The following is a 57,671-nucleotide window of genomic DNA, read 5'->3' on the forward strand; positions in this document are numbered from 1 at the left end:
TAATTCATTCTTTTATTTATACCATTTTGCACCGACCAATGGCTCTCTGTTTATAGTGATAAAAGAACTACTTCTTCCCTTCAAAGCAATAACGAATCAATATATAGTTAGTTTATTTTTATCACATAAAAGCTGTTAATGTCAAACAATTATTCGAAGAAACAGGAAAAATATCGAACTCTGTCTATATTCCCCTCTCCTTTATGCTATAATGTATGTGATTTTAGGGGGAATGATACCATGAACGAAAGGCCGAAGTGGAAAAATGCTTTAAACCATTTTAAAAACTTCTTCACCAATAAACGAACACTGAAAGGAGCCCGTTTAACCTATGAAGTAACATGGAATATAGCTTTGCTCTTTATCATCATTACTGTGGTAGGGGGTGCATTTGGGCTAGGAATTGGTGCAGGATACTTTGCATCACTTGTTAAGGATGAGCCAATCCGTCCTTACACAACAATGCAAAAAGATATTTATAATTACGAAGAAACTTCAGAGTTATTCTTTGCTAACAATGAGTATTTAGGAAAAGTGCCTACAGACCTTGAGAGGGAAGAAGTAAAAATTAAAGATGTTTCTCCCTATTTAAAAGATGCTGTTATCGCTACTGAAGATGAAAATTTCTACAATCATAACGGAGTAGTTCCAAAAGCAATCTTCCGTGCATTATTTCAAGAAGTAGCAAACTCTTCTACGCAATCTGGTGGAAGTACGTTAACTCAACAGTTAATAAAGAATCAAATTTTAACTAACGAAGTCTCTTTTGAACGAAAAGCAAAAGAAATTCTCCTAGCACTGAGGCTAGAGAAATTCTTTGAGAAGGATGAAATATTAGAAGCTTACTTAAATGTTTCAACCTTAGGAAGAAATTCATCTGGCAGAAACATTGCAGGTGTACAGGCTGCAGCAAATGGTATATTTGGTGTAGATGCAAAGGATTTAACTTTGCCTCAAGCTGCATTTATCGCAGGGCTTCCACAAAGTCCATTTGGCTACACTCCTTTTACACAAGAAGGAAAATTAAAAAAGAATTTAGAACCAGGTTTAAATCGATTGAAAACAGTTTTAAACCGAATGTATGACCAAAAGAAAATATCTAAACAAGAATATGATACTGCCATGAAATATGACATAACGAAGGATTTTATCGGTCCGCAAAAAAGTCCAATTGAAGATTATCCGGCTGTTACGATTGAAATCCAACAAAGAAGCATAGAAATTATTGCCGAATTGTTAGCAAAAGAAGATGGATATACAAAAGAAGACTTGCAAGAAGACGATGTATTAGCAGAACAATACACTACACTTGCTGATCGTCAGATCCATCAAAATGGATACAAAATTCATAGTACCATCAATAAAAAAATCTATGATATTCAACAAAAGGCAGTCAAAAATTTCTCTCTTTTTGGACCAGATAAGAAACAACAAGTGATTGATCCAGAAACAAAAGAAAAAGTGACTATTATGGAACCTGTTGAAACTGGAGCAATTTTGATAGAAAACAAAACTGGGGCTATTTTAAGTTTTGTTGGAGGGCGTGATTATAATCGAGAAGCAACAAATCATGCCACACGTAGTGTCAGATCAAATGGTTCAACCATGAAACCACTTTTAGTTTATGGTCCAGCAATTGAACTGGGAACATTATCGCCTGGAAGTGTTTTACCAGACGTTCCATTAAGATTAAATCCTAGTAAACCAGGGAGTATTTGGCCAAACAACTATGACTCGCGATTTCATGGTTTAGTAACAGCAAGATATGCACTACAGCAATCATACAATGTTCCAGCAGTAAAAGCATATATTGATATATTGCCACAGAAACCAATTAAATTCTTAGAAAAAATGGGCGTTTCGTCATTAACTCCTGCTGATGCTTCAAACAGGGCTACTGCTATCGGCGGACTGGAGGATGGTATAACTGTTGAAGAAAATACCAATGCCTTTTCTACCTTTGCTAATAGTGGGAAATTTATCGATTCTTATATGATTGACAAGATTGAAGATAAAGATGGCAATATTATTTATCAGCATGAAGTAAAACCTGTCGATGTATTTAGCCCACAAACCGCATACTTAACATTAGACATGATGAGAGATGTGATGAATCGCGGAACAGCCGCTGCCGTAAACAGCCGCCTAAAATTTAATTCTGACTGGGCAGGTAAGACCGGAACAGCCCAAGACTTTACAGATTCTTGGTTAGTTGCGACAAATCCAAATGTAACTTTTGGAGTTTGGACAGGTTATGATACACCAAAATCTTTACAAACTGGTTCGCTGCCTTCTTATAGTAACCGTACTAACTACTTATGGGCAGATTTACTGAATGCTGCATATGACGTTGCACCTGATCTTGTAGCTCCGTCCAAAAGCTTCAAGATGCCTGGTGGAATCGTAAGACAATCTGTATGTTCTATTTCTGGACTACTGCCTTCTGAGGGATGCTCAAAAGCCGGATTAGTGACAACTGATTTATTCAAGTCAGGAACGGTTCCATCTAAGAGGGACGACAGTTTAGTTGCAGGTAAATATGTAAAAATCGGTGATAAGAAATACATGGCTTTAGATTCTACTCCAAGTGAATTCGCTGAACCAGGATTAATGCTAAATCCAGACTATATCGAAAAGCTATTTGGTATTCGTATCAGCGATCCAAGTATTCTAAGCGAGAACAATCAAAAGCTCAAGAATCTTATCATTCCAAGCAATAAAATTGAAGACAATGGGAAGGCTCCTAGTGCACTAAAAGTCAATCTTAAAGGTGACACTATTAAATGGAGCAAGCATAGCGAAAAAGATGTAATTGGTTACCGGGTCTATAAAAATGGCAAAAAAGTAAAGAGTTTAAAAGCAGCAAATACCTTAAGTTTTAAAGGTGGTAATGGAAAATATATTGTTAAAGCAGTTGATATTGCTGGGAAAGAATCAAAGGCATCAAATGAAGTGGTAATTGGCAATTCACAAGAAAAGCAAGAGAGTCAAACTAAAAAGGAAAGTCAAGAAAAAAAGACCAGTACTAAAGAGCAAACAGCGAACAAGCCAAAAGACAACAAAGAAAAAAACAGCAAGCCAAATAATGACAAACCTAAAGACGACAAGCCACCAGAAAATAACCAGCAAAACAATAAAGAACAAACAGAAAAGCCTGATAAAAAGACAGAAAATAATTAACTCCAATAAGGTTGGAACATAAATATTTCAATAACCATAACCTCAAACTATTATTCGTACACACTAATAACTATTCGTATAATGGTTTGGGGTTTTTATTTATTTTACGAAAGAAGGTTTGTGATAATCACCCGCAAACTGAATATACTTCGCTTTCCATGAAGTGAGCGCCATGCTCCTCGCGTCTTTAGTTTCTGCAGGAAGCAGACAGTGCATCGTGTCTGTAGAGTAGTGAATTGGATTGGATTGGTGTTTCGCACTAAATTAGAGAGTATTCGTCATTATGCAATATATTTTGTCCGTCCTAGCAACTCTTTTCTCGTTTCCTTTTTTCTTAAACAAAAAAAGACCAAGGCTGGATGTTTAATCCGGTTTTGGTCTTTTCCGTATCTAAACTTATTTTGTAGATTTTCGAGATTCTATACGATGTGGAAGTGTAACAATATGATCTTCTACTGTTTCTTTATTCATATATTTAGTAAGCAATCTCATAGCCACGGCACCGATATCATACAATGGTTGTACAACAGTTGTCAGTTGCGGGCGAACCATTAGTGTTAATTTTGTATTATCAGAGGTAACAATTTCGAAATCCTCCGGAACTTTATATCCTTTGTCTTCTGCTCCATGAATGACACCTAGAGCCATTTCATCTGAACCAACAAAGATTGCCGTTGGTTTATTATCACCTTCAATTAATTTATCGAAAGCTTCCATACCAGATTCATAGCTATAATCTCCTTCAACAACTAAGGATTCATTAAATTCGATTCCAGCTGCTTCTAATGCCTTTTTATAACCGCCTAATTTCTCATTTTTGTTGATTGGTTCTTCTAAGGATCCAAGGACAATTCCAATAGATTTATGGCCCTTTTCAACAAAGCTAGTTACTACATCGTACGTAGCTTGCGCATAATCAATGTTAACAGAAGAAATCTTTTTGCTTTCTTCAATACTAGCCGCAAGCACAATTGGTACAGGAGACTTTTCAAATTCAGTAACATGTTCCTCTGTTATATTGCCACCCATAAATACAATACCATCCACTTGTTTGCCTAACATGGTATTTAATAAGTGCAACTCTTTATCTTTATTTTGATCAGAGTTACTTAGAATAATATTATATTTATACATTGTAGCAATATCCTCAATACCTCTTGCTAATTCCGCGTAGAATGTGCTTGAGATATCAGGGATAATTACTCCAACTGTAGTAGTTTTCTTACTTGCTAGCCCTCTTGCAACAGCATTTGGACGATATCCTAAGCGATCAATAACTTCTAATACCTTTTTTCTTGTTGTTGGCTTAACGTTTGGATTTCCATTAACAACACGGGAAACGGTTGCCATAGAAACACTAGCTTCTCTTGCGACATCATATATTGTGATATTCATTGTGATTTTTACACTCCTTTTAGTCGAACTATTTCTTTCTATTATTTTATGGCAAGAAGCTACTTTCTTAATCATAAAAGATTCCCAATTTAGCTAATCTTGTCTAAGTATGTACTAATGATACGATATAGCAGGAAAACCCGCAATGACAAGCTTTCATTTTTTTTCAAAAAAAACGACTTTTTTTCGCTTTTTTAGCAAAAAAATTTTTTTATTAAGCATTCTTCCATTCAGTTTACCATAAAATGAGGAAAAATATAAATGAATTTGTCATACTATCAAATTCATTATAAAAAAATAAAAAACCTCGTAATTATTTCTAAACAATTACGAGGTAATGATAATCATATTTTTATGCATTTACATATGGTGTAGCTTGTAACGCACGGTAAAATTCATCGAATTGGTCAATATCCATTTGCTGTGCTGAATCAGACAATGCGACAGCAGGATCTGGATGAACTTCTGCCATTACTCCATCTGCCCCAATAGCTAAAGCTGCTTTCGCACAAGGTAATAATAAATCCTTTCTGCCAGTTGAATGTGTTACATCAACAAAGACAGGAAGATGTGTTTCTTGTTTTAAAATTGGAACAGCAGAAATATCTAATGTATTTCTTGTTGCCCGTTCATACGTACGAATACCACGTTCACAGAGGATAATCTGATCATTTCCTTGTGACATTATATATTCTGCAGCATTGATGAACTCTTCAATCGTTGCTGCTAAACCACGTTTTAATAGAATTGGTTTTTTTACACTTCCAGCAGCTTTTAACAGCTCAAAGTTTTGCATATTACGAGCACCAATTTGAATAACATCAATATAATCTAACGCTGTTTCAATGTGTTCCGTACTAACAATTTCACTAATTACTGCTAAATCGTATTCATCTGCCACTCTTTTTAAGATTTTCAAACCTTCTACACCAAGTCCTTGGAAATCATATGGAGATGTTCTTGGCTTAAATGCGCCACCACGAAGAAGCTTTAATCCTTTAGCTTGTACGGACGCTGCCACTTGAGCAACTTGTTCATATGATTCTACTGAACATGGCCCAAACACAAATTTAGGTGTACCGTCACCAATTTTTGTTCCTTTTATATCAACAATAGTATCCTCTGCTTTTTTCTTACGAGATACTAATAACGCTTTACTGTCATCTTCTTGTTGTAATTGTAAGCCCATTTTGAAAATTTGCTTAAACAAATGAGAAATTGTCCCATTATCAAATGGCCCATCATTTTTATTTAAGATATGATCAAGCATTTTTCTTTCGCGAACAGGATCATATCGATGTGCACCGTGGGTAACTTTTGTTTGGGCAATTTTTTGCACAAGGCTTGCCCGCTCATTAATTTTTTCTAAAATTTCTAAATTTAATTCATCCACTCGATTACGTAATTCTTCTAATTCCTTATTACTCACAATCATCTCATCCCTTCATTAAAAGCACAAATCCATGTAATTTCCTTTACACTATTTGCTTAGATTCTTTATACAAATGCAAAAATATGTTACATTTCTCTTAATTGGGTTAATTATAAATCATATTTATCCCATTGTCACTAATTTTATTTAATGCTTAAACGCTTTTAAGTGCTAAAGTGTCAATTTTTTATAAAGAAGTTAGATAATTGGTTCACTATAATCTATTTTAATTTATATTTTATAAACAATCTTTAAATAAAAAGAAGGTGTTTTCTATGCAAAAACATGAAAAACTATTTGCATTAGATATTGGTACTCGATCAGTTGTCGGAATTATCTTAGAAAAAAAAGAGGATAATTATCATGTAGCTGATTTATTATCCATCGAACATACAGAAAGAGCAATGTTGGATGGTCAAATACATGATGTGTTAGCTGTTTCCAAAATTATTAAAGAAATAAAAGATCAGTTAGAAATCAAACATGGACCTTTAGAAAGAGTGAGTGTTGCAGCTGCTGGAAGAGCCTTAAAAACTGAACGGGCTGCTTATGAAATGAATATAGAAAGAAAGCCACTCATTACAAAAGAAGATATTTTACATATGGAGTTAACAGCTGTACAGCAGGCACAAAGCACTGTCGCAGAAAAAAATGAGCGAGATAAAAGTCAATTTTATTATTGTGTGGGCTATTCCGTCCTTCACTACTCTTTAGATGATCAAGCTATGGGTAGCTTAATTGATCAGCAAGGTTCAATAGCGAAGGTAGAAATTATCGCAACTTTCTTGCCTAAAGTAGTAGTTGAATCATTAATCGCTGCCTTGCATCGAGCAAATTTAGAAATGCAGGCATTGACGTTAGAGCCCATTGCTGCCATTAATGTCCTTATTCCTCCATCGATGAGAAGATTAAATGTAGCTTTAGTAGACATTGGAGCAGGAACATCAGATATAGCTATCACCGATATTGGAACCGTCATTGCCTATGGAATGGTACCTGTCGCTGGAGATGAAATAACAGAAGCAATCAGCGATGCGTATTTATTGGACTTTCCATTAGCCGAAAAGGCAAAAAGAGAATTATCTCAAAAAGATCAGATTTCTATTTCGGATATTCTTGGCTTTACAACGGAATTGCATAAGGAAGAAGTAATTAAGGAAATTGAACCAGCTTTAGATAAATTAGCAGATACGATTTGCCGGGAGATTCTTTCATTAAACAATCATAAATCCCCTAAAGCTGTAATGCTTGTTGGTGGTGGAAGCCAAACGCCAGCTTTACAACAAAAAATGGCGGAAATGCTTAATCTGCCTTCTAACCGGGTTGCCATTAGAGGCATTGATGCCATTACTCACCTTACATTTGAGGAAAATTTCCATTTAGGGCCCGAGCTTGTTACACCAGTCGGAATTGCTATCGCTGCTGAAAAATCGCCAGTCCAATACAAAACAGTTTATATAAATGAGCAGCCTGTAAGACTGTTTGAGGTAAATAAATTGACCGTTGGGGATTGTATTTTAGCCTCTGGCATTCGAATGAACCAATTATACGGAAAGCCAGGTAATGCAATGATTGTTACAATCAATAATCAAAAAATTACCATACCAGGAAGTCATGGTGAAGGACCCACTATTTTAAGAAAAGATGTCCCTTGCTCTTTAGAAGATACAGTAGAAGATGGCGAAACATTAACGGTTTATCGTGGCAGGGATGGAGAACAAGCCATCGTTCAAATAAAGGACTTACTAGATGCTGAATCTGACAAAGAAATAAAGATCAATAATAAAAGCTATACGCTTCATACCAAAATTCTTTGCAATGGCAACCCTGTTTCCCCTGAGCATCTGATTGCTGACAAAGATATCATTGAATATAAAGCAGACACTACTATTCAAGAAGCACTAGAAGGGCTCCATTTAACGAATTTAATAGAGGAGTTAAGACCTTTCCAACTGTTGATTAACGGCAAAGAGACTGTCCTTCCTGCTTTCTCTGGGAAGGTTGTTAAAAATGGTCTTCCTTGCCGATTAAACCAATTGCTTAGTCACAAGGATGAAGTTATCTTGGAAAAAAGAAAAACACCAACTGTTCAAGAATTAGCAGAAAGAAAACAAATTTTAATGTATCAAGTACTTCCAGTTTATTTTAATGACAAAAAGATTACACTTACAAAGCAGCTAGCACAAATACAAAGAAGAGGACAACTCCTCCAAATGGAAGATCTCTTATTCAGTGGGGATGATATTCGTATCGAGCAGAAACCATTTGAAGGCTTTTTATTTCAGGACTTATTTGCGTTTGTTGATATCAATATGCCACAAAGTGGCGGAGGATCTTTTCAGCTATTGCGTAACGGCGAACAAGCTACGTTTTTGACCCCTATAAAAAAAGGGGATAAATTATCGATTGTTTGGCCAGCTAAAACGAAAAGCCCTTCTATGAATAATTAATTGTTTACCCAAAAAGGAATTCAGAATGCACTCCTTCTGAATTCCTTTTTTATCGAATCTTTATAACTTATTTTCTTCGCTAGCTTTTTGTAAAGAAGCTGCAGTAATCTGTCCATGGGATGCATGCCAAACAATATTATTATGAACAAAAAGCAATGCTTGTGGTGATTCATGTCTTACTTCGTATTTTTCAGCAATATAATTAGAAACATCTCGTGCATCTTGCACAGTTAAATAATAAGTATCTACTGCATTATTTCCGCTTGCATATTGCTTATATTCATCGAAAGCTCTCGCACTAATTGGACATGTTACACTATGTTTAACTAACCAAAAAGCATCTTTGTTCTGAACTAACTCTTCGATCTTTTCGATAGTCTTTATTATTTCCATACCTAAAAATCACCCTTTATCTATTTGTTTATCCCATGACATATAAAAAAACAGTCTATATACCTTTTCTTTCTTGCATTGTTCTAAAAGATTTGGTTCTCATTGAATGCAGAAAGCAATGTGTATATAGACTGTATACTTTATCTCGCTTTTATACAAAAATAATGTTTAATGGTTATATTTACTTTCTGTTTCATCAAATGCACGTTTTGTTTCTTCTAACTTTTGCTGAATTTCATCAAACTCAGCATTTTTTAAGCTTGAGCTTAAATCAGATGCTTCTTCTTTTAGCTCATCAAAACGGGCTGACATATTTTCTTGCCCTTTTGTTTTTTTTACTTTATCCATAATTTCAGCAGATGTTTTGGTAACAGCATTACTAAGTTGATCTGTTTTATCTTTAGCAATAGAAATAAACTCTGAGCCTTTTTCTTTGACCGTATCAGTTAACTCAATCCCTTTTTCCTTGAGTATGCCAGCTTGTCCGTTTAAATCATGAAGCAGTTCTCTTCCAGGCTTTGGCGCAAGAAATAAAGCAGTTGCTGCTCCGACAACCCCACCTACTAGAGCACCTAATAGAAAATCCTTTGAACTTGAGCTTTCATTTGCATGAATTATTTCTTGTTCTCGCTTCATCTTAACATCCTCCTTTTAATTACTTCTTACTCGTGTTCGGTTTTGTTCAGCCTTCTTAGCTCTCCATTGATCTCTAATATTCATAAACACCTTGCTGTATTGAACAATTTGAGCTATTTTATCTTGATTTTTTACAAGGGTGTTTTCTACATTATTGGTAATCGTTTGTACCGATTGATTAAACCCTTGTACACTCGTACCAACATCTTTTACTGCGTCAACCACAGAATTTAAACTTTCAGATTTCTGTTGAATATCTGCAGCTAAATCATTCGTTTTTTGCAATAAAATAGTTGTTTCTCTTGTGACGCCATCCAGTTGCCTTTCTAACCCGACAAGTGTTTTAGAAACACTATCCAGTGTAGTATGTAAGGACTTCAATGTTCTCGCAACATAAATGACAAGAACCGTAAACGCAATAGCTATTAAAGCTACACTTAAGTATAAAAGATTTATCATATTTATCGCACCTCCACTTTATTGGTCTTTTCCCAGATTCGCGTTTGCTAAAACCTTAGTTTTATTATAATTGGAAAAACTTTCAGAAACAAATGATTCTTTAGCAAGAGTAACTATACAATCGAAGCAAATAATCTTTCTTCCTTATTTTTTCTATTTTGAGTTTTTTTATTTAAGGAAAAAATATTTTCGGGTACAATAAGATAGTTATCACATTTTTTTAATATTTTGGAGGTACATATGAAGGATCCACGAATTGATCAACTAGCAAAAAACTTAATTAATTATTCCATTCGCTTACAAAAAGGCGAAAAAGTTCTTATTGAAAACTTTGGACTTCAAAAGGAACTTGTAAAAGCGCTTGTGCGTGAAGCATATGCAGCTGGTGGTTATCCTTTTGTTTCACTGAAAGATAATGATATTAATCGCTCCTTGCTTTTAGGCGCTCAAACAGAACAATATGAAATGATGGCCCAATTCGAAGCAAATGTCATGAGTAATATGGATGCATACATCGGGCTTCGAGCTGGTGATAATATTAATGAGCTTGCAGACGTTCCTGCAGAACAAATGAAGATTGAAGGTGCAACCATTGGCAAAAAGGTACATAGAGAAATTCGTGTACCAAACACAAAATGGGTAGTTCTTCGTTATCCAAGCCCATCCATGGCACAGCTTGCGAGAATGAGCACCGATGCATTTGAAGATTTTTATTTCAACGTGTGCAACCTAGATTATGGAAAAATGGATAAAGCAATGGATAATCTTGTAGAATTAATGAATCGTACCGACAAAGTTCGCTTAACTGGTCCTGGCACTGACTTAACTTTCTCTATTAAAGATATTCCGTCCATCAAATGCTCTGGTCAAATGAATATTCCTGACGGCGAGGTTTATACGGCACCTGTACGTGATTCTATCAATGGTGTACTAACCTATAATACACCTTCCCCTTATCAAGGATTCACTTTTGAAAATGTCAGCCTGAAGTTTGAAAATGGAAAAATTATCGAAGCAACATCTAATGACTCCGAAAGATTAAATAAAATTTTGGATACAGATGAAGGCGCTCGTTATATTGGCGAATTCGCTATTGGAGTAAATCCATATATTCTTCATCCAATGCAAGATATCTTATTCGATGAAAAAATCGATGGAAGCTTCCACTTTACACCTGGCCAAGCCTATGATGATGCTTATAACGGCAATGATTCCAATATCCACTGGGATATGGTAAATATTCAACGTCCTGATTATGGTGGTGGGGAAATCTACTTTGATGATGTACTTATAAGAAAAGATGGTAAGTTTGTTATTCCAGAATTAGAAGTATTAAATCCAGAAAATTTAAAGTAACCTATGAAAAAGGGGATCAGAATTTTTAAATTCTGATCCCCTTTTATTATTAGCCTAATGTTTTTTCATAAGCACTTTGATATTTTTGAATATCTCCTGCGCCCATAAACAAGATTACACTATTATCATGTTCTTTCAGAGAAGAAACTGTCTCTTCTGAAATAATTTTGCTTCCAGGTACCTTATCAGCTAAATCTGTAATACTTAGCTTTCCATGATTCTCACGGGCGGAACCAAATATATCACATAGATAAGTAGAATCTGCTAAATTTAAACTATCAGCAAATTCTTGAAGAAATGCTTGAGTACGAGAGAATGTATGTGGCTGGAATACAGCAACAATTTCTCTATCTGGATACTTTTGGCGAGCGGCTTCCACCGTTGCTTTTATTTCCGTAGGATGGTGAGCATAATCATCGATAATAACCTGTGTACCAATTGTCTTTTCTGTAAATCTTCGTTTTACACCTTCAAATGTCATTAAGCGCTCTTTAACGATTTCCGCATCTAGTTCCTCATAATGACTAAGCGTAATAACAGCTAAAGCATTTAAGATATTATGGTCCCCAAATGTCGGAATGGAGAAGGTATTGTAATACGTATTACGTACATAAACTTCAAAAGTTGTACCTTCAGTTGTTTTCTCCACATTTCTCGCTTGGAAATCATTTTCATCTCCAAATCCATAAAATACAACTGGTACTTTTGCTTGAATTTTTTGTAAATGTTCGTCATCCCCACAAGCAAAAATTCCTTTTTTTACTTGCCATGCCATCTCTTGAAAGGCAGAAAAAACATCATCCACATTGGCAAAATAATCTGGATGATCAAAATCAATATTGGTCATCAATGCATAATCAGGGAAATAGGATAAGAAATGTCTTCGATATTCACATGCTTCAAAAGCAAAATATTCTGCTCCAGTTACCCCTTTCCCTGTACCATCACCAATTAAATACGCTGTCGGCTTTGCCCCCTTCATTACATGGGAAAGCAAACCAGTTGTTGATGTCTTTCCATGTGCTCCAGTTACAGCTATACTTGTAAATTGCTTCATAAAATCTCCTAGGAAACGATGGTATCGAATCACTGGAAGACCCAGTTTTACTGCTTCTTCAACTTCCTCATGTGTATCTGGAAATGCATTTCCTACAATAACATTCATTCCTGGTTGAATATTTTCACGTTGAAAAGGAAGAATTTTTATTCCAGCTTGTTCTAAAGCAATCTGAGTGAAAAATCTTTTATCCACATCAGAGCCTTGTACCTCAAAACCCATATCATGTAAAATTTGTGCTAATGCACTCATACCCGACCCTTTTATACCTACGAAGTGGTAAATAGTCATATAAAGAACCTCCAACTACGCATATCTTTTAACAGTATATGATATCCTCATTCAATTTGCTCATTGCATTTATGTATGCAACTTTGTTCACTTTATTTTTCTCATTCAACTAATTAATCATGTTTCGATAATATACTAACTTTTTTTTCCTTTTTTTATTTCACATTTATACATTATACCATCTTTCATGATGAAAAACTATGGAACAGTATAATTCCAATGTATGGCAGCAGTTTACGAAGTAATCCTTTTTCCTACTTATTCATTTTCCTGTAATAACAGCAATTCACTTTCTGTTATTAATACGTCTCTAGGCTTTGTGCCTCTCGCTTCTGATATAAACCCCTGCTTTTCCATCATATCAATTAATCTCGCTGCTCGGTTATATCCTATCTTGAAATTCCTTTGCAGACTAGATGTAGACGCTCCACCTTGTTCAATAATAAATTCACAAGCTTCATAAAATAACTCATCTTCTTCTTCAGACATTTGAACTTTTTTTAACAGCTCTTCTTGTTCAAATAAATATTCTGGTTTTCTTTCTTTCCTAACATGTGCCACTACCTGATCAATTTCTTCATCTGATACAAATGTACCTTGCAATCGAACGGGCTTTGATGTTCCATTTTCTAAAAATAGCATATCCCCTTTACCCAAAAGCTTCTCGGCACCACTAATATCAATGACGGTACGTGAATCAATTTGAGAGGAAACAGAAAACGCAATTCGTGTTGGAACATTTGCCTTAATCAATCCCGTAATAACATCAACTGATGGTCTTTGTGTAGCAATTAATAGGTGAATCCCACACGCTCTTGCTTTTTGAGCTATTCTACTAATCGCTTCTTCTACATCCGCAGGTGCCATCATCATTAAATCGGCTAACTCATCAATTACGATCACTAAATATGGTAATTTCTCACTATATCTTTTATGTTCTTCCGCTAATTGATTATATTTTGTAATATCTCTAACACCAGCATGTGCTAATAGCTCATACCTTCTTTCCATCTCTTCGACAGCCCATTTTAGTGCAGCAGTTGCCGTCTTTACATCTGTAATAACAGGACTTGCTAAATGGGGAACATAATTATATGGCGCTAATTCAACCATTTTAGGATCTACTAATAATAGCTTTAATTCCTCTGGCTTTGCTTTGTATAGTAAGCTCACAAGCATTGTATTAATACATACACTTTTTCCAGATCCGGTTGCTCCAGCTATTAATCCATGTGGCATTTTGCGTAAATCTGTAACGATTGGTTTTCCTGAAATATCCAAACCCATTGCTACCGTCAAAGGAGATGTTGAACTTTTAAATTCTTCACTCTCCAATATCTCTCTTATAAGTACAGGGCGACTTTTTTGGTTTGGAACTTCAATTCCTACTGTATGCTTTCCAGGAATCGGCGCCTCAATTCTGATATCCTTTGCAGCCAAACTTAATTTTAAGTCATCAGAAAGATTGGTAATTTTGCTAACCTTTACTCCTGGTTCTGGTTGTACCTCATAGCGTGTTACAGAAGGTCCTTGTGTAACATTTACCACCTTTGCATGAACATTAAAATTGGTAAATGTATCATTTAACAGCATAGTCTGCTCTTCAATCCATCCATCCTTTTCTATTTGCAAAATAGGTGGATTCAATAAATTTTCTTCGGGAAAAACGTAATAAGGTAAGTCATTTTGTTCCTCATCTTCTTTTTCTATCATAGACGGAACTACAACTTCTGCCTTCGACTGTGACTCTGGCTCCTCATATATTTTTTTCTCGACTTTTTGATTTGCCAATCGTTTTCTGTCTTTATTTAGCATCAACACATTAAATGGTAAAGGACCTTTACGGGAAGATGTCTTCTTCTCCTCTATTTTCCCCTGGGAAACTTCTTCCTTCTTTTCTTCTACTATTGCTTCATCATTTTCCTGATAAGCTTCTTCTACTACTTCCACTTCTTCAAACTTTAACAATAATTGATCATCATTAAGTTCTTGAACGTCTATTAAACTTTCTTCCTGCTCATTTACTTCCATTTCTGCTTCGCTGGCAAAAATGCTTAGAGAAGCAATATTCTCTACCTCTAGTGCACTATCAGCTTTAGAACTTATTTCTTCATGAAAATATTCCTCAGCTTTTATAGAAAGAGATGAATCTTGCTCCATTATACTGTCCACTGTTACCGTTTCTTGCGCAACAGCTGTCTCAGCCTTATGCAGTTCAACTGTCTCCTCATTAGCATGTTGTTGTCCAGATTCTTGCGGTTCTAGCGACTCTATGTTACTTTCCGCTTCTTGAAGTTCAGGTGACTCTACAACTCTTTCTGCTTCTTGCAGTTCTGCCGCCTCTAAATTCCTCTTCGCTTCTTGTGATTCAGCTAGCTCATCATTCATTCCAGCAAATGTTAGTAGTTCTTCATTTACTCTTATTTCCTTTTGTTCTTTCTGGTTACTGTTCGCTTCTTTCGAAATTCCAACTTTTTTTTCTATTATTGGTCGCGATTCCGTTGTCCTTGTCTCTTTCCTTTCTGGACGATTATATCCATATATCGGAGAAACAACTTCTGTAGCTTTGAAAGGACGATTAGTACTATATGTATTGGATACTTTGTCTTCCTTCTGGTCACTTTTCGTCTGTTCTACATATGGAGGTTTATATGGTTGATCGTTTTCACGCCTATTTTCATGGAAGGCTTGCCTAGGTTCTCTTCTCTTCCTTCTATCCGTCTCTTTCTTATCATCTTTCTCTTCATCTGGAATTAGCGGAAAGCGAAAGTTCCCTTTCGGATATTGATAAATAATCTTTGAATCTATTTCTTTCTTCCATGCCGTAGACTCCATTTTCGGTTGCTGTTCTACTTCAACCGATTCTTCAACTTGGTTCAGCTCCTCTTCTTCACTAGCAAACTGTTTAAATACTTTTTTGAACCAATTCACACGTAATCACTCTTTCTTTCCAATCTCATTACTATTTTAACAGTTATGTTCAGAATTGGGAGCACTATTTTTAACAACTCTCCCTTTCCCTCTTTAGCAGAAAGTTAAACAAAGATAAATTTTCCTCTTTGTTCTTTTTTATTGCCAACACTCCAACAACTCTGGTTCTATAACTAGACTAGATACATTTATCATAGCAATTAAAAAAGAGACACCTTTTGAAAGTTTGTATATCCTAATTGCCTCTTTCATTAAGTCTCTCTTTTTAATTAGGTTAAAACAGGGAACTTATAGAAACATTCTAGCTTTTCCATCCATATAATTGTTATTTTAGTATAAAAATATTTCAATTAGATGTCATTCAAAAGTAAATTATAAATCGATTTGATTACATTGTCCCTATTATCTTTCTCTTTTTTTATTTTTGCCTAAAATAAATATAGGTTCTAATTCGCCATCCTCATATAGGAAAGATAGTGCTGTAATGGGAACTCTTCCGCTTGCAAAGAAACTCATCGTCATTTGAGCTAAGATATCGTATCCTGTTTCATTTCGAATATCACCAATAATTAGTACATCTTGATGGGGAACAGCTACCGTCATTGTGCCTTCACGCTGCTCATACATATCCTTTAAAAAGGCATCATTTAATATTCGACTTGCATCATAGCCATCATTGCTGTTTAAAAAATAAAAAACATTACCAGCAACACTATCTGCTTTTACATTTGTGGATAAAGACCTAACATTAAAAAGAGCCATTTCCTTAATCGAAGTGGCAGACCAATTTTCTTTTTCCATCAATTTCTCATCAATGAGGCGATAGGTATTCCCCATATCCAAAGCATAATAAATTCTAGTTTCTGCCGTATGCTCATCTGTTATAAAGGGAATTTCCTCATTTGATTGTTGAGGAAAAGAAGTGGAACGAATCACAGGAAATATTTTTTTCTCTTTTCCTTCTATTTCTCCATCTTTTTCGATTGCTCCTAAGCCCTGTTCAATATAATAAACAATCTCGTCGACTGCTTTTTCTTTTTTTGTTTCCCATTTTGCAATTATTTCAGGCAAGGAAACGGTAACTCCCTTTCCTGTTGCTTTACTCTCTATACGTACTTGATCTTTTTTACTATCAAATGAAAAAGTTCGATCCTCATTACTTATTCGTTGGATAAGCATATCCTTCATTTTTTTACTTGTCATTTTCATGCTTGTTTCACTTCCGTCCTCTTCAATTTCTTCCTATTTATTATACTCTAAATGATTCGATAATCATCTTTTTAATAGGCAGTTTTTTCTTGTAATCAATGGAAAAAGGTTATCTCCGCTTAAAATATAGCAGTGAACTCCGTCCTTTTCCAAGCTACATTTTATATAGGAGACAACCTTTTATAAGACAAACACTTTTTTACTATTACAGCAAATAAAGAACAAACTCGCTACTGATGCTTTGTAGACTTAATAAGCCTCCACGGTCTTGTTCCGTGTTGAGAATAAGCTAAATCATTCTCTCACTTATTATTTTCTTTATAAAGATTCAATAAATTTTTCAATTTCTTCCTGTGTTTTTCGATCTTTGCTTACAAATCTACCAAGTTCTTTCCCGCCTTCAAAAGCGATAAAGCTTGGAATACCAAATACATCTAGCTCTATACAAGTATCAATAAATTTATCGCGATCGATATGTATAAATGTATATTGATCATATTTCGCTTCAACTTCTGGCATAAATGGTTCGATAAAACGACAGTCTCCACACCATTCTGCTGAAAAAAGAAATATATGTTTCTCTGGACTATTTTTAAGCTCTGCAAATTCTTCTGCTGATTGTAAATGTTTCAATGTAAATGCCCCCTTCATAATATGTACCCTTTCATAAATAGTATCAGAATTATAGCTTCCTCACTACTAATATGCTTTCCTATTGCTTCATTTTTATCAAGCATATTCTACTTAAATTGAGCTAATTTCTAAAGTCCCTCTAGCTCTTATTTTCTTTGATATTCCATTTGACCTAGAAGCAATTCAACAACATGTTCAAACATTGCTGTCCTATTAATCCTGCCGTTTGTGAAGATTCCTATAGCACCTTCTGTTGAGCGAACATTTTCTTTTTGGACATATTCATCCATAACCGGACCTAGTTCTCTTCCTGCAACTAGTTTTGTTTCAATTTCCTTTGGTAGCGGAATTCTTGCTCCACTAGCTATATAGGTGGTTCCATCCTTCCAAACAAGCGCTCCCCAATTAGTTAAAAAGAGAGTGTCATTTGTTCGGTGGACGCCTCCTTCCAAGCCAATCCCTATCTCGCCGGCCCCTTCCTGCAATGCAGCCTTCGCTCGGTTAACGGCCCCTTTGATCGTTTCCTCATCTGAAAATGGCTGTTCGCTTACCCCAGAGCTCACATTAAATGTAGCAAACTCTATAGCCGTATCTTTTTCTAAACAGTTTTTTACTGCTTTTACTTTTGCTTTATTATTGGTGCCAATACAAACTTTCACTTTGCTTCACTCCTAATATCATGACAAAATAGTTTATAAAAAGAGAGTGGGACATAAGCATTTCAACCAAATCTAACCCCGAACAATTATACGTACACACTAAAAAAAATTCGTATAATTGTTTGTGTTTTTTTATTATTTTAAGAAAAAAGGTATGTGGTAATCACCCGCAGCCTGAATACACTTCGCTTTCCATGGGGCGAGCGCCAAGCCTCCTCGTTCCTGCGGGGTCTTGGACTTTCTCGCAGCTCCCATAGGAGTCTCCGTGTATTCAGTCTGCTCCATTTAGTTTCTTTTGAAAAAAACGTTGGAACGAAATACTCTTTAAAAACGGAGTGAAATGGAGTGGAAGACACTCAACTCCTGCGGGAAATAGAGCAAAGCCTAAGACCCCACAGGCTTGCAGTGACCCCTAAAAGTTAGACGCAGTTATTTCATTAGGCAACTTGTTGAAAATGAGTTCGGTATTGTACCGGACTCATTTTGAATTTTCCCTTTAACCGTTTTCTATTATAGTATTCTATATATTTTTCTAATTCTAGTTTAAAGTGGTTCACACTTTCAAATTCCTTAAAATAAAGGAGTTCTGACTTCAGTATCCCAAAGAAGTTTTCCATTACAGAGTTATCGTAACAGTTCCCTTTACGTGACATACTCTGTTTAATCCCTTTTGCTTGAAGCAAGTTGCGATATTGTTTCATTTGATAATGCCAACCTTGGTCGGAATGCATGAGTAATTGATGCCTTTTTGGTAAGGATTCTAATGCTTTTTCTAACATGTCCGAAACTAATGAATACGTTGGTCGAGAACCGATGGTATACGTAATAATTTCCCCATTAAATAAATCTAATACAGGCGATAGATACAGCTTTTCCCCAAATAACTTGAATTCTGTAATATCTGTTACCCATTTTTCATTTGGTGCGTCCGCACTAAATTGACGGTCTAAATGATTTGGCGCAATTTTACCGACTGTGCCTTTATAAGATTTATATTTTTTCATCCTCACTAGACATTTTAAACCCAGCTCTTTCATGATTCGTTGAACCTTTTTATGATTTACTTTTTTTCCACGATTCACTAGCTCATCCCGAATACGTCGGTATCCGTAACGACCTTGATGTTCTTCATAAATGGCTTGGATTTCTCTTTTTATATCGGTGTCTGGATCAGGTCGATTCATTCGTTTTACTAAATCATAATAGGTGCTGCGTGGAATGCCAGCGAGTTTTACGAGTGACTTCACCGAATACTTATGCCTTAACTCATAGACTACTTGTGCTTTGTCTTGTTTGGTGATTTTTCCTTGTTTTGAACTAAGGCATTCAACTTTTTTAAATACTCATTTTCCATTTCCAGTTGTTTTATTCGATCTTCTAGTGCTTCAAAAGAACGATCAGTAGAACTTTGTTTATTTGAATCTTTTTTCATGGATAGACGCCCCTGTTCCTGTGACTGAAGGGCCTCTATCCCTTGTGTTTCAAACTTTCTTTTCCAAACAGCTAGAGTGGAATGCGCTGGGATATTAAAAATAGCTGCCGTTTCACATAGAGAAGTACCATTTTCAGTCATATATTGTAGTACTTCTAGTTTAAACATTTGTGTATAACTTGTACAACGTTTCATCAATGCCTCTGCACCATTGTAGTTGTATTGTCTTACCCATTTAACAATCGATTTGTGATCTATTCCAATTGATTTTCCAATTTCTCTGTAACTTTCTTTTCCGCTTAAATAGCGAGTTACGGCTTGTAGCTTCATTTCCGCAGTAAATTTGGACAAAAAAACTGCACCTCCAATTATTTGATATGCTCCCCAATAAGTAGACAGGTTAAAAAAATAAATCTGTTTAGTTATTGGGGAGATTTTTTTATGAAAAAATATAGTCACTCTAAAGAAGAAAAATTAGAGATTTTAAATTTTTATAATAATAGCCATTTTACTCTTAACGAAGTTTCAGAATTATATAAAGTAAATACTAGAACAATCAAAGATTGGCAAAATAATTATCTATTTTTTGGAGAAGACGGTCTTGAAAGACAAACAAACCACAATAATTATTCTAAAGAAGTAAAATTGGGAGCTGTTCAAGACTATATATCGGGTAAATACTCATTAAGAGAGACCGTTAGACGATATAAACTTTCAGGTACAACCGTTTTAAGAAATTGGATTAAAAAGTATACTAGTCATAGTGAATTAAAAGATTCGGGTAAAGGAATGAGCCAAACTATGACTAAGGGAAGAAAGACTACGATAAAAGAGCGTATTGAAATTGTACAAACTTGTATTGCTCAGGGGAAAAGCTACAGAATTGTAGCTGAACAATATGAAGTTTCTTACCAACAAGTATATCAATGGGTAAAGAAATATGAAGAAAAAGGTGTGCAAGGATTACAAGACCGTCGTGGCCATACAAAAGCAGAAGAAGAATTAAGTAATGAAGCTAAACTACGTTTAGAAATCCAACGGATAGAACGTGAAAATGAACGATTACGTGCAGAAAATTTATTCTTAAAAAAGTTAGAGGAAATAGAAAGGAGGCATCGTTAACCAAAACTCGTAATACTAACCGATATGTCGTAATCAAGGAATTAGCTACGAATGGATCACTATCTATCGTTTTATTATGTAAAATAGCTGGTGTTACACGTGCTGCTTATTATAAATGGCTAAAACGTCAACCATCCAAAAGAGAAGTTGAGAATGAACAACTCCTAGAATCAATCAAGTTACTTTATAAGCAAGTAACTGGCATTTATGGGTATCGTCGTATCACACTTACTATCAATCGTCATCGTGAAAATAATAATTTGCCGAAGGTTAATAAAAAACGTATTTATCGTTTAATGAAATTGTGTCGATTGAAATCGGTTATTCGTCAAAAACGAAAAAAATATCGTAAATCTACTTCTAATTATGTTGCAGAGAATATACTTAGTCGTGATTTTAATGCCGAAAAGCAAAATCAGAAATGGTGTACTGATGTTACAGAATTAAAATATGGTAATGGTAAAAAGGCATATTTAAGTGCCATTATTGACCTATATGACAAATCAATTATTAGTTATATATTGGGACATTCAAATAATAACAAACTTGTCTTTCAAACTATAGTACCGGCCATACAAAGTTTAAAAGAAGATGAGCATCCACTAATACATAGTGACCGTGGCTATCAATATACTTCAAAGTTCTTTAAACAAATAATAGATAATGCTGAAATGGTGCATAGTATGTCCAGAGTGGGACGTTGTATTGATAACGGACCAATCGAGGCTTTTTGGGGTACGCTTAAATCTGAGAAATACTACCTGAACAAATATGATACATATGCGACACTTGAAGAAGCGATTCATTCCTATATTGCATTCTATAATTTAGAGCGTTATCAAGAAAGATTAAACGGCATGAGTCCCTTAGAATTCAGGAATCAAGCCGTTTAAGGTATTTTTATTATTTCCACTGTCTACTTGACAGGTAGCACTTCAATTGTAGATAGTGTCTAACAATTGGGGTGCAGTTCAGCTTGCCGAGGAGGCTTAGGTTGCTCCCCGCGGAAAGGGAGTGTCTGTAACGCAATGGAACGAATTGGGTTCACCACTAAATTAGAGATTGTTCGTCTTTATCCATTATTTATTTTGCTTTGTCCCACCCTCTTTGATTAAATTTTTTATATGCATTATTTTAAAAATAGTTTTGGTTATTATTGATTTGCACGCAGTGTTTCGATGGTTGTATGATCCGTTGTTTTTACTAATTTAGTTACCAGTTCTTTTGCTGCCGCATAATCATCGATGTGGATAATAGAAGCACTTGTATGAATATAACGTGAGCATATGCCAATAACAGCGCTAGGTACACCATTGTTTGAAATATGAACCTGTCCCGCATCCGTTCCGCCTGGTGAAATAAAGTACTGGTAGGCAATATTATTAGATTCCGCTGTATCTAAAATAAATTCTCTCATCCCTTTATGCATAACCATCGTGGCATCATAAATGCGTAACAATGCTCCTTTTCCAAGCTGACCAAATTGATTTTTATCACCAGAGGCATCATTTGCAGGACTTGCGTCTAAAGCATAAAATACATCTGGCTTAATCATATTAGCTGCAGTTCTAGCTCCTCTAAGACCTACTTCCTCTTGCACAGTAGCCCCAGAATACAAGATATTCGGAATCTCCTCTCCTTGAAGATTCTTTAACAATTCAATCGCTAAACCACAACCATAACGATTATCCCAGGCCTTTGCCATAATTTTCTTTTCATTAGCCATTGGCGTAAATGGACAAATTGGCACAATCATTTGACCAGGCTTAATCCCAATTTTCAATGCATCTTCCTTATCATCCGCTCCGATATCGATCAGCATATTTTTTATATCCATTGGTTTACTTCTTAATGCTTCGTCCAATAGATGTGGAGGAATCGAACCGATTACCCCAGTAACAGGTCCTTTATTAGTTATAATCTGTACTCTTTGTGCTAAAAGGACCTGACTCCACCAGCCACCGATAGGCTGAAAACGAATCATTCCGTTATCCGTGATTGCAGTAACCATAAAACCAACTTCATCCATATGTCCGGCAACCATAACAGTTGGTCCATTTTCCGTTCCTCTTTTCACCCCAAAAATACTGCCAAGGTTATCTTGCACGATTTCATTTGTATAAAGACTTAATTGTTCTTTCATAAATTTTCGAACTTGGTGTTCATTTCCAGCTACTCCCGGAAGTTCCGTTAATGTTCGAAACATATCTAATGTCTGTTGTTCCATTCTAGTTAAACCCCTTTAATTACTATGTATTTTGATAATATATTTATTGTACCGAAATATCTAACTGCATACCACTACTTTCCTCTAACCAATTAGAAATTATCCACTTTAAAACTTAGAACCAGTACTCAGGCAGAAATCGGCTAATCATTTCTTCTATCATATAAATTAGTTATAATAACAATATCTACTTTTTTGTAGCTCGAAGTATTTAGCCTAATACAAAAAAATACGACACAAAACATAAGGAGTTCTATTATGAATTGGAAACATATCATAGGCGGTGTTGTGGCAGGACTAGCCGCAAGCTATATCGTGAAAGAAGTCATTGTTAAAAATAGTAGTCTTTCGGGTGACCAGGTCTTATCTTTAGCTAAAACTGCTTTTAAAGAAAAGGGACCGATTAACGGATCTTGGATAAATATGGAGAAGGAAATACTTCATACGCAAGCATCTTCCCTTACCGTTTATAGAGGTGGTATCACTCGCATGAACGGTGACACACAAGAAGTATATGAATTCATTTCAGATAGTGAGACAGGCAGGATTCTTGATGTTAATCAATTAACCTAACTGTATTTTAGCAGCTGGGACAAAGCAATTTTAAAAGAATAAAAAAACCCAACCAATGATACGAAATATTTTTGAAATCTTCGTATCATTGGTTGGGTATATCTTGGCTGGAAAGGTTACGTCTCCAACCTCTTTTACTCTTATTTAAATTGCACTTCACAACGATAAATTCTATTTCCTCGATTGGAAAATTTCTCTTCATATTCAGTCATGATATTGCCCTCATAATCGCTATTATGCAAATCAAGGCTTACATATTTTAAAAGCATACCATATTCAGAAAAACTCTTAAGAGAGTATTCAAATAACCCTTGGTTATCTGTTTTAAAATGCACTTCCCCTTTATCAATGAGAACTGATTGATATGAATCCAAGAACGTTTTATACGTAAGTCTTCGTTTTTCGTGTCTTGTTTTTGGCCAAGGATCGGAAAAATTTAAATAAACTCGTGCAATTTCTCCTTTTTCAAAATAATCCTTAAGCTTTTCTGCATTTATATTCATTAACTTCAAGTTTGGTACTTCTGCTTCAATTAATCGATCTAACGCAGAAACAATGACACTTTCCTGAAGTTCTACGCCAATATAATTAATAGAAGGATTTGCTTTTGCCATTTCTGTGATAAATCTACCTTTTCCAGTACCAATCTCAATATGGATCGGCCCTTTTTGACTAAATGCCTGATCCCATTTCCCTTTCCAATCTTCCGGGGTTTGGATAACATATTGCGGATATGCACTTAATTTATCTTTCGCCCATGGTTTATGTCTTAATCGCATGTGGACACTCCTTATTAATAACTATCGTTTCAAACAATATCATGCATTATACATCGATGCAATACTCTTTTCTTGGCAATTGATTTTTTTGAAGGATAAATTTACATTAGGAACATTTGTATAAAGAAAAAAAGAATTCACAACCTATAAGTGAATTCCTTAACTGGTATTTGAAAAGAATGATTTTACTCTTTTCATACTAGAACCTATAGAAAGGGTGTTCTATGTATGCCTATAAACCATGAGCATCAACTAGCATTATTAGCCGATATTCTCAGTAATCAACAAACAGATTGCTGTGGATCTGTAGCAGAATGCGAACAGATCGAAAGATTGATTACTTCTTTAAGAACCAATGATCAAATTGATCAAAATATCCTTCCGATTTTAGAGGAAGTACACCTTTACAGCAAGCAAGGAGTCAATGCCTCCAATTTAGACAATCATATTCATTCACACCAAGACCAATTGTCGCAATGGGTAGATGGAATTAACAATTTATCTTAAAAGATAAATGGACGATTAATCAATGTCATGTAAAAATTGCATCCATTTTTGCATTTCGCTAAATCGGCCTTTTTTCTTATACCAACGTATGGAATTAATCGTTTGAGCAATAACATACCATTTCATTCTTAAGGATAAATGATCGGTAAGTTCATACCCATAAGTATGTAACCAATTTTTCCAATCTTCCTTTGGAATGTACCAATAAAGTAACATACCTAAATCAATGGCTGGATCTGCAATCATTGCACCATCCCAGTCAATTAAATACAACTGGTTGTCTTCAGAAAGCAGCCAGTTGTTATGATTTACATCACAATGACAAACGACATGCTCTGTTGTTTTGATAAACGGAAGATTATCCTCTAAAAATTGGATATATCGAATGATATCTTCGTTATCTTTTAATTCATCGTCTATTTCTGCTTTTATGACTGACAAAATCATTTCAGGATGAAAAGATGTTTTACCCAGTCTTTTGAGCATCTCTAATAAAGGCTTAGAGGTATGAATTTTTTTGAGTAACATGGTTACTCTTTCATCCGTCATATCCGAATGACTAAATTCTCTACCAATCAGCCATTGCTGGGCAGTAAAAACATCTCCGTTTTCAAATCTTTTTGTCCAAACAAGTTTTGGGACAATTCCTTCTGCTGACAGCACAGCTAAAAATGGAGAAGAATTTCGTTTTAAAAAAAGCTTCTGTCCATTATTTTGTGCAAAAAAGGCTTCGCCTGTTTCTCCACCTGCAGGAGTTATTTCCCAATCTTGCCCTAATAAATGTTCCAAAATTGTTCACCTACTATATATTATGCTCCAAAAAAAAGATGAGAAATTCCTGTTTGAGTCTTTTTTGTCCTAAATTTGTAGGAAGAACAAACAAAAATGGTTATTAGCTATTCATCAATTATAGTAAATTATACTCATCGTACAGCTATCAATCTTTAACTAGCACATATGTGCCTAAAATTTAATGAGATAAAAAAGAAAAAGGACATAGTATCCATACAATTATACTATGTATCCAATATTTCCAATCATTTTATATTAAATTTTACTTAAATACTTATTTTTAATTGAAAGTTTCTCATTTAAATATTATCTCTTATTTCATTTTTTAGTCAAGTGAATCTCCAGTTAAAATAAATATTTCTCTTAAAAAATATCGGATTCTCCTATTAAGAACATCTCTCGTTAAATTCCCACTATTCAGGCAATAGTATTCTCACTTGCCAAATAGCATGCTATTTGGCAAGTATCGTTACACTACTTGGGTTAACTATTAGGCTGTCTCCATGTATTGTTGGATAGTCCTCTTCATATACAATTCCGTCTTCCACAAGTATCTTCCATTCATTTTCCGGACAAAAGCCTTTCTCTGCAGAATCATTACCATTTATCAATACGATGATAGTTTTCCATTCTCCAAATTGCTGCAAATCATTTAAACAATACTGGATAACTTCATTTGCTTGCTGATTTATAGTTACATGTTTTTGGATTTCCTCCACAGATCGTAACCGGAAAGCACGATTATTTTTTCTTAGGGAAATTAATCCTTTTATATAGTCAACATTTCTTAAGAATTGGTCTTTTCTATTCCAATCTAACTGATTAATCTCATCAGGCGATTGATAACTATTTTCCACACCAAATTTTGTGCGAAAAAATTCCTGTCCCGAATGCAAGAAAGGGATTCCTTGACTTAGAAGAACAAGAGAAGTTGCCAGTCGGTGTTTTTTACTCTTTTCTTCATCTGATGCATCTGGAAAGCAAATATCGATTTTATCCCATAAGGTATGATTATCATGTGATTCTACATAGTTTACAGATTGCCCTGGTTCAAAAAACATGCCACCTTCTTTATAGATTCCAACGCTACCAGCTAATAATTCAGCAATTTCTCCTTTATATTGCTTATTTCCAAGCGCGTACCCTCGATCATATTTATCAAAGGTGCTCCCCTTTATTTTATCTCTAAATTGATCATTAAACTGGCCAATTCTAGGCAATGATTGTTGATTAGCAATAATGGCTTTCTTGTCATGATTGATGGGGGTTGCAAGATCCCAGCCTTCTCCAATAATTAAGATGCTCTTATCAACATTATCACAAATTGTCCGGACTTCATTCATTGTTTGGCAATCAAGTATTCCCATCAAATCAAAACGTAATCCATCTATTTGATATTCCTCTATCCAAAAACGAACGGAATCGACAATAAATCTCCTTACCATCGATCGTTCAGAAGCAATGTCATTCCCTACTCCAGTTCCATTTGCTGGCATACCATGCTTATCATAGCGGAAGTAATAACCTGGAACGATTTTTTCAAAAGAGGAATCTTCCTTTTTATAGACATGATTATATACAACATCCAAAATGACACGAATGCCTTGTTCCTGTACAGCATGAATCATTTCTTTCAATTCATTAATTCTTACATAAGGATCCATTGGGTTTGTTGAGTAACTGCCCTCTGGAACATTATAATGGGAAGGGTTATAGCCCCAATTGTATTTTTTCAGCACCTCTAGCTCATCAATTTCTTCAAAGTCATGTACTGGGAGGAACTCTATATGGGTGACGCCTAAGTCTTTAATATAGGTTAGCCCTGACAGATTGTTTTGGGGCGTTTGCGTATTCAATTCTGCCACTCCAACATATTTGCCCTTTTGCTGAATTCCACTGTCAGGATGTATCGTTAAATCGCGTATATGCGCTTCGTAGATGATACTATCTACATCCTGTTCTAACGGCGGCAAGGCTGGTTTCTGCCTTTTGGTTTTATTTAAGTCAACGATTACTCCTGTTTCCCCATTTACAGAAACAGCGACAGCATATGGATCAATCGCTTCTTTCCATTCCAAGTTAATAAGGACTAGATAGCTGTAATAATAACCTTCCAAATCTGCTAAATAGGTTGTTTTCCAAACACCTTTTTCTTGTCTTTCCATCTCTACAATCCGTCTTTCCTTACTAGATGGATCTGGAGATTGCAGCACTAATTTCACTTGTTGGGCAGTGGGAGCCCACAGATAGAAAGTGCACTGATCGGAAGCATAATGAACACCTAGTGGTCCATCATAATAAAACTCCTCATCAAATAAAGGTGTTCTGATAACCGCACCTATCTGTAAATCTGTCACACCTTTATTTCCATCTTCGACTTCATATTTTTGCCCGATCTGTATCTTATTATGCGTACGGCATTTGTACTTGACGAAATGCTGCATTTTTTCTTTGGATTCAATCACAAGATTAGTAGCTTGATTAGTCCCTCTTAATATAAATGATGTTGATTCCCCTTGGAAATACGAATAGGGAAGTAGAACAGTTATTAATGACATTTCATCTAAATAGGCAAAGAAACTCCTTCTTATCGATAACAAATCCCTCAACTCCCTTTTCTCATGAACATCTATCTATTCTCAACTTCCCCATTATTGCTTATGATTCCTCTGTATCCCATTCATACCTTCTTTTTGCATTCGTCAAACCATAATGTAAAAGACTTTCTGCTGCTTTTAATTGAATTGCTTTAATTGGTGAATGGTTATTTCTCATTTTATGAAACCATTCTTCATAGTTTCTTTTTTCGATAATTTTCAAATCATATGGTGGTGCTGGAAAATCAACATAGCCATTTCGGGTAAGGATTACTTTTTGTACAGGTAAAGTAATGTCATACTTTTCTAGAATACCCTTTACAATTTTCTCTGTTCTGTTTATAGATATGACAGGACTAAGAATCTTTTTCTCCTTATCCCCCTTTTTTTTAAGCCAAAATTTATCATTCGAACCAACAAATACGGCTGAGTTCTCTGCTTCAAGAACATGTATACACCAAACATCTGTTGGTGTAACTATAATGGTGTCCAATTCAACAGGAGCATTCTTCAATTGAAATAGCGGTTGATAGAGAACCAAAAAGGTATCTGGGAATCTTTGCAAGAAATATTTTAATAAATCATCATAATAAAGTGTTTTTTTTACTTTTGACATTTCTGTGAGCGTAGAACTGGCCCATTTGAGCTGAAATTCAAATAATTGATTTAGAAACTGCTGTTTTAACTCATCGATTGATTGTGGATGTTTATATTTTTTGGCATCGTAATCGAAGTCTAGTTCTTCTTCATCTTCTTCCTTTTTTTCGCTTTCATTTATTTTTGCCGTTTCTGCATCTTCCAACTTATTTCGATTTAAGATGGTTTTCTTTACTCTTTCCAGCAAAGTCGGTTTTTCCATTAACCAGTTGTCTTCTATTGGATTCTCTATGTAAAAGAGACTTCTGTCTTTAGTATCAAAAGCTCTCTTTAATCCTGTCCACTGTTGTTTTTTTAAACGAACAAAACGTGATGGATACAAGACGATGTTCTGCTCATATCGCGAAACATAATCTTGCAATTTGATTAACTGCGCCAAGCTTTTCCCCCCCTATATTACAATGTTTCTATTGCTTGTAATTATGAAAGCTGTAACTATTTATTATCTCATATTTGGGTATTTTATCCATATGCGTTTGAAACAGATGAATGCTATCAACATTAGAAATAAAATTTTTAGGCATTGAAAACTCGTTTAACTCCCGCTCTGAAAAGATGGTGTCTTCCTTCCATTTTCTCGCTAAAGTCAAATGTGGATGAAATGGCCGTGTTTCTAACTGAAAACCAGCCTTGCTGCTTACAGCAAAGACCTGATTTCTTAACTCAACCAGTTTCTGCTCTTCTTTCATCCCTGCCCAGAAAATCCGCGGATTTTGTCGCTGACCGAAAACACCCAAATGATCTATATGTATTTGAAAATTAGTACTTAAAGGAGATGATTGATTTAAAAGAACATGTAACTTTTTCTTTTGTTCATCGGAGGCATTTCCTAAAAAGGCAAGTGTAATATGATAATCTAAAGGATGCACCCATTTCTTAAAAGGAAATTTTAGTTGTAACTCTTTTTGTATCTTTTCTATTTCATTTATAACTTGTACATCTGGCTTAATACCAATAAAGTAATGAGGAATAGTTGTCTTCATATCTAATCTTCCTTTTAGCTTTTTTCTCCAGATTGTTATTTCCTCATAAAATTCATTAAATTCTGGCCTCTCTTAACGCACGGCCTTGTATTTCCTTTATAAGAAACATACTTTACGGAGAACAGCCTGTCTTTGTTTTGTTATAGCTCCTAGTAACTTTATTCTATTATATAACCTATCGGATTAATTTTAACCGTATCTGTGTACGATATTTTAGAAATATATATGCTTACTATACCTTACTTTCCATTGAATTACTTTCTTAAAAAAATGAGTTGTCTCAGAAACATAGCTATTAGCCAGTCTGAAACAACTCTTTTTTATTTTTATAAGCAAAAACTAATTGCTTATTTGTCCACACTCACTAATGATTGCATCAACAAATAAATTTTGGAGTTTTTTTGTCATTTCTCCAACTTCCCCTTCCTTGACGGGGACATTATTCACAGAAACGATTGGTGTTACTTCGGAAGTTGTACTGGATAAAAAAACTTCGTCAGCATCGATTAAATCTTCGATAGAAAATGCCTTTTCTTCAACCTCAATCCCATTTTCGCCACATATTTGAATAATTTTTTGTCTAGTAATTCCATTTAATATAAATTGATTTGCTTCGTGTGTTTGAATCTTTTCGCCATTAACAATCCAAATATTTGAAGAGCTACCTTCTGTTACAGATAACTCTCTATACTGGATGCTTTCATAACAATCTGCTTCTGCAGCTTTTTGTTTCGCCATTACGTTTCCAAGCAAATTTAAACTTTTTATATCACATCGTGACCATCTAATATCTTCTACGGTAATGGTACTGACACCATTTTCCAGATTATCAAGTGGTCTATTTAATGTTTTAGTATAAGCTACAAAGGTTGGAGTAACTGCTTCTGTTGGGTAGCTATGATTTCGCGGGCTCACGCCTCTTGTGAATTGCATATAAAGGATACCGGTGCTTAATGAGTTTTTTGCAATTAACTCTTCTAAAAGATTAGTTAATTCTGAGATGGAATAAGAAATAGCTATGCCTATTTTCTCGCTGCTTGCAGATAATCGTTCTAGATGTTCCTTCGCCATGAACATTTTACCATTGTACACACGGATTACTTCATATATCCCATCGCCAAACTGATAACCTCTATCTTCAATATCTACTTTCGCTTGTTCTCTTGGTATAAACTCCCCATTCATTAACACCATTCTCATTTTCTCTTCTCCTTTAATAAAACATTATTTAGCTAATTCATATATTGCTTGTGCATAAATAGCAGTTGCCTTCAACAAATCTTCTATATACATATATTCATCTTTTTTGTGCGCAATATCTTCTCTTCCTGGAAAGAGTGGTCCGAAAGCAACTCCTTTTTCTAGCGACCTAGCATAAGTGCCTCCACCAATTGATAAAAGCTTCGCCTTTTCACCAGTTTGCTCTTCATAGACTTTGCTTAGTGTCTGAATTAATTCAGAGTCTTTTTCTACATAATGCGGTTTAGAATCCGTGAAATTTTCCAAGCTGAAATTATGTTCTGCTAGTAATTTTATTAATTTTTCTTTTGTTTGATCCATATCATTGGTAACAGGATAACGTACTGTCTGTCCTATTTTCCCACCATGATCTGACTGATAATCCAATATCCCAGCATTTAATGTCAGCTCTCCTGTTATCTCATCCTCAAAATCGATACCAAGTTTTTTCCCTCTAGAGTCATTCACAAAGAAGTTTCTTACAAATTGAAAATAATGGTCCGCTTTTTCATCCAATTCTAACTCTACGAGAAAATCAGCCAGCTTTAATCCAGCATTTATGCCATTATTAGGCTCTAGACCATGTGCTGAAACTCCCTCTAATTCTAATACTAAATCGCCATTGTCAACTAAATAGCGGCCAGGGATATTTTCAAGTTTCAAATAATTTTGATATCGTTGAATAATCTCCGTTTGCTCTCCTTCTTTGACTTCTAACACAGCTTGCGCAAAGTCTGGGACCATATTATATCTTCTACCTGATGAAAAACAGAGAATTTTAACTTCACCCGAATCGCTAGATGCTTCCGTGTATTTTTGTACAATGTCAAAATCAGAAATTCCTTTTTCCGCATAAATAATCGGAAAATCTGCATCAGGAGCAAAGCCGATTGTAGGCATACTTTCTTCTTGAAAATAAGTCTCTACACATCTCCAATCACTTTCTTCATCGGTTCCAATAATCATTCGAACCTCTTTCGTTAAGGGAAGGTGCAGCTCCTTCACAATTTTCATTGCATAGTAAGCAGCCATTGTAGGGCCTTTATCATCTAAAGCGCCTCTTGCGAATATTTTCCCATCGCGAATCTCTGCCTTGTAAGGATCACTTGTCCATCCATCTCCCTCAGGAACAACATCTACATGGCAAAGAACCCCAACGCTTTCTGTTCCCTCACCATAAAGTAAATGTCCAGCAACATTTTTTACATTCTTACTAACAAAACCATCTTTTTCACCCAAGGATAGCATATAGGTTAATGCTTCTTTCACACCTTTTCCAAAAGGTGCATCCTCTGTTGCATTTTCTTCATCTAATACACTCTTAATTTGCAACAGCCCTTGCAAATCCTTAATAAAACTATCTTTACGATTATGTACTTCATTTAACCAATCAATTGAACTCATAGCTGCCTCCTTGCAAGCTTATAAATATATTATAGGAAAAACATATCATAAAACGCTTTATATGAAAAATAAAAGCTTTAAATCCCTATTCCACTAAATTATCATTAAGTATAGTATACCTTTTATTAAAAACAAAGCTATACTTATTTAATCTAGCATATGGAAGGAATGTATTTAATTGGGATACGTAGAAGATTTAAGAAAGCTTGTCGGAAAAATGCCTATTATTCTTGTTGGAGCAGTAGTTATCCTGTTCGATAAAGATCAGAAAGTACTTTTGCAAGAGAGAAAACATCCTAAACATGTGTGGGGTTTACCTGGTGGATTAATGGAATTAGGAGAAAGCACAGAAGAAACAGCAAAACGAGAAGTTTTCGAAGAAACGGGTCTGCAAATAACGAATCTTCAATTATTATCCGTTTATTCTGGGAAAGATTATTTTGCGGTGGCCGCAAATGGGGACCCTTTTTACACCGTAACAACTGCCTACTGCACTTCAGAATATGAAGGAAAGCTCAAAAATGATCAAGAGGAGGCATTCAGTCTCCGATATTTCAATTTAGATGAACTACCAGAAAAAATGGTCGGCAGCCATAGAAGAATGATTGAAGACTTTAAAAAGAATTTAAAGAGAATTTAAAAAACCTTATCCCGTTTTATTTTTTTATTTCATTTGGTTTATCAACCACAAAAATCGGGAAAGAAAGTTATTTACTAACTTTTCGCATTTTTATTCATATCATAAACATAAATCCCATATGATGAATGTAAAGAAACCCTGCAGGGGGTGGTAAATAAATACATAAATAAGCAAATATTTTGTAAATTAACGCAAATAATGTAGAATATATTAGTAAATAGGGGTACAATATTTATATAGAATTTCATTCTATTAACTATTTCACTATTTATTTAACCAGTTGAAAAGGGGTTGTCTGTGGAAAAGAAAATTACATACGCTTGAAGATTTTACTCTTCAAATAAGCTGTCGGTCGCTGGAATTTGCCAAAGGTTTGAAAAAAGGATAGGGAGTGGTTTATTGAAACCTTCAACTAACCGGATGTTAAACCGTATCAAATCCGTCTACATGTTTATTAGTAAGCGTGGAACTGTCACAACACAAGAGCTAGTGGAGGAATTTGGTATTACTCCGCGAACGATTCAAAGAGATTTGAATGTGTTAGCTTATAATGACTTGGTACAAAGTCCAAGTCGTGGAAAATGGACAACAACTAGAAAAAAAGTAAAAATGACATCCTAAAACGAATGGAACGAACTTAAGTTTAAAATTTGTTTAATAAAAAGCAAAAACCTTACTAGATTTTCAGGAAAGGATTGATATTTTCCTAAAATCCAAGTAAGGTTTTTACTTTTACTCCACTAATATGAGCTATTATAGCCATATTCTAATTATTTACTTCATAGTTTCTTAACAGCTCTATTTCTTCTTCTGTCAACTCCCGATATTCTCCAAGCTCTAGTGTTTCATCCAGTTCCAATGGTCCCATGGAAATCCGCTTTAAATAAACAACTTTTTTCCCAACACTTTCAAACATTCTTTTCACTTGATGAAATTTCCCTTCTGAAATCGTTAGTTCAATATCAGAAGTTTCGCCAGCTTTTAATATTACTAGGTGACCAGGCTTCGTAAGGTATCCATCATCTAAAACAACGCCCTTTTTAAATGCCTCGATATCCTCTTCGCCTACTTTCCCACTTATAACGGCAAAGTACGTTTTCGGAACGTGTTTTTTGGGAGATAATAAACGATGTGCTAATTTGCCATCATTTGTGAGCAGAAGTAAGCCTTCTGTATCCTTATCCAACCTTCCTACAGGAAATGGATTATAAACGGAATCCTCTATTTGCAGAATGTCTACCACTGTTTCTTCTCTTGTATCTTCAGTTGCAGAAATAATGCCAGGTGGCTTATTCATCATTAAGTAAATAAACTCTTTGTATTCGACTATTTCATTATTTAACGATACTGCATCCTTTTCCGGATCTACTTGATGCTTAGCATCTTTAATAATTACATCATTTACTTTTACTGCCTTATTTTTCAGGAGCATTTTCACTTCTTTTCTACTTCCGTACCCTAAATTAGCGAGCATTTTATCTATTCGCATATAAACTCAACCTCTATCTATTATTTCTATTTTTAAAGGCTCTTTTCCTATTATTTAAAAGCTTACTTCCTACTGTTTCTCCTAAATTAAAAAGGAAGTCTTAATTTTTGTTTTATTTTATTAGCTTGCTCTCCAAAAATGCGATAAATCAATTTAGAGCGGTAAGCTAAATATACGTACATGAGAACTCCAAAAATAGCTACAATAACAACCATTAATAAAGAAGCTACAACGGACTCTGTTGATAAAAATAACCGGAGTAATGAATAGACAATATTTGTTACAATATACATCATTACCGAAAATCCAATGATGAGAATGCTTCTTCGAATAACTATTTTATAGGAATAATTTGCGTATGCCTTTATTACCCCTAAATTAATGAGGATAGATACTGTATACCCTAATGAAGTTGCAAGGATAGCGCCATTTGTTTCCCATCTTTCTATAAACGGGATATTTAAACTTAATTTAATTAAAATCCCTACTAATAAACTTAATATAGTAAATCGTTGCTCATTTAACCCTTGTAAGATGGACGCGGTAACTGGATAAAGGGAAAAAAGAATGGCAACAGGAGCATACAATCTTAGCACTTCTGCACCCATTAGAAGATCTTCTGTCCCATAAAACAACCGATACACTGGCTCTGCTAGAACAGAAAGACCAATACATGCGGGCAACGTAATAAATAATAAGACTTGGAAAGTTTGATTTAAGTTTGTGGCAAGATCGGTATGATCCTCTTTTATAAAGGCTCTTGTAATCATTGGAATTAATGCCATCGAAAAACCAGTTGCAAGCGATACGGGAATAATAATGATTTTATGGGTTTGGTAATTAAAAATATTTAAGGCAGTTTCAGAGATTGAACTTAGCCCAATACTACTCATCGCACGGTTAAAAGTAACGGTATCGATTGCCTGAAATAACGGATTCGCCACTCCCACGAAAACAAATGGAGCAGCAGACAAGAGAATTTCTTTATACATAGAGCGCAGACGAATATCTGTCTGCATGCCTTTATCATATAATAAAAGATTATCATACTCATCTTTACTTTTTCGCCAATACAATAACAGCACAGCAAGTCCACCTATTGCACCGACAAATGCTGCAAAAACGGAAATACTGACTGCAGTAATCAATTTTCCTTTTAATATAAACAGAACAATTGCTGATCCGCCAAGTAAGAAAACAATCCGAACAATCTGCTCGATTACTGTCGAGACAGCTGAAGGTGCCATTGCATCATGCCCTTGAAAAAAGCCTCTGATTAAACTCATAAATGGAACGACAATCAATGCGAAGCTTACTGCACGGATAACTGTTGTAACCTGCCCTACGGTTGAGGTCAAGTCATCATCTGATATAATAAGCCCTGCTAAAAAGGGAGCTGCTGCATATAAAGCTAAAAAAGACAGGACCCCACTTGCCAGCATGATCACTAATCCTGACTTAAATAATCTTCTTCCTACTTTATATTCTCCCATTGCATTATATTTCGAAATAAATTTACTTACAGCCAATGGAATACCAGCTGTTGCAATACTTATTACAATAGTATAAGCTACATAAGAATATTGATATAGCACTGTCCCTTGTTTTCCGACAATCATATTGAATGGTATAACATAAAATAACCCTAACGCTTTGGATATAATGGTCCCAAGTGTTAAAATAAATGTGCCTTTAAGCAATTTTGATGACATAAAATCCCTTCCTTAAACGAAGCTCTCTTAAAACGTTACACAAATAAGTATTTTACCACGAAAATAGGTAATAAAATATATTCGATTAAAAGTAAATATGAACATTTTCTAACACACTATTAGTAGTGTACCCTTTCTTAAAAAGAAACGCTACTTTTAATAAAGAGCATGATGCGGTTATGGATTACTATAAAAGGAAAGAATCCCCTTTTTTAAAATTAGTGGCTAACAGACATATTCCTTTATAAGATAGATAGATAGATAGATACAAACTAAAATAATAACAAAGAAAACGACACTTTTTCAAGAAAGTAGGATGTAATATGCAATATGATGTAATCGTGATTGGCGGAGGACCATCAGGATTAATGGCCGCAATTGGAGCGGCAGAACAACAGGCGAAAGTATTACTAATTGATAAAGGAAATAAGCTTGGCAGAAAATTAGCCATTTCAGGTGGAGGACGCTGCAACGTAACTAATAGGCTTCCAATAGAGGAAATCATAAAGCATATACCTGGAAATGGGCGTTTTCTCTACAGTGGATTTTCTGAATTTAACAATGAAGATATTATCGCTTTTTTCGAAAAGCTGGGGATTGCTTTAAAGGAAGAGGATCACGGCAGAATGTTTCCTGTTTCCAACAAAGCACAGTCAGTCGTAGATGCCTTATTAAGCGAACTAGATAGATTAGGGGTAACTATTCAGACCAATTCCCCAGTAAAGACAGTAAACTATCATGAAAATAAAACAAAAACGGTGATTCTACAAAATGGTGAAACTAAAACCTGTAAGTCACTGATCATTGCAGTTGGTGGCAAATCTGTACCACATACTGGTTCAACAGGGGATGGATATGCATGGGCTAAAAAAGCAGGGCATACAATAACGGATTTATTTCCAACAGAAGTACCTATCACTTCGAAAGAAGCATTTATTCAAAATAAAACCTTACAAGGGGTTTCACTAAGAGATGTAGCATTAAGTGTACTTAACCCGAAAGGCAAACCTATTATTACCCATCAAATGGATATGATATTCACCCACTTTGGCATTAGTGGTCCAGCCGTATTACGATGCAGCCAATTTGTCGTGAAGGCAAAGAAAAAATGGAATTTAGGGGAAGTGAAAGTTTCCATTGACTCATTTCCTGATAAGAAAGAAGAAGAGCTTTTTCAAGATACAATGACATTGCTGAAAACTGAACCAAAGAAAGCAATTAAAAATACGTTAAAAGGTCTATTAATAGAACGATATTTATTATATTTGCTGGAGCTAGCAAATATCGATCCAGCAGCTCCATGTGCAACTATTTCTCAAGATAAAATTAGAGTCTTTGTTGGTCTATGTAAAGCTTTCACCTTTGATGTAAACGGAACGTTACCGATAGAAAAAGCTTTTGTCACTGGCGGTGGTGTATCTATAAAGGAAATTGCTCCTAAGACAATGGAATCGAAAATGACGGAAGGATTGTTCTTCTGTGGTGAAATATTAGATATTCACGGATATACTGGAGGTTATAATATTACATCAGCTTTTGTAACAGGAAGGCTGGCAGGTGTCAATGCTGCTTTAGTTGCTAAAAGTGAATAAAAAATAAGCAGAGGTGCTTTCCATACAGGCACTTCTGCTTTTTATTTTTCTCTAATTAAGTTCTGTAAATAATCATGGAGGAAAAACAATAGATTTGATCCTCCTCATCCTCTTGCATGGCTGCGACATTGTATTTGATATCGATTAATTTCTTCTCATCTATTTTCTGTAAAAATTTATTCATCTGTAATTCTAGATCCTTCTCGTGCTCTTGATCAAATAATTTTACTTTAATCATCTTTTCTTCCTCTCCCTATTATTTTGTAGGTTATAGTTAAAGGATAGACAAAATTCTTACTATTCAATCAATTCTATAAAAACTTTTAACTTTCTTTTGAATTTCTTAGCAAGCTATTCTTATACTTTCAGAGTGTAGACACTTTTAGCTTTCATTTAAGTTATGTAAACGAAGTCCATATAAAAAAGCTCAAAGAATAAAGGAGAATAATACCTTATCTTTAAGCTTTTTCGCTTATATTAGCTATCAGCCTTTAAACTGTTTTGCCATGCCAATTTAGCATGCCGCCTTCCATATTTACCACTTTGAAGCCTTGGTCTTGCAAATAGTAACATACATTTTCACTTCGTCTACCTGAGCGGCAAATCATGATATATTCTTTATCTTTTGAAAAGTAATCTAAATTTTCAGGGATGCTATTCATCGGAATGTGTTTTGCTCCAGGAATAATTCCTTCTGCTACTTCTTCGTCTTCCCGAACGTCAACTAATTCTAGCTTTTCTTCATTAGTCAGCTTTTCCTCTAATTCCTCAGTAGTAATTGTTTTTATCGTATCCATTTTATTTCCTCCATTATCACCTTTTATACTGTGTATATAGTTTCTCTCATTGTAATATAGATTAAATGACTATGTTATGCAATTAGTCTGCCTAATTGACCGAAAGAGGAGGCTGTCAAAAAAGACAGCCTCTCCCTTTTAATTTGCAACGATATTAACTAATTTACCAGGAACGGCAATAACTTTACGTACTTGCTTGCCATCAATCTGCTCTTTAACTTGGCTATCTTCCATAGCAATCTGCTCTAACGCATCTTTATTAGCATCCGCTGGAACCATTAGTTTCGCTTTCACTTTACCGTTAATTTGTATGACAATTTCGACTTCATCATCAACCAATTTTGCTTCATCATATGCAGGCCATGCTTCATAGGCAATGGATTGATTAGAACCAGTAATGATCTGCCATAGCTCTTCAGTAATATGCGGGCAAATTGGAGAAAGCAACTTCACGAATCCTTCCACATATTTCTTCGGAATACGATCTGCTTTATAACATTCATTGATAAACACCATCATTTGCGAAATGGCCGTATTGAAGCGAAGTGCTTCAAAATCCTCTGTTACCTTTTTCACTGTTTGATGATAAATTTTATCTAGCGCCTTCATTTCCTCTATATCTTGAACTTTAGAAGTAAGCTCTCCATTATCATCAACTAACAATCGCCAAATTCGATCTAGGAATCTTCTTGAACCATCAAGTCCATTTGTTGACCATGCAATTGCAGCATCTAATGGTCCCATAAACATTTCATACAGACGAAGTGTATCTGCACCATGACTAGCTACAATTTCATCTGGATTTACGACATTTCCTTTTGATTTACTCATTTTTTCATTATTTTCACCGAGGATCATTCCTTGATTATATAATTTTTGGAATGGTTCTTTCGTAGGAACAACACCTAAATCATAAAGTACTTTATGCCAGAAGCGTGCATATAAAAGATGCAAGACAGCGTGTTCTACTCCACCAATATACATATCAACTGGTAGCCATTCTTTAATTTTCTCAGGGTCAGCAATCTGCTTGTTATTTTTCGGATCAATATAACGCAAGTAATACCAGCTGCTTCCAGCCCATTGCGGCATGGTATTTGTTTCACGTCTGCCTTTTTTGCCAGTAACTGGATCAACTACGTTTACCCATTCTGAAATATTCGCTAACGGAGATTCACCTGTTCCAGATGGCTTAATTTCAGATGTTTCTGGAAGTGTCAATGGTAATTCCTCTTCTGGAACACCTGTCATTGTGCCATCTTCCCAATGGATAATAGGAATTGGCTCACCCCAATAGCGCTGGCGGCTAAATAGCCAATCACGAAGTCTATAAGTGATTTTCTTCGTTCCTATTTCTTTCTCTTCTAACCAATTAATCATTTTGATAATAGCTTCTTCTTTATTTAAACCATTTAGAAAATCAGAATTTACATGCTCCCCATCACCAGTATAGGCCTCTGTTTCTACATTTCCTCCAGCTACCACTTCTTTAATTGGTAAACCAAATGTTTTAGCAAATTCATAGTCTCTTTCATCATGTGCAGGTACAGCCATAATACTTCCTGTACCGTAGCTGACAAGGACATAATCAGCGATCCAGATTGGCATTTTTTCGCCATTTGCTGGATTGATCGCGTAAGCACCAGTAAATACACCCGTCTTCTCTTTCGCTAAGTCCGTTCTTTCTAAATCACTCTTACTTTTAACCTTTTCTAAGTAAGCTTCTACATCTGCCTTTTGCTCTGAAGTTGTAATTTTCTCTACTAAAGCATGTTCAGGAGCAAGCACAGCATAAGTTGCACCAAATAATGTATCTGGTCTTGTTGTAAAGACAGTGAATGACTCATCATGATTGTCAATTCGGAAGGTAACTTCTGCTCCTTCTGAACGCCCAATCCAATTTCTTTGCATTTCTTTAATACTTTCTGGCCAATCTACTTCATCTAAATCTTCTAACAAACGATCAGCATATGCTGTTATTCTTAATACCCATTGACGCATCGGACGTCTTTCTACTGGATGTCCACCACGTTCACTCTTACCATCAATAACTTCTTCATTAGCTAGAACCGTTCCTAATGCTGGACACCAATTTACTGCTACTTCATCGACATAAGCTAAGCCCATTTCATACAATTTGAGAAAAATCCATTGTGTCCACTTATAATATTCTGGATCTGTTGTGTTAATTTCGCGATCCCAATCATAGGAAAAGCCTAATGATTTAATTTGACGGCGGAATGTGTCGATGTTTTTTTGTGTGAATTCAGCTGGATGGTTACCAGTATCTAGCGCATATTGTTCTGCAGGTAAACCAAATGCATCCCACCCCATTGGATGAAGAACATTAAAATCCTGCATCCTTTTCATACGCGAGAGAATATCTGTTGCTGTATAGCCTTCTGGATGCCCAACATGCAGTCCTGCTCCAGATGGGTATGGAAACATATCTAAAGCATAAAACTTTTTCTTGCTTTTTTCTTCACTTGTTTTAAAAGTCTTGTTTTCTTCCCAAAACTTTTGCCATTTCTGTTCTATTTTCTGATGATTAAAACTCATCTTAAATCCTCCCATAAAGTTGTTTTGACCAAAATAAAAAGCCGCTCATCCCAAATAGGGACGAGAGGCATTATGTATAATCTCCCGCGGTACCACCCACAATTAGTGAATAAATCACTCGCTTCATTATCCTTTAACGCAGGTGTACGGCAAGCATTACTAAAAGTTCACACTTGCAACTCAAAGGTGAGTTCAAGATGTTTTTGACTGACTTGCACCATCCGTCAGTTCTCTTCTTTCAAAAGGGCATCTTTACTATTCCTTATCCTTGTTGATTACTTATATATGTTTTTTATTGTATTGTATTTTAATGTATGTTGCAAGTAGTTTTCAGATTAAGTACATATTAATAAGAGAAATCAAATTAGTCGTTTTGCAACTTAATTATAGTCAAACATTCATTAGAATTTTGCCATTTTCATTTTCAATGAAAACCCACCTTTGACCTTCGTTACTAGAACGTTCAATCGAATCAGCCGCTCTTTAAGAATCGATACATACTAATCAATATCTGTCTAACAAGTGTTTACACTCTTTATAAACCTTGTAACCAAATATTTCTCTAACCTCAGCTTCTTCTTTTGTCATTGTATTCACACAAAGCAACAAATTCTACTTGTGGGAGCTTTGCATAAATTTCAGCATGATAGATACTGATTGTCCCTACACTAATAACACGAATTCTCAGCTTATTTTCATTATTTCCATTGCTTTCATAATTTAATCACATATATTATTCTTATTGCAGCTAACTCCTTACCTATTTCAATAGTTTAGTTTACAATAAAAGACTACTTGAGCATTTTTAGTGGAAAGCAACCGTTAAATTTTCCAAAATACGGATTAATCAGATCCAAATATAGCTACTTAAATTTTGACATTGGCTCACTTTAATATTTTTCGCTCTAAAGTATCCTCTAATAAGGACCAAGCTTCATGACAGCTCGGAGCAGTGATAAACGGTTTAAACCCATAGTTTAAGTACATATTAACCGCTTGGTAACTTGTTGTTTGCGATGTAAGGTATGCTTTTGAGTGATATTTAGCCAAGATATTCATCGCCGCACTTAGTAAAGGTTTGGAGAGTTTCTGTCCTTGATATGCAGGGACAATTCCTACCCAATGAATTCTTCCTGTTATTTCTCCATCTCCTTTTAAGTCACCATACCATGCCGTTGTTGTTCCAATCACTTCTCCATTTTTATTCTCGATGAACAAGCATCTATTTGTCATTTCATCAATATATGGTCCAAATTCTTTATAAAAATGCGCTAAAGCAGCTTCTTCGCTTTCAAATTCATCTACACTCGCCTCCACAAATGCCCAATGATGTTCATCACCTTTTTCAAATAACCTAATTCGAAATTCAGCTGGAAGCGGGTATTGAGGAATATGCGACAAATCTTTTATCACCATACTAAGTGGAATTCTTTTCATTTGAATCAGCTCCTTTTATAATTGATTGTCTATCTTAAATCACGACAAGACACCTTATATATATTTCTTAGCTGTTCATACCCTTTACAAATCGTTTAGTTATTTCCTGAGGACGTGTAATTGCTCCACCTACTACAACAAAAAAAGCACCAAGCTCTAATGCCTTTCTGGCATCTTCTGGGGTTTCAATTCTCCCCTCAGCTATGATAGGAACGTTTACTGCTTTAACAAGATTATCTAATAATTCAAAGGCTGGACCATTTTGCAAATGTTGCGTTTTCACTGTATATCCAGCTAGGGTAGTACCAACGAAATCGCAACCCATAGTCTCTGCACGTATACCTTCCTCTAGAGTGGAAACATCCGCCATAACTTTTTTGTTAAGGTTATCCTTTATAAAATCAATTAATTCCTGTAGATCTTCTGCCCTTGAACGGTCGGTTGCATCTATCGCAATAATGTCGGCGCCCGCATCAGCCACAAGCTGTGCATCTGCCTTAGTTGTGGTAATAAATGCATCATAGCCTGGATAATGTTTTTTTAGAATCCCTATAATAGGTAAATCTACTTTCTCTTTAATTCTTTTGATATCCGAGTAACCGTTTGCTCTGATTCCTACAGCTCCCCCTATTTTTGCAGCAAGCGCCATTGCAGCCATAAATTCTGAACCATGTAATGGCTCAGAATCCAATGCTTGGCAAGAAACGATTAAACCTCCCTTTAGTTTCTCAATCATCAAATTACTCCTCTCTTGAATATATTAGTATGCTTTATCAACCACTGCTTTTGCAGTAGCTTCTCTATATTTTAATGCTATTTCTTTTAACCGATGTGCAACCCCATTGCATAACTTGCCGACATGAAACCGTCTTGAAATGCAGTTTCTCTACCGCCTGTTAATAAAACAACAGTCTGAAATCTTTGTAATGGGAGAATGTTAATGTGCGTAATATATAATTTTAACCTCATTGTTTTTGGCAATATTTAAAGCATCAATAGTATCTTTGGTACTGCCACTTACTGAGATACTAATAGTAATTTTCTATTTGGTTAGCGTTGTTGCAGACATTGCCTGCATATGAGAATCAGTAATCATTTCAGTACCATACTTTTTATGAATTTACTTCGTGCGTCTACAGCAGTGTTCCCTAAAATGCCTGCCCCCAAAAAAGAATTCCTCGCCCTTTTTTGTTTTTATAGTTTCAGAACTGCTTCAAATAGATTACCAAAAATTCGCTAAGCTTGAATAAAAATTTGTAAATAACTAGGTTATCTGCTTCCTTTATAGATATGCCTATATTTCCTTTAAGGTTATATCATTACCATTTCTTTACCCACTCAGCTACTAATCGAAGTAAATTTCTATCTTGATTTCTACTAGCTATAAGAGAAAGACCTACTGGTACTCCATTGCTTGTAGTTAATGGTATGTTCACTTGGGGGAAACCCGTTAATCCTGCAATACAGCACAACTGAAAGGTTTGCTTTCTTCTTTCTTCTAATTCATAAACAGGTAGATTTAAAAGAGGTGCGATTCCTGGAGCTGTAGGAATGATCAAAACTGCGTCATCTTTAAGCAGTTCTTCCATTCTTTGCTGAATTTTACGTCTCAACTGATGATATGGTGCTAAATCTTCGTCTTTTATTGTACTCGCCCACTTAAATCTTTCTGCTATGCCTGGCCCAAACGTAGGCTTTACTTTTTGAATCCATTCTCCATGCTCCTGCCAAATTTCTTTGCCCTGTAGCATTCTAAAGACCTCAGACCACTCTTGCAGACCTTCTTCTGCTATAACCGTTGTTGTATAATTAGGTACCGACTGTTTTAATTTCTCCAATAAAGGAGCAAAGGCTTTATGAACTTCTTGGTCTGCCAATGCCCATGCATCACTTCCCATGATAAATCTCGTAAAAGAGCCGTCTCTTTGGGCAGGCAAAAGCACTTTTCCAACTTCATTTAGAATTTCTGCGTCATTTGCCATCCATCCAACGGTATCAAAGCTTTTTGCAAGAGGGATTACTCCTTCTATATTCACTGCTCCATGGGAAGGGCGGATTCCATAAATTCCACAATAAGAAGATGGAATTCTTATCGATCCTCCTGTATCTGTCCCTAAAGAGAAATCTGTCCGTTTTGCAGCAACTGTTACAGCTGAACCACTGGAGGATCCACCTGGAATTCTATTAGGGGCCATAGGATTAACTGGAGTTCCGTAATGAAAATTTTCTCCATTTAAACTATACATCAATTCATCTGTGATTGTTATACCTTGCAGCCGGGCACCATTATTCAGCAAGCTAGTAATCACAGGTGCTGTTTCTTTAGCAGGAGGATGACTAGAAAGCCAATCTGGATTCCCAGCCGAGGAAAGATAATCTTTAATAGCAAAAACATCCTTTACAGCGAAAGTCAACCCGTCCAAGTTTCCTCGTTTCATTGGTTTCAATGAAATATTTTTATCTATGTATGCACCAAAATCACTCATTGATCAAATCCCCTTCCAATCATTCCTATTCATGTATCTCCACTAAATGATCGACCAAGTTGTAATTTTTCACTTCCCAGCGCTTCTCTTTATACTGAATATTGCTAATACAAGCATTTGATAAATATTTTTCTATTTTGAGAGATTCTTCTGACACTATGGTTAATAATGTATGGATAACTGCACCGTGAGCAACTAGTAATACTTTTTCGTTTGGAAACCGGCAAAGAATTTTTTCTAGGCCGCCAGTTAGTCTTTTGACAAGGGCTTCTCTTGATTCCTGGTTTGGATAGTGATGATCTGGATAAAGAATCGCTCGTTCTTCTCTTGTTTTCCCTTCCGCATCGCCAAAACTGCGCTCCATGAATTCATCCATTTCTACCACTTCTAGTTGCAAAGCTTCATTTATAATTAACGCTGTTTGCTTTGCTCTTTTAAGAGGACTTGTAACAATGACATCCCAATCTGAATGCTTTAAATAGTCACGGCATTGTTCTGCCTGCTTCTTTCCATTTTCATTTAATGGGATATCCGTTTTTCCTTGAATCCTTCCCAGTGCATTCCAATCTGTTTCTCCATGCCTTATTAAACATATTTTTGTCATTTATTTTATCCTTTCTCCATGCTTAATTTTGGGGTTATTACTACTTTATTAGAAAAATACTTATTTTTCAAATAAATTAAATATTAAAATGATTATTATCGACTTTTCATCCTAATTTACCTTTCAAAAACGCTTTTTATCGCTCTTTTCTATCAGAAAATTCCGCCTTTAAAAAAATGGATAATATTCTATTGCAGGTTTGTTAAAAAGCAACTACACTTATTTTGGTATTTAAGAATAAAGTTGAAAAGGAGCATTATTATGCCTCGTTCTCTATGGCTTTTAGTTATTGGAATGGCTGTTAACGTTACAGGATCTTCCTTACTTTGGCCTTTAAATAGTATATACATTCATGAGCATTTAGGAAAAACACTTACGGTTGCAGGTTTTATTCTTATGCTTAATTCTGGAGCAAGTGTTATCGGTAATTTAATCGGAGGCATTCTTTACGATAAATTAGGGGGATATCTATCCATCTTATTAGGGATCTCTTTAACCGCCTTTTCTTTACTAGGATTGACTCTTTTCCACAATTGGGAAGCTTATTGTACATTCTTTACGTTATCTGGTTTTGGATCAGGTATTATATATCCTAGCATGTACGCAATGGCAGGGAATGTTTGGCCAGAGGGAGGAAGAAAAGCTTTTAATAGTATTTATGTTGCGCAAAACGTTGGTGTGGCACTAGGATCAGCAATTGGTGGCTTTATCGCTTCTTATTCGTTCCAATTAATCTTCTTGTCCAACACCCTTATGTATGGGGTATTTTTCCTTATTGCCTTCTTTAGTTATAAAAACATTCAAGTAAAAACAGATGTCCTTCCTTCTACTACTGGTACGGTTTCTAAAAGAAAAGGAAGACATTTGTTAAAAGGCAGTCCCGCTATGTATTCACTCGGTATTTTAGGATTGGGATATTTATTGTGCTGGATTTGCTATGTTCAATGGCAAGCTACCATTTCCACCCATACACAGGAGTTAGGTATTCCTTTAACACAATATAGTTTATTATGGGCTGTTAATGGTGGTCTCATTGTGTTCGGCCAACCGCTGATTACTTTTTTCACCAAAAAAGTATGTACATCTATAAAGAAACAAATGCTTATTGGAATCGGTATTTTTATTGTTTCCTTCCTTATTGTAGGAAAAGCAGAATACTTTACTGGCTTTCTTGCGGCGATGATAATCTTAACAATCGGAGAAATGCTTATTTGGCCAGCAGTACCGACCATTGCTGATAAGCTGGCTCCTAAAGGGAAAGAAGGCTTTTTCCAAGGAATCGTAAACAGTACAGCAACTGGTGGAAGAATGATTGGTCCACTTGTCGGGGGAATGATTGTTGACAGCAGTGGTATGACTTTGCTTGTGCCTATATTAGTCGTGCTACTTGTAATTAGCTTGTTTACAGCCTTTTTCTATGATTATCCCACAAAAGAAGCTTCTAAGTTAACGCCTAAAACCAATTGATATAAATGTCCCAACAGTCACCATACCGTTGGGACATTTTTTATTAATAAATTATTCTTGTCTTGATTTGGATTTAGCTGGTTGACCTCCAGAATTCTCATATTTCTTTTTGGCGGCTTTAATTAGATCAACATCTTTCCCCAGCTCCATATCCTGATTATTTATCCCATTACGTGTTTTTTGTTCTGGATTATTTTTCTTCGAACGTTTATCCATTTTAATCCCCCTCTTAATGCAGTCTTAATGTCATTTGATTTTGCATTTGCTCTATCAGTAATCGCATGCGATGCAGTTCTTCTCTTTGCTGCTGGTTTGCACTGCGATCCATCGTGTGCAAATCATTGTAAATATTCTCTAATTGCATTTGTGCATCCGTATATTCCGTATCATTAAAATGTTCCTGACGTCTTGCTGCTTCATATTGCTGTTCTGCAAAATTGATTACATCATTACATCTTTGTAGTAAGTCGCTCATGGAATCGCGAGTAGCCAAATAATAACCTCCCAACAATCTTTTCAATTAGAAGCAGATTGCTTCACAAGTAGTATCTGTCTATTGTTCCTCTCCTATTACTTCCTTTTCTTAACTGATGAAGAAATTCTGTTGGATAAAGAACTGAGTCATGTTAAAATGCTTAGGTGGAAATGACAAAAAAAGAATTAAAATTACTTAGGAGGTTACACTGATATGAATCAGAATAACCCATTCCCATTTGCCTCTGATAATAAGAGATATCATACATGGAATTATCATCTTCGAAATGAATTCGGTCACAAAGTTTTCAAAATTGCCCTAGATGGCGGCTTTGATTGCCCAAATAGAGATGGTACTGTAGCACATGGAGGATGCACTTTTTGCAGTGCAGCTGGTTCTGGCGATTTTGCTGGCAATCGTGTTGATAGCCTTGAAAAGCAATTCCATGATATAAAAAACAAGATGCATACGAAATGGAAAGACGGAAAGTATATGGCCTATTTTCAAGCGTACACCAATACTCATGCTCCTGTTGATGTACTGCGCGAAAAATATGAAGTGGTGCTTAAGCAGGAAAATGTTGTTGGTCTATCTATCGCAACACGCCCAGATTGTTTACCAGATGATGTTGTCGAGTATTTAGCAGAACTAAATGAACGTACTTATTTATGGGTAGAACTAGGCCTTCAGACGGTTCATGAAAAAACCGCAAACCTTATTAATCGGGCTCATGATTTTCAAACATATGTGGAAGGCGTTAATAAGCTGAGAAAGCATAATATTCGTATTTGCTCCCATATTATTAATGGTTTACCAATGGAAACGAACGAAATGATGATGGAAACAGCCAAAAGCGTTAGCGAGCTAGACGTACAAGGAATTAAAATCCATTTGCTTCATTTATTAAAGGGAACTCCAATGGTCAAGCAATATGAAAAGGGCCTGCTGAAATTTTTAACATTTGATCAATATATATCATTAGTTTGCGATCAATTAGAAATATTACCACCAGAAATGATTATTCACCGAATTACTGGAGATGGACCAATTGAATTAATGGTGGGGCCAATGTGGAGTGTAAATAAATGGGAAGTATTAAACAAAATTGATGCAGAATTAAAAAGCCGCAATAGCTGGCAAGGTAAATTCTATCAGGCAAATAAGAAGGTGACACAATGAAGTTAGACAGAGTCATTCCATTTGCTCATCAATTATTGGAAAAAGCAATATCGAAAGGAGATATTGCAATTGATGCTACAATGGGAAATGGTCATGATACCGTTTTTTTAGCCAATCTTGTTGGAAACAAAGGAAAGGTATTCAGCTTTGATATTCAAGAAGCTGCTTTACTGGCGACAAAGGACAAGCTAATTAATCAAGCATTGCAAGAAGCTGCTTCTCTTCATTTGTGCGGACATGAGCATATAATGGATGTGATTCCTTCTCAGTACCACGGAAAAGTCACAGGAGCTGTTTTTAATCTAGGCTACTTACCTGGTGGAGACAAGTCGATTGTCACAAAGGCTGAAACAACTATTGCCGCAATCGAACAGCTACTTCAAATCCTGTCTAAAGAAGGGATTATTGTATTAGTGATTTATCATGGCCATCCAGAGGGAGCTATTGAACGGGACAAACTTATTACCTATGTTGAAAATATAAATCAACAGGAAGCTCATGTGCTTCGTTATCAGTTTATAAACGGCATTAATAATCCGCCTTTTATTATCGCAATTGAGAAAAGATAGTCACAATATTAATTCAAATGAAATGAAATGGAATGAAACTACTGACATACTTGTGGAAAGAAGCTCAATACCCGCTGCAACAAAATGAGGATGGGACAAAACAAAATATATATTGGATAAAGACGAACAATCTCTAATTCAGTGGTGAAACCAATTCGTTCCATTACACTACAGACACACGATGCGCCGGGGAGCAACCTAAGTCTCCTCGGCTAAAGCCTGTGGGGGCTTAGGCTTTGCTCTGCTTCCCGCAGGAGTCGAGTATCCTCCGTTCCATTTCACTCCTTTTTTAAAGCTTATTTAGTTTTTTAGCAAACTAAAATTACTAGAAAAAAACAGAGCAGACTGAATACACGTAGACTCCTATGGGAGCTGCGAGAAAGTCCAAGACCCCGCAGGAACGAGGAGACTTGGCGCTCGCCCCATGGAAAGCGAAGTGTATTCAGTCTGCGGGTGATTACCACAAACCTTTTTTCTTAAAATAAATAAAAACCCCCAAATAATTATACGAATATTTCCTAATATGCACGCATAATTGTTCGGGGTTATATTGGGTTGAAATACTTATGTCTCACCCTTATTTTATTTGCTCAATGCTCTTAATGCTCCACTCGGTATTACTTTTTGAAACTTTCTATAAGCTCTTCCGTTCAGATAGAAAAAATAGCCGATTGGACCAGATGTCCTAATCATGTTTTTGGCAAGCTTGCGGATATTTCGTTGCTTATTTACCTTCTCGTCAGATAAATAGACGCCTAATAAACCTCGGTTAATCAGTTTATGAAATTTTTGATGAGGGAGTTTATTAGTATGGCGATCGGCTTCTGTTACAAAATGCTTTAGACGATTAAATAATTCCTCTTCATTTTTATAATAGAAACAAAAGTTTAAGTCACCACCTATTTTATCCTCTTCTTGATCGATAAAATAGTCTAGTAAGATATGTAGTCCTTGGATATAAGGAAAATATCCATCTCGAATTAGTGCTGGATAAGAATCATCAAAATCATCCCGAAATGCATAAGAGACTAAGCAAAAAATTCCTAAAGTCGAGCCAGAGCAAGCAGAAAATTCATACCACTCCATTTTAGGGACATGATTTTTATTTTTTTCAAACCAAAATTTCAATCGAGGAATTCGTTCTTCCATTATCACATGTTTATGTATCTGTAAATCACAGTAGTAGCGGCATAATTCTAAAAGCTGTTCCTTAATGCTTCCGTAATTCTGTAGCTTTGCTAGTGTATCTCTGCATGTCTTAGCTAAATCATATAAGTAGCCTCCATCATCTTGATCCTCTCGATAACGATAATAATTACTTGGTTTAGCTCCAACAGTTAAAGCGTGTTCCATTGATTCATGTAAAGCAGAAAAATCTTTCGGATCAAGCGAAGTGCTTCGATCACAAAGATTATCTAAATAATCACTTATCGTTTGGTAGGCTACAATAAATTTAATTACTTCTTTGTACTTGCTCATGGCAATTAGGGCCATGATGGAACCACCTTCACAATGAAATGTTTTATTCTCAATACTTGCTAATGCTTGTTTTCTTAATTCTAAATTAGGAATACTCTCTGCTCTTTGCGCCCAATAGCTCAATTCTTGATGGACAACTGGAAAAACCTTTAAGTAAACTTTTGACATTAATGTTATTGGCATCTTTGGAACTGACATATAAAAAACCTCGCTTATACAATATAACCAATTGCTTTCAATTGACTATTGATAAAATCCTTCGTGTATTCAAAAACTTCATCTCTTTCTGGTTCATTAAAAATTTCATGATAAAACTCTGGCCATTCTTTATATCTCTTTTCAGATAATGGTATCATATTGAACCAGGTTTTTACCATTTTTTTATCTACAACTAAATCGCCGCCGCCTTGCATAAGCAAAAGTGGCAAGTCTTGCGTATTGGCGATGTCTTCAAAGGCTTTCTTTGTTGCATTAATCAATTCACGGTACCATCTGATAGAAACTTTCGTTATATATAAAGTATCATTTGAATCAATTTCTCTTACTTCTGCATTACGAGTTGCCATATCAATCGTTAAACCGGAATTAACTCTTAGCTTTGGGGCCACTTTATTCAAGAGAAGTGATACTAAACTCATCAACTTGGAGGGGTAATTAATCAACCCTAAGCATGGTGAAGATAAAATCAAGCCTGCTATTTTTAATTTCTCCTGCTGGAGAAGTCTAATAGAAGCAAGGCCCCCCATGCTATGCCCCAATAAAAAAATAGGCAGATCAAATTGATAGGCAGCTTGAATCCAGTCTTTAATTTCTATTGTATATTCATCAAATGAATCAATATGTCCTCGATCAGATCTAGTTGTCATACCCTGTCCAGGAAGATCTCCCATTACAACATGAAAACCAGCTAACCGAAACATTTCGATAAGCCAGCCATATCTACCATGGTGCTCCATTGCTCCATGAACAATAACAATGACCGCTTTCGCGTTTCCCTCAGCTTCCCATTTCCACATAAAAGCTCCTCCATCCCATGTAAAAATCTAAATTGGCTTTATTCAACTTTAACAAACCAGCAAATTATGAAAAAAATAAAGATTTTATTTGTAATATAACTTATTAATAATAAATGCGAATAGACGAAGATCAGCTTTTTTTATTATGATCCAAAGTTACTTTAATTATAGCAAATAACTTAGAAATGTACCTTTATAATACAAACCTCATCATTTATCAAAATAAATGGTATACTAAAAAAGGTTTCTTTTGTCGAAAAATAGGGAAAAGGAACGAAAGAATGGATATCGTTTCTTAAAAGTTCCAAAATTAACTAAAAGAAAGGAAACTTTGTGACAATTTATATATTTTCTAAAAGAACTTTTTTTCAAGCCGATATAATTTAATAAAGAAATTGATTAGGTGATAACTAAATGGAATCAAATACAATAATAGTAATTTCATTGATTACTTTATTTTTCTTATTATATTTATTAGTAAGAAATAAACTAAGCATCTTTGTAAAAAGTCTCTATTTATTTACGATATTCGCCATGATTGCAATTAGTTTTCTACTTATAAATAGAGACGGCTATCAAGCAATTGTTTATGCGAAGGAGTTTGCCACACAAAATACTCGAAAAGCCCTCTTATCCATAAAAGAGGAAACAAATTTAATAAAAGAATCTGTATTATTAGATGCTCCTATTATAAACCAGTTACCTGAACTTCCACGAGGCTGTGAGGTAACAAGTCTTGCTATGCTGCTTCAATATGTAGATGTAGATGTCGATAAAATGACGCTAGCAAAACAAATTAAAAAAGATACTACTCCCTATACAAGAGCAAACGGTAAAATCTATTATGGACATCCGAATGATGGATTTATTGGGGATATATACTCATTAAACGGTCCAGGTTTAGGTGTATACCATAAACCAATTGCTGCATTAGCGGAGAAATATTTACCAGACTCTATTGTCGATTTCACCGGATCTGATTTTGAAGAAATAAAAAATCATTTATCGAATAATCGACCAGTATGGGTCATTACAAATTCAACATTCAAAAAGTTACCAGAGAGCCAATTTCGGACATGGAATACACCAAGCGGAACTGTAAAAATAACTTATTCAGAGCATTCGGTTCTTATTACTGGCTATGATGAAACATCTATCTACTTTAATGATCCACTTACAGGAGAAAAAAACAAAAAAGCACCCATAAAGGATTTTGAAGAATCCTGGGTGCAAATGGGAAGTCAAGCAATTACGATTAATTCTTAATTGCTACCTTTCCTTCTTTTAAATATTCCTTTTCGAAGGAATATTTTTTTTCAATATAAATACTGTGCCAAACCATGAACATCAATACTGTCCATATTTTACGGCTATTGTCTGCTTTACCTTGACAATGGTCCTCTAGCAACTGAAGAACAACTGATTTATTTAATAAGTGATTTGTATCACTTTCTTTAATAATGTTTTTCGCCCATTCATTCATTTCATCTTTTAACCAATGACGAATTGGAACAGGGAAACCTAGCTTTTTACGATTTAGTACATGCTCTGGGACAAAGGATTCTGCTGCTTTTCGTAAAATATATTTTGTTGTACCATCCGCTGTTTTTAAGGAAGTAGGAATTTTAGAAGCAACTTTAAAGACCTCTTTATCTAAAAATGGTACGCGTAATTCTAGAGAATGAGCCATCGTCATTTTATCCGCTTTTAATAAAATATCCCCACGCATCCACGTATGAATGTCAATAAACTGCATACGATCCACAGGATCATATCCTCTGCTTTCTTCATATAATGGATTTGTAATATCACGATAATGCAAACCATTGTTATAGACAGAAAGTAGTTTTTCTTTTTCCAACTCAGAGAACATTTTTGCGTTTCCAATATATCTTTCTTCCATCGGTGTAACTCCGCGTTCAATGAAACTTTTTCCTTTCACGCCTTCTGGAAGAATATTTGCTACAGCTCGCAACAATTTTTTTCCGACGTTCGGAATTTTATTAAACACTTCAAGAGATTGTGGTTCCCGATAAATATTATATCCGCCGAATAACTCATCTGCACCTTCTCCAGATAGAACAACTGTTACATGTTTTCTTGCTTCACGTGCTACGAAATATAAGGGTACACAAGCTGGATCCGCTAAAGGATCATCCATATGCCACATAATTCTCGGAATTTCGTTCATATATTCTTGCGGAGAAATAATATAACTAATATTTTCTAATCCTAATTTATCAGCTGTTTCTTTTGCTACATCGATTTCACTGAATCCATTATGTTCAAATCCTACAGAAAATGTTTTAATGTTTGGATGAAATTCCTTAGCAATACTAGCAATAATGGATGAATCAATTCCTCCTGAAAGGAATGATCCAACAGGAACATCACTTCTCATATGCATTTTCACACTATCAAACAGTACATCTTTAATTTCTTTTGTATACTCGTCCTCTTGCTTTACAACAGGTTTAAAGGATGCTCTCCAATAGCGTTTGATTTCCATAGGTTCACCAATTTTTTTGGTAAAATAATGGCCTGGTTCTAGCTTTTTAATTCCCTCTGACATCGTATAAGGCTCAGGAACAAATTGATAGGTTAAATAATGTTGTAGAGAACGATAATCGATAACATCACTTTCTAATGCTAATGATATACTTTTCTTCTCAGAAGCAAAGTATGTTTTCTCTCCGTCATCAAAATAAAAGAATGGTTTAATCCCAAACGGATCGCGTGCTCCGTATAATGTTTCTTCTTGTTTATCCCAAATGATGAAAGAGAACATTCCACGCAATTTCTCAACCGCTTTTTCCTTTTCATGGCTATATAAAGCAATAATTACTTCTGTATCTGAATTTGTTTGGAAGGTCAATCCAGCCTTCACTAACTCTTCTCTTATTTCTAAATAGTTATATACTTCTCCGTTAAAGATTATCCAATAACGTTCATTTTCATATGTTAAAGGCTGATGCCCACTTTCAATATCGATAATACTTAATCGGCGAAAACCGAATTGAATGTGGTTATCATAATAATATCCTTCATCGTCAGGACCTCTATGTGTTATAACACGATTCATTCCTGCAAATAGTTCTTTTTGTTCTTCTTGAAAGTTCTGTGCTTTTTCATGTACACAGCCAACAAAACCACACATATTGCTCTCACCTTCTCCATTTCTTTTCCTACATGCATTGAGACATCTATAACTAACTCATTGTTCTAATAGCAGAACCATAATCAATTTTTTACTATACGCTTAAATAGAATAGATGTTAATAGGTAATAAGTTTCATAAAAACTTCACTTAGTCTTCTATTTTAACATAAATAGTGTAAATATATAAATCAGTTATTAGCATTTCCATCCTTATTTTTTATACATGTAATACAATTGTCATCATTAAGTATTAGACGAAAAAAAAAAGAAAGAAGTTACACTTTCTTGTAACTTCTTTCTCAAGTTTTATGCTTCTACTGCTTTTTTTACTAGCTCTGCTCTATCTGTACGTTCCCATGGCAGATCGATGTCCGTACGGCCAAAATGTCCGTAAGCGGCTGTTTGTCTGTATATTGGTTTGCGAAGATCGAGCATTTTAATAATTCCTGCTGGGCGAAGGTCAAAGTTTTCACGTACTGCTTCTACTAGCTTATCTTCTGAAACAATCCCTGTACCAAATGTATCAACAGAAATAGATACTGGCTGCGCTACACCGATTGCATATGCTAATTGTACTTCTACTTTATCAGCTAATCCTGCAGCGACAATATTCTTTGCTACATAACGTGCTGCATAAGCAGCGGAACGGTCCACTTTTGTTGGATCCTTTCCAGAAAACGCTCCACCGCCATGTCGTGCGTATCCACCATATGTATCAACGATGATTTTACGTCCAGTTAATCCAGCATCTCCTTGTGGTCCGCCGATCACGAAGCGTCCTGTAGGATTAATAAAATACTTCGTGTTTTCATCGATTAATTCAGCTGGTACAACAGGATTGATTACATATTCCTTAATATTGCGTTGAATTTGTTCTAATGTCACTTCTGGATGATGCTGTGTGCTAATTACAATTGTATCAATGCGCACTGGTTTATTATTCTCATCATATTCGACTGTAACTTGTGTTTTACCATCTGGACGTAGATAAGGTAAGATTTCTTCTTTTCTAACCTCAGCTAGTCTTCTTGATAATTTATGTGCTAACGAAATGGGTAAAGGCATAAGTTCCTTTGTTTCATTACATGCAAACCCGAACATTAAGCCTTGATCTCCTGCACCAATTGCTTCTATTTCCTCATCCGTCATCTTACCTTCACGAGCTTCTAGAGCTTGGTCTACCCCTAATGCGATATCAGCGGATTGCTCGTCAATAGAAGTTAATACTGCACTTGTTTCTGCATCAAATCCATACTTTGCACGTGTATACCCTATTTCTTTAATCGTTTCCCGAACAATTTTTGGAATATCCACATATGTAGAAGTAGTTATTTCACCTGCAACGAGTACTAGACCTGTTGTTACAGAAGTTTCAGCAGCAACTCTTGCATTAGCATCTTTAGCCAATATAGCGTCCAAAATAGCATCTGAAATTTGATCACAAATTTTATCTGGGTGACCTTCAGTTACCGATTCAGAAGTAAACAAGCGACGTTTTGTTGACATCTGATTTCCTCCTTATTTTAGAAAAAAGTAGAGTGAGGTTTCTTCCTGCACTCCTTAACCTTATCTTGATACGGTACTCATTCCCTAGATAGTATGAAGTAAAAATGGCGTTTTTATCCGAAGTCAATTCCGTGCATTATTATATGTAAAACTTTAAAAATGTTTAAAAATATAATATATATAACGAAGATTTTTGTTTCTAATAAAAACACACATCTAAAAATATACATTTTTATAAAAGATAAATAATTCATTTTACACAAAAAACCTTTTCATTAGTGAAAAGGCTCCTAGTAAAATCAATTCGCACCTTTCACTCTTATCGTTCAAGGAAAAATTCCTTGCTTCAGGTTAGCACCTTTCCTAAGAGAATGTCTGTCCCATTACATGTAAACATGAATGATTCAGTAATTTTCTTCACATAGTAGGTTGCTGGGTTTCATCGGGCCAGTCCCTCCACCAGCTCAGGATAAGAGAGTATCCGTTCAAGGTAAAATGATAGCTTAATCCATCAATACATGTCAATCATTTTTAACTTTATTAATTAATTTGTTGAATTTAATGAAATCAATTTATAAGTGATCGATGTTTTAGTTTTTTCCCATTGTAATTTTTCAATCGTAGCAATCCCCGATATCTCAGCTGTTTTTGTTCTTCTTACCTCTAACGGAATATTCATTGGATATAAACGATAATCTTCTTTTTCTAACAAAAATAAATTTTCTTCTAATCTTATTTCTTTTCCTTTTGTCACAATCATTGTATTTAATTCTAAAGGCATGCCCATTTTTCATTCCCCTTCTCTATTTTTTTCTCTTTCGTAATATGTTACCGGCAATCAAGGCTCCTTGCATGACCATGAAATCGGAACATCAACTAAGATAATAAAGCTTACTTTTTATTTTACCATCCTTTCCGTTTGTTTTTTCATCCAACTGGTTAAGGAAGTGACCACTTTTCGATTTGTAGCTGGAGGAAAGTAGTGAGTTAACTCTGGAAAATACCAAGAGTCTACTTCTTTTCCCAGTTGTTTTAATCTGTCTTCTAATTTGAGACTATGATTAATCGAAACATTTTTGTCCAGCTTCCCATGAATAATAAGAGTAGGAGCA

Annotated in this window: 49 protein-coding genes, 1 riboswitch and 2 other annotated features (2 of these 52 cut by a window edge); of the genes, 13 read left to right on the forward strand and 36 right to left on the reverse strand. The window is 35.3% G+C overall.

Annotated elements, in window-relative coordinates:
• Positions 1–93, reverse strand: a binding site (T-box leader) (it extends 132 nt beyond the left edge of the window).
• Between the two features lie 147 nt (positions 94–240).
• On the forward strand, positions 241–3,180 hold the full coding sequence (locus tag NX902_RS17875; RefSeq protein ID WP_163188297.1) for a transglycosylase domain-containing protein: 2,940 nt from the start codon (positions 241–243) through the stop codon (positions 3,178–3,180).
• Between the two features lie 396 nt (positions 3,181–3,576).
• Here the strand turns inward: NX902_RS17875 and ccpA are convergent, their stop codons facing one another.
• Positions 3,577–4,575, reverse strand: coding sequence for a catabolite control protein A (gene ccpA / locus NX902_RS17880; RefSeq protein WP_095332429.1), 999 nt, complete (start codon positions 4,573–4,575; stop codon positions 3,577–3,579).
• Between the two features lie 352 nt (positions 4,576–4,927).
• Positions 4,928–6,004, reverse strand: a complete 1,077-nt coding sequence (locus tag NX902_RS17885; protein ID WP_095332451.1) for a bifunctional 3-deoxy-7-phosphoheptulonate synthase/chorismate mutase — start codon at positions 6,002–6,004, stop codon at positions 4,928–4,930.
• A gap of 278 nt (positions 6,005–6,282) precedes the next feature.
• On the opposite strand from NX902_RS17885, the gene pilM reads away from it, so the two are divergent.
• Positions 6,283–8,457, forward strand: a complete 2,175-nt coding sequence (pilM, locus tag NX902_RS17890; protein ID WP_163188299.1) for a cell division protein FtsA — start codon at positions 6,283–6,285, stop codon at positions 8,455–8,457.
• A gap of 60 nt (positions 8,458–8,517) precedes the next feature.
• Here pilM and ytxJ read toward each other — a convergent pair whose 3' ends face one another.
• The 3 genes from ytxJ to NX902_RS17905 all read right to left on the reverse strand — a co-directional run bounded on the left by ytxJ (position 8,518) and on the right by NX902_RS17905 (position 9,945).
• Positions 8,518–8,850, reverse strand: coding sequence for a bacillithiol system redox-active protein YtxJ (gene ytxJ, locus NX902_RS17895; protein ID WP_095332433.1), 333 nt, complete (start codon positions 8,848–8,850; stop codon positions 8,518–8,520).
• Between the two features lie 168 nt (positions 8,851–9,018).
• Positions 9,019–9,486 (reverse strand): YtxH domain-containing protein, encoded by a 468-nt coding sequence (locus NX902_RS17900; RefSeq protein WP_095332435.1) that lies wholly within the window; start codon positions 9,484–9,486, stop codon positions 9,019–9,021.
• Between the two features lie 15 nt (positions 9,487–9,501).
• Positions 9,502–9,945, reverse strand: a complete 444-nt coding sequence (locus tag NX902_RS17905) for a DUF948 domain-containing protein (protein ID WP_095332437.1) — start codon at positions 9,943–9,945, stop codon at positions 9,502–9,504.
• A 240-nt stretch (positions 9,946–10,185) separates the two neighbouring features.
• Here NX902_RS17905 and NX902_RS17910 point away from each other — a divergent pair, with 240 nt between their 5' ends.
• Positions 10,186–11,301, forward strand: a complete 1,116-nt coding sequence (locus tag NX902_RS17910) for an aminopeptidase (RefSeq protein ID WP_095332439.1) — start codon at positions 10,186–10,188, stop codon at positions 11,299–11,301.
• Positions 11,302–11,350: 49 nt separating this feature from the next.
• Here the strand turns inward: NX902_RS17910 and murC are convergent, their stop codons facing one another.
• The 6 genes from murC to NX902_RS17940 all read right to left on the reverse strand — a co-directional run bounded on the left by murC (position 11,351) and on the right by NX902_RS17940 (position 19,864).
• The gene (gene murC / locus NX902_RS17915) at positions 11,351–12,649 is read right to left on the reverse strand and encodes a UDP-N-acetylmuramate--L-alanine ligase (RefSeq protein WP_095332441.1); all 1,299 of its coding nucleotides are present in this window, start codon (positions 12,647–12,649) and stop codon (positions 11,351–11,353) included.
• 258 nt (positions 12,650–12,907) lie between these two features.
• Entirely contained in the window at positions 12,908–15,580 is a 2,673-nt protein-coding gene (locus tag NX902_RS17920; protein ID WP_163188301.1) for a DNA translocase FtsK, read from the reverse strand.
• 402 nt (positions 15,581–15,982) lie between these two features.
• Positions 15,983–16,783, reverse strand: coding sequence for a DUF1444 domain-containing protein (locus NX902_RS17925; protein WP_095332453.1), 801 nt, complete (start codon positions 16,781–16,783; stop codon positions 15,983–15,985).
• A gap of 324 nt (positions 16,784–17,107) precedes the next feature.
• Positions 17,108–17,422, reverse strand: a complete 315-nt coding sequence (locus NX902_RS17930; RefSeq protein WP_095332445.1) for a thioredoxin family protein — start codon at positions 17,420–17,422, stop codon at positions 17,108–17,110.
• Between the two features lie 146 nt (positions 17,423–17,568).
• Positions 17,569–18,081: a DUF84 family protein gene (locus NX902_RS17935; RefSeq protein WP_095332447.1), complete on the reverse strand. Its 513-nt coding sequence runs from the start codon at positions 18,079–18,081 to the stop codon at positions 17,569–17,571.
• Between the two features lie 437 nt (positions 18,082–18,518).
• Positions 18,519–19,864 (reverse strand): IS3 family transposase gene (locus tag NX902_RS17940; RefSeq protein WP_095334233.1). Its coding sequence is split into 2 segments (ribosomal slippage): positions 18,519–19,420 and positions 19,420–19,864, totalling 1,347 coding nucleotides; the frame shifts between segments, so codons are not numbered across the junction.
• A gap of 90 nt (positions 19,865–19,954) precedes the next feature.
• On the opposite strand from NX902_RS17940, the gene NX902_RS17945 reads away from it, so the two are divergent.
• A protein-coding gene (locus NX902_RS17945; protein WP_341160533.1) for an IS3 family transposase occupies positions 19,955–21,528 on the forward strand; the annotation gives its coding sequence in 2 pieces (ribosomal slippage) (positions 19,955–20,597 and positions 20,597–21,528; 1,575 coding nt in all).
• 260 nt (positions 21,529–21,788) lie between these two features.
• On the opposite strand, the gene NX902_RS17950 is transcribed toward NX902_RS17945, so the two are convergent.
• Positions 21,789–22,862, reverse strand: a complete 1,074-nt coding sequence (locus tag NX902_RS17950) for a M42 family metallopeptidase (RefSeq protein WP_095332455.1) — start codon at positions 22,860–22,862, stop codon at positions 21,789–21,791.
• Positions 22,863–23,120: 258 nt separating this feature from the next.
• Here NX902_RS17950 and NX902_RS17955 point away from each other — a divergent pair, with 258 nt between their 5' ends.
• Positions 23,121–23,435, forward strand: coding sequence for a PepSY domain-containing protein (locus tag NX902_RS17955; protein WP_095332457.1), 315 nt, complete (start codon positions 23,121–23,123; stop codon positions 23,433–23,435).
• Positions 23,436–23,575: 140 nt separating this feature from the next.
• Here the strand turns inward: NX902_RS17955 and trmB are convergent, their stop codons facing one another.
• A complete protein-coding gene (trmB, locus tag NX902_RS17960) occupies positions 23,576–24,214 on the reverse strand; it encodes a tRNA (guanosine(46)-N7)-methyltransferase TrmB (protein WP_047944502.1) in 639 nt (212 codons plus the stop codon).
• A gap of 228 nt (positions 24,215–24,442) precedes the next feature.
• Between trmB and NX902_RS17965 the strand changes: the two genes are divergently transcribed.
• Positions 24,443–24,721: a YtzH-like family protein gene (locus tag NX902_RS17965; RefSeq protein WP_047944503.1), complete on the forward strand. Its 279-nt coding sequence runs from the start codon at positions 24,443–24,445 to the stop codon at positions 24,719–24,721.
• A gap of 15 nt (positions 24,722–24,736) precedes the next feature.
• Here NX902_RS17965 and NX902_RS17970 read toward each other — a convergent pair whose 3' ends face one another.
• The 6 genes from NX902_RS17970 to pepV form a co-directional block, all read right to left on the reverse strand.
• Entirely contained in the window at positions 24,737–25,510 is a 774-nt protein-coding gene (locus NX902_RS17970; RefSeq protein ID WP_123258092.1) for a phosphotransferase family protein, read from the reverse strand.
• A gap of 455 nt (positions 25,511–25,965) precedes the next feature.
• Complete coding sequence (gene pulA / locus NX902_RS17975) at positions 25,966–28,113, reverse strand: type I pullulanase (protein WP_095332461.1); 2,148 nt, start codon at positions 28,111–28,113, stop codon at positions 25,966–25,968.
• A 58-nt stretch (positions 28,114–28,171) separates the two neighbouring features.
• The gene (locus NX902_RS17980; RefSeq protein WP_095332463.1) at positions 28,172–29,146 is read right to left on the reverse strand and encodes a nuclease-related domain-containing protein; all 975 of its coding nucleotides are present in this window, start codon (positions 29,144–29,146) and stop codon (positions 28,172–28,174) included.
• Between the two features lie 28 nt (positions 29,147–29,174).
• Complete coding sequence (gene thpR / locus NX902_RS17985; protein ID WP_095332465.1) at positions 29,175–29,750, reverse strand: RNA 2',3'-cyclic phosphodiesterase; 576 nt, start codon at positions 29,748–29,750, stop codon at positions 29,175–29,177.
• Between the two features lie 339 nt (positions 29,751–30,089).
• Positions 30,090–30,950: a D-amino-acid transaminase gene (gene dat, locus NX902_RS17990; RefSeq protein WP_095332467.1), complete on the reverse strand. Its 861-nt coding sequence runs from the start codon at positions 30,948–30,950 to the stop codon at positions 30,090–30,092.
• Between the two features lie 24 nt (positions 30,951–30,974).
• Positions 30,975–32,393 (reverse strand): dipeptidase PepV, encoded by a 1,419-nt coding sequence (gene pepV, locus NX902_RS17995; protein WP_095332469.1) that lies wholly within the window; start codon positions 32,391–32,393, stop codon positions 30,975–30,977.
• A gap of 178 nt (positions 32,394–32,571) precedes the next feature.
• Here pepV and NX902_RS18000 point away from each other — a divergent pair, with 178 nt between their 5' ends.
• Both NX902_RS18000 and NX902_RS18005 read left to right on the forward strand, forming a co-directional pair.
• On the forward strand, positions 32,572–33,033 hold the full coding sequence (locus NX902_RS18000; RefSeq protein ID WP_095332471.1) for an NUDIX hydrolase: 462 nt from the start codon (positions 32,572–32,574) through the stop codon (positions 33,031–33,033).
• A 399-nt stretch (positions 33,034–33,432) separates the two neighbouring features.
• Positions 33,433–33,654 carry a DeoR family transcriptional regulator gene (locus tag NX902_RS18005; protein ID WP_016202849.1) on the forward strand — a complete coding sequence of 74 codons (222 nt, stop codon included), beginning with the start codon at positions 33,433–33,435 and terminating at the stop codon, positions 33,652–33,654.
• A gap of 145 nt (positions 33,655–33,799) precedes the next feature.
• On the opposite strand, the gene NX902_RS18010 is transcribed toward NX902_RS18005, so the two are convergent.
• Together NX902_RS18010 and NX902_RS18015 are read right to left on the reverse strand one after the other, a co-directional pair.
• The gene (locus NX902_RS18010) at positions 33,800–34,522 is read right to left on the reverse strand and encodes a pseudouridine synthase (protein ID WP_095332473.1); all 723 of its coding nucleotides are present in this window, start codon (positions 34,520–34,522) and stop codon (positions 33,800–33,802) included.
• 86 nt (positions 34,523–34,608) lie between these two features.
• On the reverse strand, positions 34,609–36,234 hold the full coding sequence (locus NX902_RS18015) for a putative polysaccharide biosynthesis protein (RefSeq protein ID WP_095332475.1): 1,626 nt from the start codon (positions 36,232–36,234) through the stop codon (positions 34,609–34,611).
• 323 nt (positions 36,235–36,557) lie between these two features.
• Here NX902_RS18015 and NX902_RS18020 point away from each other — a divergent pair, with 323 nt between their 5' ends.
• Positions 36,558–37,826 carry a BaiN/RdsA family NAD(P)/FAD-dependent oxidoreductase gene (locus tag NX902_RS18020; RefSeq protein WP_095332477.1) on the forward strand — a complete coding sequence of 423 codons (1,269 nt, stop codon included), beginning with the start codon at positions 36,558–36,560 and terminating at the stop codon, positions 37,824–37,826.
• 55 nt (positions 37,827–37,881) lie between these two features.
• On the opposite strand, the gene NX902_RS18025 is transcribed toward NX902_RS18020, so the two are convergent.
• The 7 genes from NX902_RS18025 to NX902_RS18055 form a co-directional block, all read right to left on the reverse strand.
• A complete protein-coding gene (locus NX902_RS18025) occupies positions 37,882–38,064 on the reverse strand; it encodes a sporulation protein Cse60 (protein ID WP_047944513.1) in 183 nt (60 codons plus the stop codon).
• A gap of 253 nt (positions 38,065–38,317) precedes the next feature.
• Positions 38,318–38,623 carry a rhodanese-like domain-containing protein gene (locus NX902_RS18030; protein WP_095332479.1) on the reverse strand — a complete coding sequence of 102 codons (306 nt, stop codon included), beginning with the start codon at positions 38,621–38,623 and terminating at the stop codon, positions 38,318–38,320.
• Positions 38,624–38,761: 138 nt separating this feature from the next.
• Positions 38,762–41,182 (reverse strand): leucine--tRNA ligase, encoded by a 2,421-nt coding sequence (gene leuS, locus NX902_RS18035; RefSeq protein ID WP_095332481.1) that lies wholly within the window; start codon positions 41,180–41,182, stop codon positions 38,762–38,764.
• 53 nt (positions 41,183–41,235) lie between these two features.
• Positions 41,236–41,460: a binding site (T-box leader), on the reverse strand.
• A 607-nt stretch (positions 41,461–42,067) separates the two neighbouring features.
• The gene (locus NX902_RS18040; RefSeq protein WP_123258096.1) at positions 42,068–42,619 is read right to left on the reverse strand and encodes a GNAT family N-acetyltransferase; all 552 of its coding nucleotides are present in this window, start codon (positions 42,617–42,619) and stop codon (positions 42,068–42,070) included.
• A gap of 67 nt (positions 42,620–42,686) precedes the next feature.
• The gene (locus tag NX902_RS18045) at positions 42,687–43,355 is read right to left on the reverse strand and encodes an N-acetylmannosamine-6-phosphate 2-epimerase (protein WP_095332485.1); all 669 of its coding nucleotides are present in this window, start codon (positions 43,353–43,355) and stop codon (positions 42,687–42,689) included.
• 583 nt (positions 43,356–43,938) lie between these two features.
• Positions 43,939–45,105 carry an amidase gene (locus tag NX902_RS18050; RefSeq protein ID WP_095332487.1) on the reverse strand — a complete coding sequence of 389 codons (1,167 nt, stop codon included), beginning with the start codon at positions 45,103–45,105 and terminating at the stop codon, positions 43,939–43,941.
• Between the two features lie 25 nt (positions 45,106–45,130).
• Positions 45,131–45,709: a histidine phosphatase family protein gene (locus NX902_RS18055; RefSeq protein WP_095332489.1), complete on the reverse strand. Its 579-nt coding sequence runs from the start codon at positions 45,707–45,709 to the stop codon at positions 45,131–45,133.
• A 261-nt stretch (positions 45,710–45,970) separates the two neighbouring features.
• Here NX902_RS18055 and NX902_RS18060 point away from each other — a divergent pair, with 261 nt between their 5' ends.
• Positions 45,971–47,176 carry an MDR family MFS transporter gene (locus NX902_RS18060; protein ID WP_341160883.1) on the forward strand — a complete coding sequence of 402 codons (1,206 nt, stop codon included), beginning with the start codon at positions 45,971–45,973 and terminating at the stop codon, positions 47,174–47,176.
• Positions 47,177–47,227: 51 nt separating this feature from the next.
• Here NX902_RS18060 and NX902_RS18065 read toward each other — a convergent pair whose 3' ends face one another.
• Complete coding sequence (locus NX902_RS18065) at positions 47,228–47,392, reverse strand: glycogen biosynthesis protein GlgD (RefSeq protein WP_163186589.1); 165 nt, start codon at positions 47,390–47,392, stop codon at positions 47,228–47,230.
• A gap of 13 nt (positions 47,393–47,405) precedes the next feature.
• On the reverse strand, positions 47,406–47,669 hold the full coding sequence (locus tag NX902_RS18070) for a YtzC family protein (protein ID WP_047944522.1): 264 nt from the start codon (positions 47,667–47,669) through the stop codon (positions 47,406–47,408).
• Between the two features lie 195 nt (positions 47,670–47,864).
• Here NX902_RS18070 and NX902_RS18075 point away from each other — a divergent pair, with 195 nt between their 5' ends.
• Both NX902_RS18075 and NX902_RS18080 read left to right on the forward strand, forming a co-directional pair.
• Positions 47,865–48,830, forward strand: a complete 966-nt coding sequence (locus NX902_RS18075; RefSeq protein WP_095332494.1) for a TIGR01212 family radical SAM protein — start codon at positions 47,865–47,867, stop codon at positions 48,828–48,830.
• Positions 48,827–49,399, forward strand: a complete 573-nt coding sequence (locus tag NX902_RS18080) for a tRNA (mnm(5)s(2)U34)-methyltransferase (RefSeq protein ID WP_095332496.1) — start codon at positions 48,827–48,829, stop codon at positions 49,397–49,399. The genes NX902_RS18075 and NX902_RS18080 overlap by 4 nt, the downstream gene beginning before the upstream one ends.
• Positions 49,400–49,981: 582 nt before the next feature.
• Here NX902_RS18080 and NX902_RS18085 read toward each other — a convergent pair.
• Positions 49,982–51,076: a tetraprenyl-beta-curcumene synthase family protein gene (locus tag NX902_RS18085; protein ID WP_095332498.1), complete on the reverse strand. Its 1,095-nt coding sequence runs from the start codon at positions 51,074–51,076 to the stop codon at positions 49,982–49,984.
• 14 nt (positions 51,077–51,090) lie between these two features.
• The gene (locus NX902_RS18090; RefSeq protein ID WP_047944530.1) at positions 51,091–51,894 is read right to left on the reverse strand and encodes an alpha/beta hydrolase; all 804 of its coding nucleotides are present in this window, start codon (positions 51,892–51,894) and stop codon (positions 51,091–51,093) included.
• Between the two features lie 414 nt (positions 51,895–52,308).
• On the opposite strand from NX902_RS18090, the gene NX902_RS18095 reads away from it, so the two are divergent.
• The gene (locus tag NX902_RS18095) at positions 52,309–53,160 is read left to right on the forward strand and encodes a C39 family peptidase (RefSeq protein WP_095332500.1); all 852 of its coding nucleotides are present in this window, start codon (positions 52,309–52,311) and stop codon (positions 53,158–53,160) included.
• On the opposite strand, the gene asnB is transcribed toward NX902_RS18095, so the two are convergent.
• From asnB to NX902_RS18115, 4 genes are all read right to left on the reverse strand, one after another.
• Positions 53,150–55,051 carry an asparagine synthase (glutamine-hydrolyzing) gene (gene asnB, locus NX902_RS18100; RefSeq protein ID WP_341160884.1) on the reverse strand — a complete coding sequence of 634 codons (1,902 nt, stop codon included), beginning with the start codon at positions 55,049–55,051 and terminating at the stop codon, positions 53,150–53,152. The genes NX902_RS18095 and asnB overlap by 11 nt on opposite strands.
• A gap of 308 nt (positions 55,052–55,359) precedes the next feature.
• The gene (gene metK, locus NX902_RS18105) at positions 55,360–56,559 is read right to left on the reverse strand and encodes a methionine adenosyltransferase (protein WP_047944533.1); all 1,200 of its coding nucleotides are present in this window, start codon (positions 56,557–56,559) and stop codon (positions 55,360–55,362) included.
• Positions 56,560–56,875: 316 nt separating this feature from the next.
• Positions 56,876–57,035: riboswitch (SAM riboswitch) on the reverse strand.
• Positions 57,036–57,103: 68 nt separating this feature from the next.
• Positions 57,104–57,346, reverse strand: coding sequence for a DUF2584 domain-containing protein (locus NX902_RS18110; RefSeq protein ID WP_095332504.1), 243 nt, complete (start codon positions 57,344–57,346; stop codon positions 57,104–57,106).
• Between the two features lie 111 nt (positions 57,347–57,457).
• Positions 57,458–57,671: the end of an alpha/beta hydrolase family protein gene (locus tag NX902_RS18115; protein WP_095332506.1), read on the reverse strand. The gene runs 578 nt beyond the window's last position; the window shows 214 of its 792 coding nt (coding positions 579–792); its start codon lies off the right edge, out of view; the stop codon is at positions 57,458–57,460.

The organism is Niallia sp. FSL W8-0954 (assembly GCF_038005605.1).
Classification (GTDB): Bacteria; Bacillota; Bacilli; order Bacillales; family Cytobacillaceae; genus Niallia; species Niallia circulans_A.

What these genes read in the sequence shown, in the direction of transcription:
- NX902_RS17965 (WP_047944503.1), top strand. Translation starts at nt 24,443, where the DNA reads ATGCCTATAAACCATGAGCATCAACTAGCATTATTAGCCGATATTCTC.
- NX902_RS18045 (WP_095332485.1), bottom strand. Translation starts at nt 43,355, where the DNA reads ATGATTGAGAAACTAAAGGGAGGTTTAATCGTTTCTTGCCAAGCATTG.
- NX902_RS17925 (WP_095332453.1), bottom strand. Translation starts at nt 16,783, where the DNA reads ATGACAAGTAAAAAAATGAAGGATATGCTTATCCAACGAATAAGTAAT.
- ytxJ (WP_095332433.1), bottom strand. Translation starts at nt 8,850, where the DNA reads ATGGAAATAATAAAGACTATCGAAAAGATCGAAGAGTTAGTTCAGAAC.
- NX902_RS18090 (WP_047944530.1), bottom strand. Translation starts at nt 51,894, where the DNA reads ATGTGGAAATGGGAAGCTGAGGGAAACGCGAAAGCGGTCATTGTTATT.
- metK (WP_047944533.1), bottom strand. Translation starts at nt 56,559, where the DNA reads ATGTCAACAAAACGTCGCTTGTTTACTTCTGAATCGGTAACTGAAGGT.
- NX902_RS17905 (WP_095332437.1), bottom strand. Translation starts at nt 9,945, where the DNA reads ATGATAAATCTTTTATACTTAAGTGTAGCTTTAATAGCTATTGCGTTT.
- NX902_RS18050 (WP_095332487.1), bottom strand. Translation starts at nt 45,105, where the DNA reads ATGAGTGATTTTGGTGCATACATAGATAAAAATATTTCATTGAAACCA.
- murC (WP_095332441.1), bottom strand. Translation starts at nt 12,649, where the DNA reads ATGACTATTTACCACTTCGTAGGTATAAAAGGGTCGGGTATGAGTGCA.
- NX902_RS17955 (WP_095332457.1), top strand. Translation starts at nt 23,121, where the DNA reads ATGAATTGGAAACATATCATAGGCGGTGTTGTGGCAGGACTAGCCGCA.
- NX902_RS18060 (WP_341160883.1), top strand. Translation starts at nt 45,971, where the DNA reads ATGCCTCGTTCTCTATGGCTTTTAGTTATTGGAATGGCTGTTAACGTT.
- NX902_RS18010 (WP_095332473.1), bottom strand. Translation starts at nt 34,522, where the DNA reads ATGCGAATAGATAAAATGCTCGCTAATTTAGGGTACGGAAGTAGAAAA.
- NX902_RS18065 (WP_163186589.1), bottom strand. Translation starts at nt 47,392, where the DNA reads ATGGATAAACGTTCGAAGAAAAATAATCCAGAACAAAAAACACGTAAT.
- NX902_RS17910 (WP_095332439.1), top strand. Translation starts at nt 10,186, where the DNA reads ATGAAGGATCCACGAATTGATCAACTAGCAAAAAACTTAATTAATTAT.
- NX902_RS17950 (WP_095332455.1), bottom strand. Translation starts at nt 22,862, where the DNA reads ATGGAACAACAGACATTAGATATGTTTCGAACATTAACGGAACTTCCG.
- NX902_RS18055 (WP_095332489.1), bottom strand. Translation starts at nt 45,709, where the DNA reads ATGACAAAAATATGTTTAATAAGGCATGGAGAAACAGATTGGAATGCA.
- NX902_RS18015 (WP_095332475.1), bottom strand. Translation starts at nt 36,234, where the DNA reads ATGTCATCAAAATTGCTTAAAGGCACATTTATTTTAACACTTGGGACC.
- asnB (WP_341160884.1), bottom strand. Translation starts at nt 55,051, where the DNA reads ATGTGTGGTTTTGTTGGCTGTGTACATGAAAAAGCACAGAACTTTCAA.
- pepV (WP_095332469.1), bottom strand. Translation starts at nt 32,393, where the DNA reads ATGAGTTCAATTGATTGGTTAAATGAAGTACATAATCGTAAAGATAGT.
- NX902_RS18025 (WP_047944513.1), bottom strand. Translation starts at nt 38,064, where the DNA reads ATGATTAAAGTAAAATTATTTGATCAAGAGCACGAGAAGGATCTAGAA.
- trmB (WP_047944502.1), bottom strand. Translation starts at nt 24,214, where the DNA reads ATGCGATTAAGACATAAACCATGGGCGAAAGATAAATTAAGTGCATAT.
- NX902_RS18080 (WP_095332496.1), top strand. Translation starts at nt 48,827, where the DNA reads ATGAAGTTAGACAGAGTCATTCCATTTGCTCATCAATTATTGGAAAAA.
- NX902_RS18030 (WP_095332479.1), bottom strand. Translation starts at nt 38,623, where the DNA reads ATGGATACGATAAAAACAATTACTACTGAGGAATTAGAGGAAAAGCTG.
- NX902_RS18110 (WP_095332504.1), bottom strand. Translation starts at nt 57,346, where the DNA reads ATGGGCATGCCTTTAGAATTAAATACAATGATTGTGACAAAAGGAAAA.
- NX902_RS18095 (WP_095332500.1), top strand. Translation starts at nt 52,309, where the DNA reads ATGGAATCAAATACAATAATAGTAATTTCATTGATTACTTTATTTTTC.
- ccpA (WP_095332429.1), bottom strand. Translation starts at nt 4,575, where the DNA reads ATGAATATCACAATATATGATGTCGCAAGAGAAGCTAGTGTTTCTATG.
- NX902_RS17875 (WP_163188297.1), top strand. Translation starts at nt 241, where the DNA reads ATGAACGAAAGGCCGAAGTGGAAAAATGCTTTAAACCATTTTAAAAAC.
- pilM (WP_163188299.1), top strand. Translation starts at nt 6,283, where the DNA reads ATGCAAAAACATGAAAAACTATTTGCATTAGATATTGGTACTCGATCA.
- thpR (WP_095332465.1), bottom strand. Translation starts at nt 29,750, where the DNA reads ATGAAGACAACTATTCCTCATTACTTTATTGGTATTAAGCCAGATGTA.
- NX902_RS18040 (WP_123258096.1), bottom strand. Translation starts at nt 42,619, where the DNA reads ATGAAAAGAATTCCACTTAGTATGGTGATAAAAGATTTGTCGCATATT.
- NX902_RS18085 (WP_095332498.1), bottom strand. Translation starts at nt 51,076, where the DNA reads ATGTCAGTTCCAAAGATGCCAATAACATTAATGTCAAAAGTTTACTTA.
- leuS (WP_095332481.1), bottom strand. Translation starts at nt 41,182, where the DNA reads ATGAGTTTTAATCATCAGAAAATAGAACAGAAATGGCAAAAGTTTTGG.
- NX902_RS18020 (WP_095332477.1), top strand. Translation starts at nt 36,558, where the DNA reads ATGCAATATGATGTAATCGTGATTGGCGGAGGACCATCAGGATTAATG.
- NX902_RS18075 (WP_095332494.1), top strand. Translation starts at nt 47,865, where the DNA reads ATGAATCAGAATAACCCATTCCCATTTGCCTCTGATAATAAGAGATAT.
- NX902_RS17900 (WP_095332435.1), bottom strand. Translation starts at nt 9,486, where the DNA reads ATGAAGCGAGAACAAGAAATAATTCATGCAAATGAAAGCTCAAGTTCA.
- dat (WP_095332467.1), bottom strand. Translation starts at nt 30,950, where the DNA reads ATGAGAATGGTGTTAATGAATGGGGAGTTTATACCAAGAGAACAAGCG.